This is a genomic window from Polaromonas sp. P2_G11, from assembly GCF_056403595.1.
In genome coordinates this window covers 1-57,671 of sequence record NZ_JBFUFE010000005.1, presented here as the reverse complement: position 1 = coordinate 57,671, position 57,671 = coordinate 1, and the positions used below count along the sequence as shown (strand labels likewise).

The window sequence follows — 57,671 nt, the reverse complement described above, 5'->3', positions numbered from 1 at the left end:
TATCGCCCACGCCGCGCAGCATGGCGGTGGCCAGCAGGTAGACGAAGAGGCCGGGCCCTGCAATCATCATGATGCGGGCATAGAGCGTGGCGTCCGGCAGGATGTCGGCCGGTGTGCCCAGTGCCCTGAGCAAGGGCCCGGTAAAGATACCGCCGAACAGCGCGACGAGCAAACCAAAAATCAGGCCGACGCTGAGGGTGGTGCCCGCAATTGCCTTGACCTTGCCGGTGTCGCGCGCTCCCCAGGCCTGGCCGATCAGCACGGAGGCGCCTGCGCCCAGGCCGATGGTGAAGGCAATGAAGAAAAACAGGATGGGGAAAAAGCTGGACACGGCCGCCAATGCGCCGACGCCAATCATCTGGCCGACGTACACGTTGTTCAGCGTGCCCGACAGCGACTGCAGGATGTTGCTGAGCAGCATGGGGCCGAGGAAGGCGGCAAAGGTCTTCCACATCGGCACCCCGTCGCTCAATGCGGGGCGGCCGTGCGAAGCGGGTTTCGCCGCCGCGGGCTGTGTTGCCAGCGGCGGGACCGGATCTGCTACGGAAATCGGTGGCGCCGCGATTTCGCCCGCCGTGCGCACGTCGCCCTCACGCACTTCGGTTTCAAGCCGGTGATCAAGGGCGGAAAGATCCGGCGGCTTCATGCGGCGCTCCAACTGGCTGCGGCCAGTGCCGCCAGGTAGGTTCGCACGTCCTCAGGCCAGGGCTCGACCAGGGTAGCAAAACGCAGTCGGTCGCCGGCAAACAGGGCGCGGGTGGCTTCTTCGAAGCCGGGCAGGTCGCCCGCGATTTCCGCCATGAAGCGGTAAGCGGCTTCGCGGGAGACCCGTACCGCGTCGCGTGCCTCGTTGGCCTTGCTCGCCTCTTCCACCAGCTTGCGCAGCGCAACCGAAGCACCGCCGGATTGGCGGCTCAGCCATTCCCAGTGCCGCGGCAGCAAGGTGACTTCACGTGCAACCACCCCCAGACGGGGGCGCCCGACAGAACGCGCCACGGGTGCTTCGGGTTCGGCGGCGGGAAGGTCGGGCGGCGTGTCGTCGGGCGCATCCACGGCGTCGGGCCGCAGGTCAAGGTCCAGGCGTTCCCCGTTGGCATCGTTGAATATGCGAAGCAGGATGTCGGCCGGCTGGGGCGTAGCGCGCAACTGCGCGAGCAGCTCGCGGCGAGGGCCCGAGGCAATGCGCTGGAAACCGGCGAAGGCCGTCAGGGTGCGGGGCGTGGCGATCATGGTAGAGGTCATAAAGTCATTTACGGTTAATTTTGTCCGGGTCAAATGAGGAGTTTATATCATCCGGGTATAAATGATCAAGTTTTGGCTGAAAAATGCGTAAATGCCTGTAAATCGGGTTCTATAGCTAATTAATGATCTAACTAGTCTATTTAATATTCTTTTGAGTTTGGGGAAAGCTCGGCTAAATTCGCGTCCTGTTCAAAAAAGAGCCTCACACGTTTTCACAAGAACCGTGAGGGGCGACAAGGTTTAGCGAATTTTCATGATCGAGCTCAAAGGTATTTTTCAAACCTACAAGGGCCCCAGCGGCCCGGTCGAAGCACTGCGGGGCGTCGACCTTCACATCAACCCGGGCGAGGTCTACGGCATCATCGGCCGCAGTGGTGCGGGCAAAAGCTCGCTGGTGCGCGTGGTCAACCTGCTGAACCGGCCGACGGCCGGCCAGGTTTTGGTGGGCGGCCGGGAACTGACTTCGCTGAACGGCGAAGCACTGCGTGTAGCCCGGCGCGACATCGGCATCATCTTTCAGCATTTCAATCTGCTGTCGTCACGCACGGTGTACGGCAACGTGGCCTTGCCGCTGGAGATTGCGGGTTTGTCGGCAGCCGACATCAAGGCGCGAGTTGAACCGCTGCTGGACCTGGTCGGCCTGAGCACGCTGGCGGACCGGTACCCGGCGCAGATCAGCGGCGGGCAAAAGCAGCGTGTGGGCATTGCGCGCGCGCTGGCCAACCGGCCCAAGGTGTTGCTGTCGGATGAAGCTACTTCGGCGCTGGACCCCGAAACCACGCGCTCCATCCTCGGCCTGCTGCGCCAGATCAACAAGGAATTCGGCCTCACCATCGTGCTGATCACGCACCAGATGCAGGTGATCAAACAGGTGGCCGACCGCGTGGCGGTGATTGACGCCGGCCGCATTGTCGAAAGCGGCCCGGTGATTGATGTTTTTACCCGGCCCCAGCACGACACCACACGCAGCCTGATCGCCGAGATCGTGCCGCAGGATTTGCCCGACAGCGTGCTGGCGCGCATACGCACCCTGATGAGCGCCGAGCACCCTGAAGAAGGGCAGCTTTTGCGGCTGGCATTTGCGGGCGATGAGTCGGATCGGCCTTTGCTGTCAGACGTGATTCGCCGTTTCGGCATTGATCTGTCCATCGTGCACGGGCAGGTGGATGAGATTCAGGGCAAGCCTTTCGGCTCGCTGGCAGTGTTTGCGCGCGGCGCACGCGAGCAGCTCAACGCGGCGGTGGCGCATTTGCGCGGCGCAGGCGTGCATGTAGACCAGGTCGGCGGTGAGCTGGCCGTGGGCGGGAGGATTTAAGCCGTGTTCAGCAACTTTTCACAAGCCCTGCTCGAGCTCTTTGTCAGCTCGCTGTGGGAAACCATCGTCATGGTGGGCATCTCGGGCGCGGTGGGCGCGCTCATCGGCATTCCACTCGGGGTGTTTTTGCGGCTGACAGACGAGGGCGGCGTGTTGCAGAACGCGGGCGTGAACCGCGTCGTCGGCGGCCTTGTCAATGCGGTGCGTTCCACGCCTTTCATCATTTTGCTGGTGGCCATCATTCCGCTGACGCGCTTCATCACCGGCTCGTCCATCGGCACGGCGGCGGCCGTGGTGCCGCTCACCATCGCGGCGGCGCCGTTCATTGCACGTCTGGTGGAAACCTCGCTGCGCGAAGTCGACCACGGGCTGATCGAAGCCGCGCTGGCCATGGGTGCGACCACACGGCAGATCGTCTTCAAGGTGCTGCTGCCCGAGGCGCTGCCCGGCATCGTCGCGGGCCTGACCATCACCTTCGTGAGCCTCACGGGTTACTCGGCCATGGCCGGCGCCATTGGCGGCGGCGGGTTGGGGGACCTGGGCATCCGCTACGGCTACCAGCGCTTTTTGCCGGAAGTGATGCTGGCCGTGGTGCTGGTGCTCATCCTGTTTGTGCAGGCGGTGCAAAGCCTGGGCGACTGGGCTGTGCGCAGGTTGAGCCACAGATGAGCGAGGCCTTCACCTCCTATCAACAGCGATGTTGACTCCCTGAGTTCCTCCCTCCCCCACTGGGGGAGGGCAGGAGTGGGGGCCAGCGGCGGTCGAAAGGCTGCCCGGCTTGCAGAGGCCGCCGGCCCTCACCCTAACCCTCTCCCAGGGGGAGAGGGAACAAAACGACACAACAACTTTCAATTTATCCAAAGGAAACACCATGAACAAACGCACCCTCATCCAGTCCGCCGTCGCACTCGCGCTGACCGCCTCCCTCTCCGGCGCCGTGCTGGCGCAAGACAAGCCGCTGAAGATCGGCGTCACCGCCGGCCCGCACGCGCAGATTTTTGAGCAGGTCAAAAAGATCGCCGAAAAAGACGGCCTGAAGATCCAGATCGTCGAGTTCAGCGACTACATCCAGCCCAACGCCGCGCTGGCCGCCGGCGACCTGGACGGCAACAGCTACCAGCACAAGCCTTTCCTCGACCAGCAGGTCAAGGACCGCGGCTACAAGATCGTCAACGTCGGCTACACCGTCAACTTCCCGATCGGCCTCTATTCCAAGAAGGTCAAGAGCCTGGCCGAGTTGAAGGAGGGCGCGCGCTTCGGCATTCCCAATGACCCGACCAACGGCGGCCGTGTGCTGCTGGTGCTACAGGACAAGGGTCTGATCAAGCTCAAGCCCGAAGCAGGCCTGAAGGCCACGCCGCTCGACGTGATCGAGAACCCGAAGAAGCTGAAGTTTGTGGAGCTCGACGCCGCCCAGCTGCCGCGTTCACTGGACGACCTGGACGCCTCGGCCGTCAACACCAACTACGCGCTCTCCGCCGGGCTGAACCCCAAGGACGCGATTGCTCAGGAAGCCGCCAAGTCACCGTATGTGAATCTGCTCGCCGTGCGTGAGCAAGACAAGGACAAGCCCTGGGTGGCCAAGCTGGTCAAGGCCTACCACTCGGAAGAAATCCGCAAGTACGTGCAGGCCGAGTTCAAGGGCGCTGTGCTTCCCGGGTTCTGATCGAAATCCGGACGGAGCCTGAAGCATGAGCCGGTTGCTGACCCTTCCCAATGCCGGCGCCTTGTCGATTCGCGCCAAGGCGCTGGTGTTCGAAGACCCCGGCTCGCTGGCCTTGCTGGAGCGCGTCGACCAGGTCGCGCCGACCGAAGCCACGGTCCTGATCATTGGCGAGACCGGTACCGGCAAGGAATTGCTGGCGCGCCGGATCCACCAGGGCAGCGGGCGCAGCGGGCCTTTTGTGGCGGTGAACTGCGGCGCTTTCAGCGAATCGCTGATCGATGCCGAACTGTTTGGCCATGAAACCGGCGCTTTCACCGGCGCTGCGCACGCCCGCGCCGGCTGGTTTGAGGCAGCCGACGGTGGCACGCTGTTCCTTGACGAAATTGGTGACCTGTCGCTGAGCCTGCAAGTCAAGTTGCTGCGCGTGCTGCAAGAGCGCCAGGTGGTGCGCATCGGTTCGCGCAAGCCGATTGCGCTGGACGTGCGCCTGATTGCGGCAACCAACGTCGACCTGCGCGACGCGGTGAACGCCAGCCACTTTCGCGCCGACCTTTACTACCGCCTGAGTGTTGCCACGCTGGAGCTGCGCCCGCTGTATGAGCGGCCCGGCGACATCCTGCCGCTGGCGCGACATTTCCTGGCGAGCTACGCCGCGCGCCTGGGCATCAAGGGTGCAAGCCTTTCGCCCGAGGCAGAGCAGGCCCTGCTGGCCCACGACTGGCCCGGCAATATCCGCGAGCTGGAAAACGTCATCCACTACGCGCTCATCGTGGCGCCGGCGGCAACGCTGCATGTCGCGGACCTGCAGGGCATTCACCGCTCTGCACGCATGGCGTCCCGCGCGGCCCCTGCCGCATTGCCGGCACCTGCTTCCGTAGCAGAGGTTTCAACAGAAGCGACGCAGGGTGCTGCACCCGACAGTTTGCGCGAGGTGCTGCTGCAACGCATGAACCAGGCCGAACCTGAACTGTTTGACACCGTCGAGGCCACCCTGGTGAAGACGGCGTTCGAGTTCTGCCATGGCAACCAGGTGCAGACAGCGCATCTGCTGGGCCTTTCGCGCAACGTGCTGCGCACCCTGCTCAAGCGCCATGGCTTGCTCGAACGGTCTGCACACGCCGGAGATGCTGAAGAGAGCAATTCCGCCTTCGTGTCGCTGTAGCCGAAAAGGCCATGCTGCATTCACAGCAGCTGTTGAACACTTTCCCGCACCGCGTCCTGCCCAGCTGCTTCGATCGCAGCAAGAGGGCGGAAAAACGCCTTCCAATGTCCGGTTTTCACTGGCACAAGTCATGCGTAGAAGCTTGTCAGCGTCATTTCTGTCGCCCGTTTTATCAACGACACAAGGAGCTTCTTCATGACAACATTGCCCGTGGATATTCACCCGGTCGCCGGCCGCATTGGCGCCGAGGTGCGCGGCCTGCGCCTGTCTGCCGACCTGCCAGGCGCCACCATCACTGCGCTGAACCAGGCGCTGCTCAAGCACAAGGTGCTGTTCTTTCGCGGCCAGCAGCATCTGGACGATGCATCGCAGGAGGCGTTTGCCAAACGCCTGGGCGAGCCGGTGCCGCACCCCACGGTGCCGGTGCGCCAGGGCACGGGTTTCATCCTTGAGCTGGACTCGGAACACGGCGGGCGTGCCAACTCCTGGCACACCGACGTGACCTTCGCCGTGGCCCCGCCCAAGATATCGGTGCTGCGCGGCGTGGTGATCCCACCCGCCGGCGGCGACACGGTGTGGGCCAACACGGCGCTGGCTTACCAGGGCCTGCCGCCCGCGCTGCGCGAGCTGGCCGAAAAGCTCTGGGTGATTCATGGCAACGATTACGACTACGCCGCCTCACGCAGCGAAGACGAAGTGTCGAGCGAAGGCCTGCGGCATTACCGCGAGGTTTTCACCCGCACATTGCATGAAGCCGAGCACCCGGTGGTGCGCGTACACCCCGAAACCCGCGAGCGCACACTGGTGCTCGGCCATTTCGCGAAAAAGCTGGTGGGTTATTCCAGCACCGATTCACAGCACCTGTTGTCGGTGCTGCAAAGCCATGTGACGCGTCTTGAGAACACCGTGCGCTGGCGCTGGATCCAGGGCGATGTGGTGATCTGGGACAACCGCGCCACGCAGCACTACGCCATCAACGACTACGGCGACCAGAAGCGCATCGTGCGCCGCGTCACGCTGGCCGGCGACGTGCCGATCAGCGTGGACGGCCGCCGCTCACGCGTGCATGGTGGCCAGGCGCAGCCACCGAAGGTCACCCAACCGGTGGTGCCTGCCGAGGCCGTGGCTGCCTGATGGATTGATCTTTCGTGTGGCATGGCCGTGCTGCCAGTGCGGCCGGCCATTTTTGCCGGCTTCGCGCCGGCTTTTTTGTGCTTTCGAGCAAAAAAATGGCCGTCTTGATGCATTTTGAGCAATAAAAATGGCCGCTAGGCCAATGAAAATGCGCGCCACCAGCTATCAAATAAATAGCATATGGTGGCGATGGGTTGAGGCTCAGGCTCTCTGCAGCAGGTGGTAGCTGTGGTCGTCCGAAGCGGTCGACTTGCGGCCACCGCCCCAGCCGACGGCTTTGCGGTAGCTGCCGAGCAGGGCGCCGTGGCGCAAGGCTTCTTCATTCACCTGCACGGACTCATCGGCGCTGGGAGCGACAAACAGCGCGTCTTCCGGGCAGTACAGCTCGCACATGAAACAGGTCTGGCAGTCACCCTGGCGCGCGATGACCGGTGGGCCGCCGGGCACGGCGTCGAACACGTTGGTGGGGCAGGCCGTCACGCAGATGTTGCAGCCGGTGCACTGCGAAGCGCTGATGAGCTCGATCATGCGACCACTTCCTGGCTGACCCGGATTTCGTCGAGCCCGTTGCTGATGAGGCGGTGCCGTTGCGTGGGGTCGGGCGCGGCGTGCTCCTGGCGCCGGTGCATGCCCCGCGTTTCGTTGCGGGCCAGGGCGCTGCGGTACATCCAGCGCGAATGGGCCAGCAGCGCGGCGGCTTCGCGTGTGCGAACCGCCTGTTGCCTGTCGGCCGGTGCGGCCTGGCGCAGGCGCAGCCACAACGCGTCGAGCCGCGACAGAGAATCTTCCAGCACGCCGCCGCTGCGGAACCAGTTGCGCTCATAAGGAAACACTTCGGCCTGCACGGCCCGGATCAGGACTTCGCTGTCGGTGTGTTCGCTGCCCGTGCCCTGCAGGCCCACGCCGCCGGCGCGCAGCACCGCGCGTGCGGCGCTATGCGGGTTTGAGCGCGCGAAACCCGCTGCACCCGCGCCGGCCCAGAACCCGGACGACAAGGCCCAGGCCGCGTTGTGGCTGCCGCCGCCGGTAAAGGCGCCGCAGATCAGCTCACGCGTGGCAGCATCACCGGCGGCATACAGGCCGGGCACAGAGGTTGCGCAGTCGCGGCCCGTAATGCGCAGGCCGCCGGTGCCGCGCACGGTGCCTTCCAGCCGCAAGGTCACGGGAAAGCGCTGGGTGAAAGGGTCTATGCCTGCGCGGTCGAAGGGCAAAAAGAAGTTGGGCTGGGCGGTGCGCATCCAGGCTTTCACCTGGTCGTCGGCTTTATCCAAACGGCCGAACACACGCTGGGTCTGCAATGTTTTGGCAATCAGGCTGCGGCCAAAAGCCGAGCCGGCGCCTTCAATCACGCTGCCGTCTTCGTAGTAGAAGGTGGCCCACTGGTAGAACAGCGACTTGGTGACCGAGGCAAATGCCGCACCCAGTCCGTAGGCGTTGGAAAACTCCATGCCCGAAAAATCGGCACCCACCTCGGCGGCCATCAGGTGGCCGTCGCCGGTCAGCACGTTGCAGCCCAGCGCGCGGCTTAAGAAAGCGCAGCCGCCGGTGGCGATCACGACAGCACCAGCGCGCACCACCCAGGGCTCCAGCGTCTGGCGCTGCTGGCCGGTGGCGCCGCAGACCGTGCCTTCCTCGTCTACCAGCAGCTCCAGTGCCGGGCTGTGGTCGAGGATGCGCACGCCTGCCTCCTTGGCGCGCTTGCGCATCAGGCGCATGTACTCGGGGCCTTGCAGCGAGGTGCGGCGCTGCTCGCCGTCTTCGCCGATCGGGAAAGGGTAGCCCCATTCGGCCAGCTGCTGCATGTTGGCGTAGGTCTGCTCAAGCACGCGGTCCATCCACGCGTGTTCGGCCAGTTGCCCGCCTTTGTCGTAACGGCTGGCTTTGGCGTCTTCGCGCTGCGTGCCTTGCGGCTCCACGTACCAGACGCCTGTGCCCGAAGGCGCCGTGGCGCCCGAGGTGCCGCAGTAGCCCTTGTCGGCCAGCACCACCTTGGCGCCCTGTGCTGCGGCGCTGATGGCGGCCCAGGTTCCGGCGGGGCCGCCGCCTATGACCAGCACGTCGGCATCGTGCTGCCGGGCGCCGGCCGCGTTCGCGAGGGCGGTGAAGTTGAGGTCGCGGCTTCCCATCACGCCACCTTTTGGGCCTTGACGGCGAACTGGTTGACGGGCCGGTCCAGGCCGAGGTTTTCGCGCAGCGTGCTGCCTTCGTATTCGGTGCGGAAAATACCGCGGCGCTGCAGCTCTGGGATCACCAGGTCCACAAAATCGTTGAGCGACTCGGGCAGCACCGGCGGCATCACGTTGAAGCCGTCGGCGGCGCCGTTTTCAAACCACTCCTGGATCTTGTCCGCGATGGTCTCTGGTGTGCCCACTACCACCCAGTGGCCGCGTGCACCCGCCAGGTATTCATACAGCTGGCGCACGGTGAGCTTGTCGCGCCGCGCCAGCTCCAGCACCACGTGAGCGCGGCTGTTCTGGCCCTTGGGCGGTTCGGGAATGTAGGGCGGCGGGGCGTCCAGGTCCCACTTCGTGAGGTCTTCGCCGGGCCAGAATTGAGCAATGGTGTTCAACCCCACTGAAGGGTGAATGAGCTTTTGCAGCTCGGCCCACTTGGCTTCAGCTTCGGCCTGCGTGCGGCCGATCACGGGCGAGATGCCAGGCAGGATCAGCAGCTGTTCAGGCCGGCGGCCGTATTTGGCCAGGCGGCCTTTCACGTCGCGGTAGAAGGCCTGCGCTTCGGCCAGGCTGGTCCAGGCGGTGAAGATCGCTTCGGCGGTGGCCGCCGCCAGTTCGCGCCCGGGCTCGGACGAGCCGGCCTGCACAATGACCGGGTAGCCTTGCGGCGGCCGCTCCAGGTTGAGTGGGCCCTGCACCTTGAAGTATTTGCCGCTGTGGTTGATCTCGTGCAGCTTGGCCGGGTCAAAGTAGCGGCCTGTTTCGGGGTTGCGGATGAAGGCGTCGTCTTCGAAGCTGTCCCACAGGCCCTTCACCACGTCGATGAACTCATGGGCCTGCTCATAGCGCACCTCGGGGTCGGGGTGCTTGTCGAGCCCGAAATTGCCATAAACATTGTCGGCGCCGGTGGTCACGACATTCCAGGCCGCGCGACCTTTGCTGATGTGGTCCAGCGAGGCGAACTTGCGTGCCAGCAGGAAGGGGTCTTCGTAAGTGGTGGAAGCTGTTGCCACAAAGCCGATGTGTTTCGTCACGGCCGACAGGGCCGCCCACAAAGTGACCGGTTCGAAATAGGACATGCGGCCCTGCCGGCTGAAGGCTTCGTCGGTGCCGTGGAATGCGACGCCCGGGCTGTCGGCCACAAACACCTGGTCGAACAGGCCGCGCTCGGCGGTTTTGGCGACCTCGATGTAGTGGTCGATGTTGACGCCTGAATCAACCTGGGAACCAGGATGCCGCCAGGCCGCGATATGGTGGCCTGTGGCCATGATGAATGCGCCCAGGCGAAGTTTGCGTTGAGTCATGAGGGATTTCTTTCTTTGGTAATGGGGTCAGCTGTGCGAGGAAACCGGTTTCCACGCTGTGAAGTGGCGCTCCAGCGCCTGCAGTGCGAAGTTGAGCGTGACCCCGATGGCAGTGATGGCGATGATCCCGAAGTACATGTCGGCGATCAAAAAGCTGAACTGGGCGTAAATGATCAGGTAGCCCAGCCCGGCCTTGGCACCCACCATCTCGGCGGCAATCAGCACCAGCATGGCGGAGGCCGCAGCCAGGCGTATGCCCACAAAGATGGTCGGCACGGAAGCCGGCAGGATGACTTTCAGGAACAACTGGCGCGGTGTCACGCCCATGGTGCGGGCCGACTTCACGAGCAGTGGATCCACCTGCCGCACGGCCGAGATGGTGTTGAGCAACAGGGGCCAGGCGCACGAATACACCACGATGGAAACCTTGGACACCTCGCCAATGCCCAGCAGCAGCAGGAACACCGGCAGCAATGCCAGCGGTGCCGTGTTGCGCAGCAGCTCAATCAGCGGGTTGAGTGTGTTGCCCAGGCGCCGGTACCAGCCGATGGCCAGCCCCAGCGGAATGGCGAACACGATGGCCAGCAGCAAGCCGCCAAGCGAACGGGCCAGGCTGATGGAGGTGTGTTCCCACAGCTGGCCGTTCAGTGCCAATGCCCAGCCGGCGGCAAGCACCTCGCTGAGCGGCGGCAGGAAGGTCGGGTCGGTGAGGCCCAGGCGCGGCGCCAGTTCCCACAGCAGGGCCAGCGCCACGATCAGGCCGGAGCGCCAGGTGGCATTGGCAACTTGCGCCTGCAGGCGCTTCCAGAGCGGCGGCGTGTGAAGGGCCAGGGGTGCGGCGCCCGCGTTCAGGGCAATGTCAGACATGGGCAATTTCCTTGAGGATGGGTTGTGAGGAAATACGGGCGCGGCGTTCGCGGCGGGCAGATGCCACCTCGTCATGCAGCTGCGACCAGATCTCGTGGCGCAGCTCGCCGAACAGCGGCAGCGAGCGCACGTCGTCGGTGCCGCTGCGCAAGGATTCGGGGATGTCCACTATCTGCTTGATGCGGCCCGGCCGGGTCGTCATGATGGCCACGCGCTGGCCCAGCACCACGGCTTCGTCGATGCCGTGCGTGATGAACACAATCGTCTTGCCGGTGCGTTGCCAGATTTCGACCAGCTCTTCCTGCAGCGTTTCGCGTGTCTGCGCATCGAGCGCGGCAAAGGGCTCGTCCATCAGCAGCACTTGCGGCTCGTAGGCCAGGCTGCGCGCAATGGCCACACGCTGTTTCATGCCGCCGGAGAGTTCATGCGGAAAGCGGTTGGAAAAATCGGTCAGGCCCACCAGCTCCAGGTAGTGCGCGGCCTTCTCGCGCCGGGCGCGTTTGCCCTCGCCTGCCACCTCCAGGCCAAAGGCCACGTTGTCCAGCGCGCTGAGCCAGGGGAAGAGGGCGTACTGCTGGAACACCACACCGCGGTCGCGCGCCGGGCCGGTCACGGGCTGGCCGTCAATCAGCACGCGGCCGCTGGTGGGCAGTGCCAGGCCGGCCAGCAGGTCGAGCAGGGTGGACTTGCCGCAGCCGCTGGGCCCGACCAGCACCAGGAACTCGCCGGGGCGCACGTCAAGCGTCACGTCATGCACGGCAACAAATCGTTTGGCGGCGCCGCCGTCGTCCGCGCGAACGGTGAACTCCTTGCTGACGTTTTCAAAGCGGATTTTTGCGGCGCTCATTTGGCGGCCGCCAGTTTTTCGCCGCTGTTGGCGTAGGGGTTGAAAGCGTTGGTGTACAGGTCAGTGGGCTTGACCTGGCCGGGCTTGAGCAAACCATCCTTGACCAGCCAGTCGATCCAGATCTGCAGCTCCTTGTCCTTGATCACGCCTCCGGTTCCCGCCACGCCGGTACTTTTCCAGTACTGGATGGTGTCTGTGCTTTCGGCGCGCTTGCGGCCGTCAATGATCTTGACGAAGCGCGCCCGCACCTCGGCTGGCGGTGTGTTGCGCGCCCATTCGATGGAACGCGCCAGCGCCGACACCAAATGGCGGCTGGTGTTGGGGTTCTGTTCGATGAACTTGTTGTGCAGAACGATCGAGCCCGCCGTGAAGTTGCCATACAGGTCGCGGTCTGTGAACAGCGGGCGTATGCCGCCGCGCTCCCGCGCCTTGTCGCGCAGCACACCGCCTAGGGTGGTGACTTCGACCTGGCCCTGGCGCAGTACCTGTTCACCGGTGACCGGCGGCGTTACGACCAGCGTCACCTGTTTGGCTTCCGCTTCGCTGAGCCTGGCGCGTTCCAGGTATTCGCGGACCATGAACTCGTGGTGTGCGCCCAGCGTGTTCACCGCGACTTTTTTGCCGATCAGGTCGCGTGCGGATTTGATCGGGCTGTCTTCCTTGACGTAGTAGCCGGTCCAGGTGTTTTCATCCACACCGTAGTAGCCCAGCACCGCCTTGATAGGCGCTTTCTTGGCCAGCAACTTCACGACTGCGCCGTTGAAGGCGCCACCCAGGTCGACATCGCCAGTGACCACGCTCTGGATGTCTTGCGGGCCGCTGATGGTGTTGCCCACCCATTTGGCCTTGAGCGGCGCAAGGTAACCCAGGTCTTCGGCCAGCTCGATCCAGGTGACCTGGCCGGCCCAGCCCTGGTAGCGGATTTCGGACTTTTCAAGCGGGGGAGCGGCATGGCCTTGAGTGGACAGGAGGCCAAACGACAAAGCTGTGAGACCGAGGAAGCGAGTGATATTCATGGCGTGAGGAGTGAGTGGTTGACGGGCTCAACATCGCAGCATCCATGCCAGTGATTTCGGACTGATTCAGGGGTGATTTCGGGGTTTTCAGGGCGTCCGGGTGGCTTTGTTGCTGCATCCCGGGCAGTCGGCTGTTGAGGTGCTGTCTGGTTTTGCGCAGAAGCGGCCTGGCGTGTTGACGGGAAGCGGGCAGCGCTGCGGAACCTTGGGGTATTTCTGTCCTGAAGTCCTACAGCGCGCGGCGGTGAATTGATTTAAAACCGGGAATGCCTTTTGCGCATTCGCGCATTCGCTGATCAAACCCTTTCATTCCCACCTTTCTGGAGAACCCCATGGCTCAATACAACATCGCTGTCATCGTCGGCAGCATCCGCAAGGATTCGTTCAACAAAAAACTCGCCGGCGCGCTTGAAAAGCTGTTTCCCGCAGACTTCAGCTTTACCCATGTGCGCATTGACGACCTGCCGCCTTACAACCAGGACGATGACGGGAATCCGTCCGCAGAGGTGAAGCGGCTCAAGGGCGAGATCAAGGCGGCGCAGGGCCTGCTGTTTGTCACGCCTGAATACAACCGCTCGATTCCAGGTGTGCTGAAAAATGCCATTGACCATGCCTCACGCCCTTATGGCCAGAGCGCCTGGGATGGCAAGCCTGCCGGGGTGATCGGGGCATCGGTTGGTGCGATTGGTACTGCGCTTGCCCAGCAGCATCTGCGCAATACCCTGGCTTACCTGAATGTGCCTACGCTGGGGCAGCCTGAGGCTTTTGTCCACAACAAGGACGGTTTGTACGACGCTGATGGCAGCATCAGTGAAGGCAGCCGCAAGTTTTTGCAGGGGTGGGTGGATGCTTATGTGGGGTGGGTTAAGAAGCACGCCTGAGCTTGCGTTTCCCGTTGCTGCTCTTGTTCGGCGGCTACGCTTTTTGCTGAGAGTGGTTGGCCGGGGGTTGCCCGGCATGCAACTCACTTTCTTTTGCTTCGCCAAAAGAAAGTAAGCAAAGGTCACGTAGTGGGGATTCGCTCACTTCGCGAAGCGAAGTTACGCGAATACCAAAAGGCGACCCTGCTGTCTGCGTCCCTTCGCTTCGCTACGGGCAGCCTGCGGTGCTCGGTCCAGCCGGGGTCAAAAACAACTCGCCTTCGGCTCAAACAAGTTTTTGCCCTGATCCGTCTGGCCCTGCGCTCCTCGGCGCATACAGAAGGGGTGGGGTCAAGGAGTATGTGACCGAACCCATGAGCCTGAACATCCGGGAAGAGCCATGACTTGGCGGGATGAAGTGGGACGAGCCCAACGAAATCGGGCCTCTCGGGACAATTTGGGCAACTCGGACTGTAGAGCCTGCGGACGCGGTAAAACCGGGCCATACGGGCTTTCTTGCTATCTGGGCAGGCACCTGCACCGAATGGCCTCGGAATACCCGTATGGCGCGCCGCCACAGGGAAATTGGGCTCCTCCACCTACCATCTGCCGCCGGCCGGCATGCATTGAAGTCGGACATTGGCGTTCGAGTTCAACGTCCGAGTTGCCTAAGTGCATGATTTATATGGCCTCACAACGATACGGACGCGACGGCTAAATTTTTAAACTCGGGCGAATTTTGCTGTCGTTTTAAGCAAAAGTCGAACAGTAACTCGAACGTTCGAAGGCGTTTAAAGCCCCCTTTTTAGGTCGCGGTTTTTACTTTTCCCGCCATCCTGCTAAACTGAAATTAAGGCGCCCGCCGGAGTTTCAAGCGGCTCAAAAAAGGCACAGTTCGCATTGCAATAACCTGTGGCCAATCGTGCAGCTTCGCACGCGCAGGGTCGGAAACGCTTGTGACCCCGCGCATTATTCGGAGTACACGTCATGGCACAGCTATCCGCCGTTGCTTTCGCTGTTCGTAACACGATTTCAGCTCAAGGCATCTCTCTCTCGACTGGTCACGCTCAGCAGCTTGTCGCTGCAGCGCTCGGTCACAATAATCTCGCGTCATACCAAGCATCCAGTGATGATATCGGGCTATCGAAAGCGGTCGATATCGTCTTGGATTCACACCGTTTGCAACAGCGAGCGACTGAACTGGGACACGACCCTCGGGTGTTTGCACGGGCGCTCACTACAGCCCTGCAGTCCAGCTTTCCAGATGCCGACATCTACGATAACCACGAAGCCTGGTTGATGGATGTGCAGGGCCATTTTGAGCTGGCCATCGTGAACGAAGAATCGGTTAGCTCCGAAGTGGCAATGACCAATGGCACCTTTCCGCGCATTGACATCGATTTACCTTGGTGGGACACGCTTGACGAGCATGATGGCGACACCTTGACCTTGGACTTCGACGGCCTTGTCACGGTCGACCAAGACGAAGAGCGCGTCTACTGGGGTGACGAGATCGATGTACGCGTTACTCTGACGGTTGAGAGCTTTGGTCGCCGACTGTTTGGCCATCGCCGCGTCGATGTGGAACATGCAAAATTACGTTGGCTGGGCGAACCGGACCACTTTTTCACTAGCTGAGCCGAACATCACAGAATACCCAAACCCGAATACCGGACGCAGGCCTCCGCTTAAAACGGGGCGTCGCCTTCGATGGTGGTGCGGTAGAGCTTGCGGCGCAGGTGGTCGGGGGTGCCTGCTGCCAGGTGGGTGACTGAGCGGTTGTCCCAGAACACCATGTCGTGCGGCTGCCATTGGTGGCGGTAGATGAGTTCGGGGCGTGAGGTGTGTTCGAACAGTTCGCTGAGCAGCGCTTTGCTTTCGTCCTCTGGTATGCCCAGGATGCGGGTGGTGAAATGCTCGCTGACAAAAAGCGCCTTGCGGCCGTTTTCAGGGTGGGTGCGTACCACCGGGTGGACCACCGGCTTGACCTCTTCCACCTGCTCTTGTGTGAGCTTGGGTCGCCACGGGTTGCGGCTGCGCAGCTCTTCGTATTTGGCGAGGTAGGTGTGTTCGGCGCGCAGGCCCTGCACAGCTGTCTTCAGCGCGTCGGGCAGGGTGTCCCAGGCGGTGTGCTGGTTGGCGAAGAGGGTGTCGCCGCCTTCGGAGGGCAGCTCCCGGGCATGCAGCAATGAGCCCAGGCTGGGCTTGTCTTTGTATGACAGGTCAGAGTGCCAGAAATGGCCGGCGTCGCCCAGGCCGATGGGTTCGCCGTTTTCCTTGATGTTGGAGACGATCAGGATTTCAGGGTGGTTTTGCAACTGGAAGTTTTTCAACACATGAATTTGCAGCGGCCCAAAGCGGCGGCTGAAATCAACATGTTGCTGCGGCGTGATGCGCTGGTCGCGAAAGACCAGCACGTGGTGGTCCAGGTGTGCGCGGTGGATGCGGCTGAAGTCAGCTGTGGTGAGCGGTGTGGACAAATCCATGCCCAGCACCTCGGCGCCCAGCGGGGCGTCAAAAGGCCGGATCTCGATGGAGGATTGGGTATGCGTTGCTGCCGATGCATCGGCACGGTCGTTCGGAGTCAAAGTCGCTGTCATCTTCATCTTTCTCATCTGCGTCCTGGGGCGCCGGTCAGCCTATAAATGTAGGAGTGCCGCCGTGCAAAGCGAACTACCTATTCGTCGTTTGTTAATTACTTTTAAGTCTGTTCGGCTTCGCCACACGAGGGCGCCAACCATCTTATCTATCGGATCCACTCACTCGCAACGCTTTCACCACCAGCGAGAAGGCCGGTGAAGGCTGGCGTCTGCTGGGATAGTACAGGTGGTAGCCGGAAAATTTTGGGCACCAGTCCTGCAGAACGCGCACCAGCCGCCCGGCTTCAATGTGCGCCGTCAGTTCGTCTTCCGGCAGCAATGCGATGCCCAACCCCGCCAGTGCCGCGTCGACCTGCGGCGTTGTCGTGTTAAAGATCAGCGGGCCATCCACACGGACATTGACCTGGCGGCCGCGGCGCTCAAAGTCCCAGACGTACAACCCGCCGGAAGTAGGCATGCGCTGGTTGATGCAGTGATGTGCGGTGAGGTCGTGCGGTGTTTTGGGGATGGAATGGACCGCAAAATAACCGGGTGAAGCCGCTACTGCCATACGCAGCGGCGGGCCGATGGGCAAGGCGATCATGTCTTTGTCGATCGTGTTTCCCAAGCGTACGCCGGCATCAAAACGGTCGGCCACGATGTCGCGAAAACCATAGTTCACGTCGAACTCCAGCTTGATGTCCGGGTACTCGCGCAGCAGCGGTGAGAGCTTGGGCAGCAGGGTGCTTTGCAGCACGTGGTCGCCACACGTGATGCGCACGGTGCCTGCAGGTTTGTCGCGCAGGTCGGTCAATGCGTCGAGTTCAGACTCAATTTCGTCAAAGCGGTGGCCGATCGCCTTCATCAGCCGCTCACCCGCGGACGTTGTGGCGACGCTGCGTGTCGTGCGTGTGAGCAGCCGGATCTTCAAGCCTTCTTCCAGCCCCCGGATGGCCTGGCTCAGCGCTGACGGGGTCACACCCAGCGTGGCGGCGGCCCGGGTGAAGCTGCCCTGGCGCGCCACGGTGACGAAGGCCAGAAGGTCGTTGAGATTGCGTCGAGGCATTTGCAGGTCTCCGTTTTGCAGGCTACTGATTAGCCATGCTAACAAATTCATTAAGGATTCATTACCTAGTCAATGTTAAAGGTACTTGGCAAACTTCAGGAACTGCGAACGGAACACGGACCACGTCGAACAAGGGCAACCGTCACGCGTAGTGCCTTCTGACCCAACCAAAGAGGAACATCGACCATGAAAACACCATCAGAGAACGACGGCCGCGCAGCGGTCGAACTGTCCAGCGACGCCTCCGGCCGCCGTGAGTTTTTGAGAATGACTGGAACAGGCGTGGCTGCGGCCGGCATGCTTTCGACCGTTGGAGGAGCTGCCTTTGCGGCGGATACGCCGGCCATACCAGGCAGGCCCGGTGGTGCCGATAACTTTTACAAGAGCGACAAGGTGACCGTGCAGAAGGTGACTTTCAGGAATCAGTACCGGATGAACGTCGCGGCGAATCTTTTCATTCCCAAAACGCTTGACCGGAAAAAACGCAACCCGGCCATCGTTGTGGGCCACCCCATGGGTGCGGTGAAGGAGCAAAGCGCGAACCTGTACGCCACCAAGATGGCGGAGCAGGGCTTTGTGGCCATGTCCCTGGATCTCGCTTTCTGGGGCGGCAGCGACGGCCAGCCGCGCAATGCCGTTGCGCCGGACCTGTACGCCGAGAACTTCAGCGCTGCAGTGGATTACCTCGGTAGCCAGGCGTTTGTCGACAGGCAGCAGATCGGCGCCATCGGGATTTGCGGCAGTGGCAGTTTTGTCATCAGTGCGGCGAAGATTGACCCGCGCATGAAAGCCATCGCCACAGTGAGCATGTACGACATGGGCGCGGCCAACCGCGACGCCCTCAATCATTCGCAGACGCTCGAGCAGCGCAAGCAGATCATTGCCGCCGCCGCCGAGCAGCGCGATGTGGAATTCAAAGGCGGTGCGATCCAGTACACCAGTGGCACCGTGCATCAACTGACGGCGGACACGCACCCCATCCAGCGCGAGTTTTACGACTTCTACCGCACACCGCGAGGCGAATACACGCCCACGGGCGGATCGCCGCGAACCACCACGCACCCGACCCTGGCCAGCAACGTCAAGTTCATGAACTTTTACCCGTTCAATGACATCGAGACGATCTCGCCTCGCCCCATGTTGTTCATCACGGGCGACCAGGCGCACTCGAAAGAATTCAGCGAAGACGCCTACAAGCGGGCCGCTGAACCGAAGGAGTTGTTTATTGTTCCGGGCGCCGGCCACGTGGATCTGTATGACCGGGTGACGATGATTCCGTGGGGCAAGCTGACTGCGTTCTTCGGCAAGCACCTGGTGCAGACCGGCGCCTGATGGCGGTTCGGGCGATCATCAATGTGGTGAGCGGCGTCTGCGTCGAACGCGAGACCGCCTTTCACTTCGCCACGCGCAGACGGAGGTTTTGCGCCTCGCTGATGCTTCCACTGCTTTGCGCGAGTAGTCTCGCTGCTGCGGGCGGCGACACTCGGGCAGTTTCCCAACAACCATCTGACCCGACACCCCGCAGGAAGGCACCCGTGATGAAAATTCAGATGAGCGTGGATGGCATCGTCATTGCGACGGCAACACTTGACAGCAATGACAGCGCCAGAGATTTTGCGGCACTGCTTCCGCTGAACCTTGTGTTGAAAGACTACGCGGCCACGGAAAAAGTCGCTGATTTGCCGCGTGCGCTGTCAACGAAGGGTGCGCCGGTGGGGCACAAGCCCTCCACCGGCGATATCGGTTATTACGCTCCGTGGGGCAATCTGGCGATTTATCACAAGGACTTCGCTTTTTCAGACGGCTTGGTTCGGCTCGGGCGGCTTGATTCAGGGCTGGACGCCATGCGGCGCCCCGGCCCCGTGGCGGTGAGGGTTGAACACGCTCCTCCATGACGCTGCACGGCGCAACGTGTCGGGCCGTGTGCATCAGGCCGATGATGTTGGCGAAAACGAAAAAGCCCGCAGTTGCGGGCTTTTTTCCGTACGGCGTTCCGGCATGGGTGCCGGACGCCTGTGGCTCAGGCAGCCAGTGCGGCTTTTTCCTGGTTGGCTGGCTTTTGCGTGTGGGTCACGATTTCAATCTGCGCGGCTTCCAGTGCTGCGGCCTTGGCGGCTTCGCCCATGGCCAGGCCTTCGGCGCGCACAAAACGCACGTCGGTGATGCCGAAGAAGCCGAACACCACTTTCAGGTAGCTCTCCTGGTGTTCCAGGGCTGTCATCGCGTCGCTGGTTGAATACACACCGCCGCGGGCGGACGCCACGATCACCGTCTTGCCGCCGGCCAGGCCCACAGGGCCTTTGTCGGTGTACTTGAAGGTGCGGCCGACTTGCGCAACGCGGTCGATCCAGGCCTTGAGCTGGGTGGGAATCGCGAAGTTGTAGAGCGGTGCACCCACAACGATCACGTCAGCGGCCAGGAATTGCGACACCAGCGCTTCAGACACGGCGTTTTCGCGCTTTTGCACGTCGCTCAGGGCCGTGCCGGCAGGCATGCGGAAACCCAGCGATTCGGCGGAGAGGTGGGAAGGTGTGTCGGCGGCCAGGTCGAGGTAGCTGACTTCGGTGGCGGGGTTGGCGGTGCGCCATGAGGCCACGATCTGGGCCGTGAGCTGGCGGGAAACCGAGTTGCCGCCAAGGATGCTGGAGTCGATGTGAAGAAGTTTGGTCATGGTGAATTCCTTGAATGAAGTGATTGATCGGGTGGGATAAACCGGTTTTCAGGCCGTGTTCACCTTGAACCGCAGCCATGGGATAGATTGTGCGGATGAGTCGAGTGTTTGATAAGTTGGCAAAAATGTGACTTATCGTTCTACTCGTGAGACAATAAACGCCGCAAAATCACAAAATTCCTTCAAACCGGCGCCATCGCGCGCGGTGCAAGGCGAGCAAAAGGCGGCGAAAGGACTTTTCCCATGCAAGACCTCAATGACATGCTGTATTTCGCCGAAGTGGTGGAGCGGGGCGGCTTTGCCGCCGCCGGGCGGGCGCTGGGGCTGCCCAAGTCGCGCCTGTCGCGCCGCGTGGCTGAGCTGGAGGCGCGGCTGGGCGCGCGGCTGCTGCAGCGCACCACCCGCAAGCTTTCATTGACTGAGGTCGGCGAGATTTACCTGCGCCACTGCATCGCCATGCGCGACGAGGCCATGGCGGCGTCTGAAGCCGTGGCGCAAATGCAGGTCGAGCCACGCGGCACGCTGCGCATCACCTGCCCGGTCACGCTGGCGCAAAGCACGGTGGGCTACCTGGTGCCGCGCTACATGGCGCTTCACCCTCATGTGAAAGTCGACATGCGCGTGACCAACCGGGTGATTGACCTGGTGGAAGAAGGCATCGACATTGCCCTGCGCGTGCGGCCCACGCTGGAAGACAGCGGCAGCCTGGTCGTGAAAAACCTGGGCGCCGGCTCCGGGCGCCTGCTGGCCAGCCCGGATTTGCTGAGGCGGCAGGGCACGCCTGAAAAACCGGAAGACCTGCACAAGCTGGACACCGTCGCCATGTCCTGGGTGGATGGCCGGGCGTCGTGGACGCTGATGGGCCCCGAGGGAAAGGAGTTTGTGCTGCAGCACCAGCCGCGTTATGTGGCCGACGACCTGCAAACCCTGAAGCTGGCCGTGCTGGCCGGCACCGGCATGAGCTTTTTGCCAGAATCCCTGAGCGCGGTGGAGCAGCAGGCGCAGTTGCTGGTGCCTGTGCTGCCCGGCTGGGCGCTTCGCCCCGGCGTGGCGCATGCGGTGTTCACTTCGCGGCGCGGACAGATTCCGGCGGTGCGCAGCTTTCTGGACTTCCTGGGGGAACGTATGCGGGGTGAAGAGCTGGTTTGACGGCCTCGCCTGGCGGATTCGCCGGCTGCGAGTGCAGGTAAGGTGCTATGAATTTAGTAGCTGCTTGCGCTCGTCCTTATTGGGCTGGAGGCGATTTCATACTCAAAAAGACTGCCTGAACAGCGAGAGCAGGCTGTTTAGGACCTGCTCCGGGGTGTTCAGGCCGGCGCCATCGCATTGGCGACGTTGATGAATACATTGCCGAATTCATAGACTCTTGGGAAACCCATTTCCCCACTCCATTACTTCAAAAGGACAACACCGATCACAGGACAAATTGCTATGTAGCCTGCGCCGACCATCGTGATAGGCTGAAGGTAGCGATAGGACGCCACAAGCCAGAAACGATCGGGGCGTTGCGCGGCCTCTAACAAACGTTCATCGTTTGTCAGCGAGCCAGGCGAGTCTCTTTTTGGCGAGCTTCCGGTTGCAAACCAAAATGCCAGATTTGCGATCGCAGCCATACCAATGGTGACGAGCATTGGAAAAAATATCAAAGGGAATGCGATCATTTCGTCATGAACTCCATTTAACGAAATGACATATCCCAATACGCATAGCCCAACAATCACCCCGGCTGGTACGCCCAATATTTTTGACTTTTTCTTTTTAATTTCAATTGTCATTGGGGAATTCTTCGCAATTTTTAGATGTGAATGGTCGAGATGATCTATTGCGATTTCTAATTAGTCTTCAATATTTAGAGATCATTGCAATCAGACCACCAATCGCTTCAACGGCAAAGAAAAAAACAAGACCCCACTTCATTACGAAGGCATCTTGGGGGAAGTGTTCCCTTAAACGAGAGAATGCTTTCCGATATTCAGTCTCCCCGGAGAAATAAGCTTTGTGCTTACTAAATAAGTAGACCAAGTACACGAAAAGAAAAAACCCAGCGGTTCCAAATAGAAGGGCAATTATTTTCATGTAGTTTTTTTAATTAGCTGAAAGTTGTTGAATTGCGCTGAGGTTTGACCCCCAACTGTCGCCTTCAGCCAAGAAAGGGCTGTGACGTCTGTCTCCACGAGAAGGATGTTCACGATCCTCGCGAATGTATGCGATTTCCAGGAGGATTGGCCGATAGTTGGATTCGCCTGCTGTCGCGCCGACCAGGATTTGCATGTTCTGAGAAACTTCCCAATGAGCGCTCCCGGCTTACCAGGCAGCCAGCCGTTGACAACCAATTCCTCATGAGAAATATGGTCACAAGCCAATAGGGACGAGCGCAAGCAGCTACAAAAATAATAGCGCCAGGACTCGCTGGATATCACGGCCGACGGCAACCGGGCGGAAGCCGTCGGGCGATTTCAGCGAGCAATATGCTTCAACGCCATTTACTGCCAGTTGGCAGCAATCACCGGCGCCAGACTGCTCTGGTAGCTGGCAGGCAGGGTGGTCTCACCCGCTGCTGGCGGGCTGAACGATGCCATGGCCTGCACCAGATTGTTGACCTGGGTGTTGAGCAGGGCATGCCCATCGCTCACCTGAAAGACTTCGATCTGGTTGAACATGCTGGCGTACCAGTCCAAGTTTTTGTCCGCACCCCCTCGGGTCAAGCTTCAGCGAAATTCAGGACTCGTGTTTCGCATCATGTGCGTCAAAACGACACCGCCTCCTCTATTTGAAGAGGTGCTAATTATTCCAAACGCACACATGCCGGTTAACTCCTTCGGTGCACATGCATAGTCATTCACACATCAGCATCGGTTTCAAATGAGAATGTTTGGGTTAATGATGCCGCTCGAAGTTGCTGAACCTCATCTGGATTGAATGAGCATCGCGATTTATTGAACAAGGTAGTTTTGCGAAACGCGATTGACAGGGTTCACACCACCGGCTGACACTTGCTCTCAAATAGCAAAAGAGGGAGTGGGCAGTGGTCAATCAATATTGTCGGCCGGCGCGCCGATGTGTGGGCGCGGCTAATACCAAACAGCCTTTATTGCATATCGCCGCTCATCTTGTGATGAGCGCCGCCCGGCTAGGCGAGCACATTTTCCACCAGGTATCAGCGTGGTTTCCTTGGCTCATTTTGCTCGTGCTGATTGGCATTTCATTTAATGCTTCTGCCGTTGTCCCCAAGACACTTCAGTTTTTTTATGCCTCGGCATGGGCCTGTCAAGGAACATTGAATACGCCCCAACCTACCGCATTGGCGGCCTGCGAAAACTTTGCCATCACGGCAAATGATTGCACGGGCATTCAACCTCCTTGGTATGGCTCGACTCTGGTTGGAGACCAGTGCTATGTGTACAGGTCCCGTCCGGCGACGCCCGATTGGAACTACACCTATGGCTCGGGTACCTTGCAGTGCCCCGAACGTACCGATTTGGTCAACGGCTCTTGCGTTTGCAAGAAGGGCTTCAAAGAGGATGGCAACAGCACGTCGTGTGTGGTGGCCCCGCCGCCGCCTGTGCTGACATGTCCTGCGCCGAAAAAACGCGTTGTCGATGGCATTGAGGTCGGAAGCCCGATCATTCCCGCGACCGGGGAAAAGGTGTTTGACGACTATGACTACCAGGACGTAGGCCCGCATGCGCTCAGCCTGCTGCGTAGTTTTCGCAGCAGCCGGTCGGCGGGTACTGTGGCGGCAGGGGGCAGTGCCGCTTTCGGCCAAACCTGGTCGCACAACCATGCAGCGTCTGTCCAGCTGGAAGGCATTGTCGGTACGGCAGACAGCACCGCCAAGGTCATGTTCGGCGACGGCAGCGTACGCGAGTTTGGCTGGCAGGTGGGAACCAGCAGCTGGCTGGCCACCAACAGTGCCGATACCCTGGCCTCCAACGGCACGGGCCTGCTCTACAAACAGCTGGACAACGACAGCCAGTGGCAGTTCGATGCGGTTGGCAAGCTGCTCACCGTGACCCAGAGAAACGGCTGGGTCGCTACCTATACCTACAGTACCACCAGTACGCCCGGTAGCATCGCCCCCGTTCCAGGCCTGCTGATCACGGTGACCAACAAATTTGGGCGCAGCCTGGGCTTTATTTACAACGCCTCTAGCCAACTGGTCAGCGTGACGGCGCCTGATGGCCAGGTCATCAGCTACGGCTATGACGGCACTGCAGCCACGGACCGCCTGACAACCGTGACCTACGCAGGCAGTGTGAGCGGTGCCGTCAGCAAGACTTACCACTACGAGAACGCAACTTTTCCGCAATTGGTGACCGGCATCACCGATGAGGTGTCGCATCGCTATGAAACCGTCAGCTACGACACTCAGGGCAGGGGCCTGAGCACCGAATTGGCCGGCGGCGTGTACCGGTACAGTGTGAGTTACGGGGCCGCAGGCGCAACAACCGTCACAGACCCGCTGGACACACAACGTACTTACAACTACAGCACAAACAAGGGCCAGCTCGCCGTGACCGGGGCAACCCTGCCGAGCGCAAGCGGCTCCGGCGACGCGGCCAGCCGGGTGCAAGACGCCAGTGGACTGGTCACGCAAGAGACCGACTTCCTGGGTGTCAACACCATGTACACCTGGGATATCAACCGGCGCCTGCCATTGACCACCACCAAGGCAACAGGCCTTCCTGAGGTGCAGACCACGACCACCCAGTGGCACCCAACCTTCAGGTTGCCGGTGTTGGTGACAGAAGCGGGAAGAACGACTGCTTATACCTACGACACACAGGGAAACCAACTGAGTCAGACCGTCACCGACACGGCCACTAATGTGGCTCGAACCAGCAGTTGGACCTACAACCCTGAAGGCTTAATCGCCACTCAGAGCTTCAATAACATCGTCCAGCAGACCTACGCCTATTACAGCAGCACCAGCTTCAGCGGCACGATACCCAACGTGGTAGGTCACACGGTTGGCGACCTCCAGTCAGTCACCAACGCAGCAGGCCACATCACGCAGTTCACCCTGTACGACAGGGCAGGGCGCGTGCGTCAGATGATTGACCCCAAAGGCATCGTCACAGACACGACCTACACCTCCAGAGGCTGGGTCAGCAGCGTAACGGTGACCCCACCAGGTGGGGTAGCCCGGATCACAACGTACAGCTACGACAACGCCGGCCAGCTGACGGGTGTGGTTATGCCCGACAGCAGCACCATGAGCTACAGCTACGACGCCGCGCACAGGCTGACGGGTGTGACCGATGCCAAAGGCAACACCATCACCTACACCCTGGACGCCATGGGCAACAAGGTCAGCGAGCAGGTCAAAGACCCGCAAGGCAACCTGCAAAGAAACATCACCCGCGTGTACGACGCCCTTAACCGGGTCCAGCAAGTCACGGGAGCGAGTAATTGAACCCCAATGCAAATCAAGCGTATCAGCGAGGTAATAACGTGAATGAAAAGTGCACGAATACTCTAAAGCCTAAGCTCATCGTGGGAAATACGGCAAATCTGAAGAAACAGCTTTTGGCGTGGATTGCTGTGCTGGCTGCGTTGATGTCAGGCACAGCTTTCGCCAATGTGGATCCGCTTACTCCGAGCTGGCTCGGTGTTTCTGCGGGCAATGGAGCGTGCATGTCTTCTGCAATTGCTTCCTGTCAGGCTCAGGAGCCGTTCCAGGGAGTAAGTTGGGTCGCTATGAGCGCGGAGCCGAATCCCAAGCTGCTTTTGGATCAGCAAATCTGGTTCCATTGCACTGTGCCAAATAAGGGCCTTAGCACGTACTCAGCCGTCGGTTGTACGGTTCCCCCCGTTTGTCCAGCGGGGTCGGATCCAAACGGCGCGACGTGCGTTTGCAAGCCAGGCTATCTGGAGAACCCTCTCAAGAACGGTTGCTACAACAGCAGCACTACCAACATTGCCAACCTCCTTTTGAGCTCGCAGCCACAATCTTGTAAGGATGCTGGTTTTGTTCAGAAGGGCAAACCTATCACGCCCTTGGTCGGCGCCGAGACGCACACGGTAGCAACGGGGTTTTCGGTTGGTGGCCAGGAGTGGCGTGTGACTTACGACAACCGCAAGGTTTTCACCGCTGCGTCTATGGGCGTTGCACCCAAAGTGCTCGGCAATATCCCCGCGCTCGGTGCGCTATGGGAGAGTTCGCTGCACAAGAACATCGTTATCGGTGCAGGGGGGTTCGACGCGCAGGTCATGCGTGGAAACGGCACCGTCGTCAGCTTCAGGTACAACCCGACGAACGCCTCCTATGCTCCGATGGGTTTGAACAAAGATTCGCTGGTCGTTGTCTCCGGTGGCTATCGCTATCTGGAGGCTTCCTCACAGACCCTGGAAACTTACAACGCCGCGGGGCGGATCACCTCTGAAGCCGATGGCCGCGGGAACAGGATAACGTACGCGTATAGCTCGGCGGCGAGTACCGCTGCCCCGGCCGCTGGGTACTTGGTGTCGGCAACCGACAACACGGGCCGTAGCATCAACTTCAGCTATACACTGCCCTCCGGCGGCAATGCCGCCACTGACGGGCTGCTGAGCTTCATCAGCAATGCCATGGGCCAAACCATCAGCGCCCTTTACGACGCCAACCGCAACCTGGTCGAACTCCGCTGGCCCGACAACTCGGCTCAAACCTTTGTTTACGAAAACTCCAGCCTGCCGTGGGCGCTCACGGGGTCGGTGGACGAACTGGGGAACCGCTATTCCACCTATGGTTACGATGCCGCCGGCCGTGCCATCTCCACCGAACTTGCCGGGGGCGTTAACCGCTACAGCGTGGCTTACGGCACTCCACCTTCCGTGGCTGTCACGCAAACCTACGATGCCGCAACGACCATTACCACCCGCGCCCACAGCATGGTGTCGCCCAGCAACGTGGTTCTAGCCCTGCCCAATGGGCAAAGCTCGGACATCGCGTCTACCACGGTGGGTGGCCTGAACAAGGCTACGGGCCTGAGCCAGCCGGCAGGCTCAGGCTGTGCCGCAGCCAATAACGCCTCCGCCTTTGATGCAGCTGGGAATTTGCTCTCACAAGATGATTTCAACGGCGTGCGCAGTTGCTATGCGTATGACGGTTCGAATCGGGAGATCACGCGAGTGGAAGGCCTGTCCAACACCGCGGCCTGCAATGCCGTGCTACCTGGCGGCGCCACTTTGCCGGCAGGGGCTAGGAAATTCACGACCACTTGGCACCCGGATTGGCGGCTTCCTGTTGCGAGTGCCACGCCTGGGACATTGACAACGCTGGTTTACCAGGGCCGGCCAGACCCTTTGAACGCCGATGCAGCGGCCAATTGCACCAGTGCGCCAACGTTGCCGAATGGAAAGCCCTTGCCCGTGGTGTGCAAGAGGATTGTTCAACTCGCGAACCCGGCAGCAGCTGGAGGTGGTCCAACCGATCCGAGTGCAGCATTTAATTCGCTTTTGCTTCACATGAATGGGACGAACGGCTCGACAGCTTTTGTGGACGATGGTGCTGCTCTGAAAACGCTCTCTGTCACAGGAAGTGCCTCAATTTCAACTGCGTCGAAAGTATTTGGCACCGGCTCCGGCGCTTTCGCCAACAGTGGATACATCTCGGTACCCGCTGGAACCGACTTTAACTTCGGGTCGTTGCCATTCACCATCGAGTTTTTTCTGAAGCCTGGTTCCATTGGCGGTATTCAGAGCCTTATCTCCACACGACTAGGCCCTGTTTACTCCCCATTTGAGATAGACCTGGAAAACAGCTCTGTACGTATTCTCAAAAGCAACGCGGCCGTGAATAACTGGGAGATTGTTGGTGTATTCCCGAGCACGGCGATTACGGCCAACGTCTGGCAGCATGTTGCCATTGTGGGGAACGGGGCCACGATGTCGGTCTACGTCAATGGCGTCCCATCCACCAGTACCGCCGCCTACACGCCTTTCGCAGCGCTCACGGGCCCTTTGTATATCGGCAAGGGTGGGGAGGCCGTCGCTTTCACCGGGAATATGGATGAAGTCCGTATCACCAAAGGTGTTGCACGATATTCAGCGGCTTTCACACCGCCAGCGGCGCAGTTCCCCGGTATCGCAGCCTATCTTCCTGCGTCAGGCCCCGATGCGAGATTTACCTATGATGTTTCCGGCCGCATCCTGACTTCCATAGATGCGAACAATCGCAGCACCAGCTATGTGTACTACACCGATACCAACATCGCCGTTGATGTAGGCCATACGGTCGGAGACCTGCAGAGTGTGACGAACGCAGCAGGGCACGTCACGCAGTTCACCCTGTACGACAGGGCCGGACGGGTGCGCCAGATGGTTGACCCCAAAGGCATCGTCACCGACACGACCTACACCCCCCGAGGCTGGGTCGGCAGCACCAGTGTCACCCCACCGGGCGGAGCAGCCCGCACCACCACTTACACCTACGACAACGCCGGCCAGCTGACAGGGGTGGTTCTGCCCGACAGCACAACGATGAGCTACAGCTACGACGCCGCGCACCGGTTAACTGGCGTGACCGATGCCAAAGGCAACACCATCACCTACACCCTGGACGCCATGGGCAACAAGACAGGCGAACAGGTCAAGGACCCCTCGGGCAATCTGCAAAGAAACATCACCCGGGTGTATGACGCCTTGAACCGGGTCCAACAAGTCACGGGAGCGAGCAATTGAACACCACAACAACCATCACCCAAACAGGAGGTCGCATGAGCAGCCCTAGCCAAGTCGGTCAAACCTTCAATGCCTGGCTCGGCCGCCTGGCACTGCTCATCTCTCTGGTCCCGGTCCTGGCGCTCGCCGCCACCCCCACGACCACAGCGCTTTCAAGCAGCGCCGGCACCGCCCCCGTAGGCCAGAACATCACGCTGACCGCCACCGTCACAGGTGCCAGTCCCACCGGCAACGTCACCTTCAAGGACGGCAGCACCACCCTGGGCACAGGCACTGTGGCAGGCGGCGTGGCAACGCTTGCTACCAACTCCCTGGCCTTGGGCAGTCACACCTTAAGCGCCGACTACGCAGGCGACACCAACAACGACCCGTCGACCTCTTCGGCGGTGAGTGTTGCCATCAACAGCGGCACCCTGACCTGGCAGTATGGCTACGACGCCATGGGCCGGCCCACCACCGTGGTCGACCCCAATGGTCTTGCCAGCTACACCTACTACGACAGCCTGGGCCGTCCCATCCAGACCCAGCAACCCGCCAACACCGGAAGTGCCACGCCCACCACCACCGGCTTTGCCTACAACGCCAATGACAACCTGACCCAGGTCACCGATCCCCGCAACCTCGCCACCACTTACAGCCCCAACGGCCTGGGTGATGTCACAGCGCAAACCAGCCCTGATACCGGCGCGAGCCAGTACACCTATGACCTCAACGGCAACGTCCTGACCAAGACCGACGCCCGAGGCAAGCTCACCCAGTACGCGTACGACAACCTCAACCGCCTGACCAGCATCAGCTACCCCACAGGCACGGCCAGCGTGCTTGAGTACGACGGCGGATCCACCCCCACCCCAGCCGCAGTAGGCGAGCTCACCAAGATCACTGACGCCTCCGGCCAGGCTGTCTACAGCTACGACAGCCTGGGCCGCAAGACCGGCAAAACCCAGACCATAGGCGGCAAGACCTTCACCGTCGGCTACAGCTGGGGTGATACCGGTGCCGCACTGGACAAGCTGACCGCCATCACCTATCCGAGCGGAGCAAGAGTCAACTACGGCTATGACAGCTATGGCGATGTTTCTGGAATCACCGTCAACCCACCGAACGCCAATGGCGCAGGCACCAACACCGGCACCACCTTGCCGCTGATAGCAGGTATCACCACCAATGCGGAAAGTAAAATCACCGGCTGGAGCTGGGCCAGCAGCAAGACCCAGGCGATTGCCTACGACGCCAACGGACAGATCAGTGCGTACAACCTGGGCGACCCGACCAGCACAGGGATCCGCCGCACGGTCCTTCGCGATACTGCAGGGCGCATCACCGGCTACAGCCACACCAGCAACGGGACTCCGGTGCCCAGCCTGGACCAAAGCTTTGGTTATGACAACCTGAACCGAATCATCAGCGCCACCCTGGGCAGCAGTGCCATCCAATACAGTTACGACGCCACCGGCAACCGCACGGCCAGAGTCATCGGCGGCACGAGCTATCCGAACACCATAGCCACCACCAGCAACCGGCTGAACCAGACCCAGGACACAACAGGCACGGCCACCGTCCAGCACGATGCGGCCGGCAACATCACGAGCGACGGGACCAACACTTATACCTACAGCGACCGGGGGAGACTGGCGACGATGACGAACGCCGGTGGCACGGTGAGCTACAGCTACAGCGCGCTGGAGTTGAGGATGAGCAAGACGGGGCCGACGGCGCTGGTGCCAACGGGTGCGGCTTACTATGTCTATGACGAAGAGGGAAAACTGCTGGGTGAGTACGATGCCAACGGAACACCGCTCTATGAAACCATCTATATGAGCAGCCCGGTGGGGGTGATCAAGCAGACGGGAACGGCTGCGGGAAGCGACATTGCCATCAGCCTGTACAACGTCTGGGCGGATCAGCTCGGTGCGTCCAGAATCATCACACGGCAATCAGATGAGACAGTCGTTTGGAGATGGGACACGGCAGAACCCTTTGGCGCGACGGCGCCTGATCAGAATCCGAGCAGCCTGGGGGCCTTCGCCTTTAACCAGCGCTTGCCTGGGCAAACCTTTGATGCCGAGAGTGGGCTGTTCCAGAACTGGAACAGGGAGTACAACCCGAGGATTGGGCGCTATATGCAGTCCGATCCCATTGGGCTGGAGGGGGGCATCAATACATTTGCTTATGTCGAGGGTGATCCGCTTTCGAAGAGTGATCCTAAGGGCTTGGTTGTCATACCAACAACGTCCGCGGACTCATCCAATGGGCGCAATATATCGCCCGTCCCTCCAACTGACTCAGGCGATGTATTGTGTGGATTGAATAAAAGATGCCAGAAAGTAAACGACATGTGTATCCGCAGATGCGAAGCAACGCTGCCGACTAGGGACTACGGTACATCTTTCTTTCGATGCAAAAATAGATGTATGCTTGAAAATGGTTGCCCAAGCGGAAGCGCAGGAGAATGGTGAAATGGAAAAAGAAGTTGCTCTGAAATTGTCTGATGAAATGCGCGGCGTACTTGCCACTCTAGATGATTCAATTAAGTTAGTGCAGGAAACCTGCGGCCCAAAAGAGTTTGAAGGCTACAGAGCGGATGTTGCAAAAATCATGGGGGGCGTTTGCGATGTCATGAATCGCCTGTACGCTAAGTTTCCTGACATCATGCCCGATGAGTTGAAGTAAGCGCATTAATTAGATATCGCATCCTGGATGATTATCCCGTCATCACCTGTGGATTTAAAGATGGCCTTGCGATGTCGACGCCATCCTTTCCGTGCACTGTCACCCCGCCACCATCCGATGTCAGTTGGACCGACTACGACGCTATGGGCCGTCCCACCACCGTGGTCGACCCCAATGGTCTTGCCAGCTACACCTACTACGACAGCCTGGGTCGCCCCATCCAGACCCAGCAGCCCGCCAACACCGGTAGCAGCACCCCCACCACCACCGGCTTTGCCTACAACGCCAATGACAACCTGACCCAGGTCACCGACCCCCGCAACCTCGCCACCACCTACAGCCCCAACGGCCTGGGCGATGTCACCGCGCAAACCAGCCCTGACACCGGCACCAGCCAGTACACCTACGACCTCAACGGCAACGTCCTGACCAAGACCGACGCCAGAGGCAAGCTCACCCAGTACACCTATGACAACTTGGACCGCCTCAAAACCATCAGCTATGCCACCGGCACGCCCAGCGTGCTCGAGTACGACGGCGGATCCACTCCCACCCCGGCAGCCGTAGGCGAACTCACCAAAATCACCGACGCCTCCGGCCAGGCCGTCTACAGCTACGACAGCCTGGGCCGCAAGACAGGCAAAACCCAGACCATAGGCAGCAAGACCTTTACGGTGGGCTACAGCTGGGGTGACACGGGAAGCGCACTGGACAAGCTCACGGCGATTACCTATCCGAGCGGAACAAAGGTCAACTACAGCTACGACCCCCAGGGGCAGGTCAATGCCGTCACGGTCAATCCGCCGAATGCCAACGGCGTGGGCACCAGCGGAACAACCCTGCCGCTGATAACGGGCATCACCACCAATGCCGAGAACAAGCTCACCGGCTGGACGTGGGCCAGCAGCAAGACCCAGGCGATCAGTTATGACGCCAACGGCCAGATCAGTGCGTACAACCTGGGCGACCCGACCAGCACAGGCGTTCGCCGCACTATTACCCGAGACAGTGCAGGGCGCATCACCGGCTACACCCACACAAGCAACGGAGCGCCTGTTCCCAGCCTGGACCAGAGCTTTGGCTATGACAACCTGAACCGCTTGACCAGCGCGACCCTGGGCAGCAGTGCGATCCAGTACAGCTACGACGCTACCGGCAACCGTATGGCCAAGGTCATCAGTGGCACGAGCTACCCGAACACCATCGCCACGACCAGCAACCGGCTGAACCAGACGCAAGACACAACAGGTACGGCCACCGTGGTGCACGATGCGGCCGGCAACATCACGAGTGACGGGACCAACAGCTACACCTACAGCGACCGGGGAAGACTGGCGACGATGACGAATGCCGGCGGCACCGTGAGCTACAGCTACAGTGCCCTGGAGTCGAGGATGAGCAAGACGGGGCCGACGGCGCTGGTGCCTACCGGTGCGGCTTACTACGTTTATGACGAAGGGGGCAAGCTGCTAGGTGAGTACGATGCCAATGGCGCTCCTCAATATGAAACCATTTACATGGGCATGCCGGTCGGGGTGATCAAGCAGACGGGGATTGCTGCAACCAGCGACATTGCCATCAGCCTGTACAACGTCTCGACCGACCAGTTGGGTGCACCCAGAGTGATTACGCGGCAGAGTGATGAAGCGATTGCTTGGCGCTGGGATACGGCGGAGCCCTTTGGGGCGACGGCGCCTGATCAGAACCCGTCAAGCCTGGGCGTCTTCGCGTTCAACCAGCGCTTACCCGGGCAGGTGTTTGATGCAGAGAGTGGGCTGTTCCAGAACTGGCACCGGGAGTACAACCCGCGCATTGGGCGCTATATGCAGTCCGATCCTATTGGACTGGCTGGCGGGATCAATACCTTTGCATATGTCTCGGCAAATCCTTTGAGTAAAATCGATCCGCAGGGGTTGTGGTCAACTGCCGCGCACAACGCGATTTTGGATGCTATAGGTGCTCAACTGAGATTAACGAGCGCACAAATAGCTGCCATGAAACAGGGTTCGCGTGATGCTGACAGCATGAAGTATCAAGATGCGGCGAACGCATTTATGCATGCAATGAGTTCATCTGCGTTAACCAAGGCGCAATCATGTAAGTTGCTGAATACATTCGTTGAGAATGAGTTAGCAAAAGCCGACACTATTTCGAATTTTGACAAAACAGCGTCGTTCATAAAGCTTGGATTTGCACTACATCCGATAATGGACTCGACATCCCCTGCACATAGGGGCTTTCAGAAATGGAATCTATTCTCGCAAGGTCACAGACATGGGTCTGGCCAGCATTCAGAGGAAGATATTCAGAGCCTAACACCAGAGCTTTTGAAAGAAACTTTGGATCAAATTAATGCTGCCATTTCAGGGCAAAAAATCGATTGTTCTTGCTATGAATAACTTGCTTAGAAGATGGGTTGCACTATGTTTTTGGTGGCCTATGCTTATCGCCTTACCGGCAAACTCGGCTTCTAGAACATTTGACCAATACCAGATAGAAACGGCATGGTTTGACTCCTCGAACATATACATCGCTTTTCACAAAACACGAGTAAATGTATCGTCCTCCAGATCAGACCTTGAAGGCACACCGAAGTATTTAGCAAATGAGAGGCGTATTGCTAAGTTCGATAGAAAACTTTTTGTAAATGGAGCAAGAGTTAATTTGTCGGCTGATAGTAGGGTGTCCACAAGTATCTACAAAGATGACGACTTTCAAGTGGATGCAGATGGCGATCATGTATCGATAGTTTGGGGTAACAGGACAGGACGTTGGCCCCAAGCCCCTTCTACTATCGTTGCACCGGTTCGATACAGAGATCTCCTGTTTTTCCAAAATACTCTACTCAATGTTACTGAGCAGTCAGAAGTTTCAATTTCTCAAGATTTCTTTGCACAAATTAACGCAGACTGTTCAGCTTATAGAAGCACCAGTTTTTTAGCAATTCCTGCGGCTCCGGTCTACGCGATAGATAATGAGAGGCTTTACGCGACATGTTCCACTGCTTGGCAAGAAATTAAGAGCCTGAATTTGGTTAGTTGGTCTTTGGGGCCTATCGGAACCTTAAGTAAAAAAGTCATTTCATTGCCCCCTTCAAGGTCAGGGTACACGGTTTTAAATTCATCTCAAGTCTATAGCCCAGCGAGAATCACTTTGCGCGCTCGTTCCGGCAACGAGTTATTGAGTTGCTCAGAAACCGAGTGCACGAGATTCTTCATTTCCAATGCTTATACATACGCAATTCTTGATGACGCGGGCATAGCAATATTGCTCACTCAGCAGGACCTTACTTCACCGATGCTTGCGATTCGAGTAGCCAAAGCCCATTAGAGGATTTTCGACAAACCTTTGATGCCGAGAGTGGGCTGTTCCAGAATTGGCATCGGGAGTACAACCCGAGGATTGGGCGGTATATGCAGTCCGATCCCATTGGACTGGCGGGTGGCATCAATACCTTTAGCTATGTGGAGGGCGATCCGTTGAGACTAGTGGACCCGTCGGGTCTGGATACAACCGTGGTGTGCCGGCCTGTGAACGATCCGAAGGCTCGCCGGCTTGGCGCTAAACACTGCTTCGTCGTCGTGTGGCATTGGAAAGACGTGTGTGGCGTTCGGGTAAAGATTGTGGATGGTCAATACAGCCTGGCAGGCGGGCGAACTATGTTCAATCAAGGAAGCAATGCGCCCACGTACGTTGACGATCGGAATGCATGGAACGGTGGAGCCCCGGCTGAAGCATACGAAGTGCCTCCGCCAGCGGGGGTGTCTGGACCGGATTTTGATAGAGAGGTTATGCGACAAGCCGAAGGATATGACTCGATCCGACCGTACGATGCGAAATTTGGACCCAACTCGAACACCGCTACTCAGCAATCTGTTGAAAGAGCTGGTGGTACGGTTCCAAATATTTCGGGCGCCTATGGGCAGAACTGGACACCTGCGAAGCCGAGTCCGTTCGGCGCCGGACTGTGGCGGTGAAAATCATGGAACAACTTGCAGATAGTGATATGGACGGCAAACGACGAGGCCGAGTCATGCGCTGGTCGATACTGGGAGTGCTGACTGGAATCATTCTGCTCACTTTAGCGCAGCAGATATTTTTTCCTGTAATTTCCTTCAAGCGAACGGAGTTACTTGGCGCCAAACTCGGGGCGTCGAAGCAGCAAGTAATGAGAATACTTGGCGACAGCGGTGTAGATGATGTTCTACCCGAACTGGTGGGATATCCAGTTATTACCAGGAAGAACATTGCTCAGCTTCAGGACCTCGATGCCGCCCCGGGAATATGCGTAAGTGACTATAAAAACAGTAAAAGCGCGAAATTCAATTTCGATTCAAACAATGGTCCCGTGGGTTTGGTGCACGCATCAGTGAAGGAATTTGCAGCGCTATCCCCGATCAAGACTCGATCCGAGTTGCTGGAGAAGTTACGCGAGCTATTAAGCGATGAGGCAGGGGTTGAAGTATTTGCCTGCATTGCAAGCTCAAGATGGGTTCGACTGAAGAGCGGAATCACCGACAAAGACACAGCCTTGCTACTGAATTACGATGCCTGGACGATAAATGTTCCTGGAGGCTATTCGACCGCGCAACTCCAATTCGCTGATGGCCGGCTATCAGAAATAAATTACCGGTGGCGCCTCTTTGAGTCTTTATAGCTGCGACTATTTGAAACAGGGTTGTGGATCCGTGTGTTGATCCGCTTTTTTCATCGAGCACTGAGCCAATGGTGACTCCTTTGGCGTAGGACTGGCGATCCGCATTTCCGGATTTTGATGGGGTCAAGCGACTGCAAAAAAAGGCAGGTCACATCGACGCGAAACTTAACACCCTCACGTTAAATTCGCGTGAACTCTGTATACCGTCTAGCTATTTCCTCGTTCTCTTTCGTCAATATGTGCTTAATTGTTTCGTCATCAACGACGTTGGAATTGAACAGAGCATATGAAAACGCCCCTCGCAGGCCACCTGCGTCGGTTGCTCTGCATGACAACTCAATCTCGTTGAGACGCCCAGGCATTAGCAGTTTGAACAGCGCATCAAAATCCTCTTGCCGCGCCGCCTCCATGCCTAATGGAACCATGCTGCAACCCGCCTCGTGATCTTGCTCTGTGATGTAGCCGCGTGTGGAAAGTACTTCGACGAAGCGTTCAAAATTGAGGTCCCCTCTACGCACGAAAGCGATCAACGATAGACTTGGTGCGAAGCTCATGCGGTAGTCCCCCTTAATTCACCGAAGCCACAAACACCCACTCCGCATAAGTCTCCTTGTCCTGAAAATCCCGGTACTGAATCGGGAACTCTCTTTTCTTGAAGACGCTCTGCGTGGAGCGACTGTGCACCCCCAAGATGCCGTCCGCACCTTGAACAATCACCCAGTCGACTTCGCCCGTCATGGGGTCTGGATACAGGCGACGCAGGTGACGCACAGGCGCAGTAAAACGTTTGTCCTCCAGCAGATCGTCGAGTGAGCGCGGCAAAGACTGGCTTTTCCCCGCTGGCACACTGCTGTAGTAAGACTTGATTGCGCGGCGGTACTGGTCTCCCACGAACAGCAGCTCGGTCTCTTTGGCGCGCTGGGTGTGGGTGCGCTGCAGTTCCACCATGGCCGATGCACCCAAGGTAGTCAGCAGCAGAAAAATCAGCACCGCGAGCAACACCAGACCTGACTGCGAGGCCAAAGCCTTGCGCGGGCGGGTGGCTTTTGTCATGGCTGAACGAGTCCCGTCACCAAGCGCTGTAAGCCGACCCGTCCAGCGCGCGCTGGGACGACTTCGAGGAGACATCGAACACGTCCGCACCCGGTTGCGGTGCTTCAGCGCTGCTGCTGTAGGCGCGGGTGTTCCATGTCTGCACATCGCTAAGGGCCGGATCTTCGGCGAAAGGGTCACGCGGAATCCTGCGCAGCACCACAAAAGGCTGCGCGGAGAAACCAAAAGCCGCAGAGCGCGGAACGCCGTTGACCAGCACCTCCAGCGACGGAGGGTAGCCGGAGGCGCCTACCCCCTTGTCGATGACCCCGGCGTCGGATGCGGCCTTATAGCTATCCAGCGCCCGGCGTAGGGTGCGCAAGCCCTGCTTGAGTTCGGCCTCCTTGGCGCGTGTTTGCACCACCTGGGTCAGCGGCACGGCCACCATGGCCAGCAGGCCCACGATGGCCAGTGAGACCAGCAGCTCGATCAGCGTGAAGCCGCCTTGCCCCGACGGTTTCACGGCGCGATCTCCGTAGTGGGTGGCTCGACACCTTCCTTTGGCGGGATTGGGTTTGGCACAAGGGGCGCGCGTACGTCGTAGATGCCTGGCTCAGCGCCGGTTGGAAATGGCAAAACCTCCCAGGCTCGGGAGCCGGACACCGGATCCAGCGGGATCTCGCGCAGGTAGCGCTTGTCCACCACCTCCTGCAATTGCATCGGGTACTTGCCTTGGTCGGCGCGGAACTTGTCGATTGCATCGCGCAGTGTGGCGAGGTTTTGTGCCTTGATTTTTTCCTTGCCACCATCCACCGCTTTGAAGTAGCGCGGCGTGGCCAGCGTCAAAAGTAGGGCGAGGATGGAGAACACCACCAGCAGTTCGATCAGCGTGAAACCTGCCGCATGGGGGCGGCGAGGGCGCGGACGGTAGCGTGCCTTGCGCTTCCGGCCTGCGACCGTTCGCAAATCCATCTTGCGGAAACTGCTGGAGAAGGGAGTCACATCGCCTCTCGTTAACGCTTGATCATGGGTGGGGGTGGCGCCAGGCCACCACCACTCAGCGGCATGGCGGGAATGGGCTGCGGAAGAGGTTGTGAAATGGCTGGCGTAGGCGATGGCGTCCCCAGTGCTCCCGGCATCTGTGGTGCAGGCGTGATGCCGCCGGCTGGCGCGAGACGGCCTCCCAGTCCGTTGGGCAGACTCAAACCGCCCACTGGGTCACCCAGAATCTGCCGGTCGCGCAGTGTCAGCGCCGTTCCCGAGAACACGCTGGCCCGGTCCAGGCCGAGATTGGCGTAGTTGCGCACGATGCGTGGCGTGATGGCGAGCACGATTTCAGAGCGCGACTTGGTGGTGCTCGAGTTGCCGAACAAGCGTCCCACCATGGGCAAGTGCCCCAGGCCCGGAATCTTGTCGGCGGTGTTGCGCTCCTCGTCGGTGATCAGGCCGCCCAGGACCTGCGTCTCCCCATCGGCCAGACGCAGAAAGGTGCTGGCGTTGCGCGTACCGATCTGGTACGAGCGGCTGCCCTGCGGGTCGGTGAATTCACGCGCGATGTTGCTGACCTCGAGGTTGATCTTGATGCCCACGTCGTTGCTGGCGTAGACCTGCGGTTCGAACTCGAGCTTGAGGCCGACGTCCTGGTAGGTGATGGTGCCGGTGACAACGGAGGAGCCGCCGTTGACCGGCGTGACGTTGTTGATGATGGTGGGCACGCGGTCGCCGATCATAATCTTGGCTTTTTCGCGGTTGCGCGCCCGGATGCGCGGGCTGGCCAGGATGCGGGTTTCGGTGTCCTGTAGCTTGAAGTTGAGCGTGCCCGAAATCGGGGAGACCGTGAGGCCGCCCACGCCCAGTTGCCTGAGCTGGCCGATGGTGAGGCTGCTGACGGTCCCGCCCGGCGTGGTCGCGCCGCCGCTGGGTGTGCCGATGGTGATGGCGCTGGGTGGGGAGACGCCCAGGTTGCTGTTGCGGCCCTCCGAGATCTCCAGCACTTCCACTTCGAGCATGACCTCCGGGTCGGGCTCGTCGTGCAGGGCAATCAATTTTTCGGCGATGCGCAGGGTTTCAGGCGTGTCGCGTATGACCAGCAGGCCGCTGCGCTCGTCGGCTGAAACGTCTTTCAGCTTGAGCATGGTCTTGAGCATGCCGGCCAGGTATTTGAGGTCACTGTTGGTGACGCGGAAGGAGCGAACCGTCAGTTCCTGGTACTCCGACTGCTTGCCCGCCGTCGCCGGATACACCATCATGGTGTTGCTGTTGACGATGCGTTTTTCGAGCTGGTTCTGCATCAGGATCAGGTCAATGGCGTCTTCGACCGCGACGTCCTTCACAAAGATCGTGACCCTGCCGTCAGACTTGACTTCGCGGTCCAGCAGGATGTTCAGGCCCGTGGACCGGGACAGGGCTTCAAACACGGTACGCATTGTGGCATCGCGGAACTGCAGCGTTACCGGGGAGCTCATTACCGACTTCGCTTCCCTGAAACGGTCACGCTCGAGATCGGCTGCGGCCTTGGCGTCGAGGGCGGCTTTTCGCAGCTGCGCCGCTTGCTTATGGCCGGGCTGGTCCGCCAGCACCCGCGTCGCTCGCTCGCTCGCCGCCTCCAGTTTGCCGTCCTTCAGGTAACGCTCGCCTTCGGCCAGCAGCTGGTCGTTGCGGACGTCCTGGTCCAGCGCCTTCAAGGCCGTCGCCGCACGGACATTGCTGGGGTTCAAGGCCAGCGCCCGGCCATAGAGGTCGCGTGCGCCGGCAATATCTCCACTGGCACGCACCTGGTCTGCCTGCTTGACGAAGCTGTCGGCGTGTTTGTCGCGCTGCACCAGATAGTCGATCTTGTAATACTGGTTGGTGGTATCGAGCTCCGTTGCCTTCTTCAGTGAGGCGATGCCGGTGTCGATGTTTCCCTCCCCGATCTGGCTCATGCCGTCGTTGTGATAGCGCGCGCCGGCGCAGGCCGTGAGCAGCAGGCAGGTCAGTACGGCCGACGCGATAGGCGTCATATGGCTGCGTCCTTTGCCCGCGCGCTCTGCTTGGTTGCCACTTCCGGCAATCGCGGCAATCCGTTCAATTGGTTTCATCTTGGGTTATCCAGAAGTAGAAGCGATTGTTTTTGGCCCAGAGGCAGATAGGTAAACACCACGCGGTCGCTGGTGATCTCGTCGACGCGGTAGCTGCCGGCGACGGTGTCGCCTTTTTGGATCACGGTGAGGTTGTCGCCCTGCTGGATGAAGGCCTGCTGCTGGCCATTGCCAATCCTCTTGCCCTGGATGGCGCCCACCGCGATAAACGGCAGTGGCGGCGCTGTGGGTGGAGGTGGCTCGACAGCGACGGGCGGTGGCGGCGGTTTGCGGGCCTTGGCAAAGGTGGGTGGTGGCGCAGGCGGGGCAACGACTTCTGATGGTGGTATGAATTCAGGCGCCAGCGGGCCGAAGGGATCGCGTACCACCATCTTGTTCATGCGCTGGCTGGCGCTGTTCATCGCGACAACATCCAGGCTTGGGGATGCAACGTCGGCAAGGGGCGGCAGCGCCGTGCCGGACTGCGGAGAGACGGACGGTGAGGCTGTGCGCGGGCGCGGCGGTGCTGCCAGGTCAAGGGCTGCGTCGACCTGGCCAGACTGCCACTTGCCTTGCATGCCGGCCGCCAGCACAAAGCTGCCCAGGCCGGCCGCAACCAGGATGAGGGCCTTCTTCCAGCCCGCAGATGCGGCGGCAGTGCGATCTGGCGGTGACTGGTTCACGGCATGGCCTTTGCAGTGATGGGCCCAGAGACATTCGCTGGACTCTTCCCGACAGCGGGTGGCCCCTGGATGTCGCCCGCCCGCGGTGAATACACGAACGCGAGCTTGAGGAATATCTGATGCTTGACGGCTGTGCCGTCCTTGCGCTCTATGCGCAATTCCTGCACTGCCGCGTGTGGCATGGCATTGAGCACGCTGGCCAGGAATTCCTTGAGCTTGCCGTAGTTTTCGGTGATGCGCAGATCCACCAGGCGGGTGTCCAGGCCCAGGGCCGTCGGGTCCGCATCGCGGTAGTCGCCACTGGCCAACACGATGCCCAGGCTTTTTGCGATGTCAAAAATCTGTGCCAGATCGGCCGTGTAGTCGGCCGAAGGCGGGAAGATGACAGGCACGCCCCGCACAGGATTCACGGCGAGCTTGGGGCCAGGTTTCTGGGTCTGCTTCAGCTCCAGCTGCAGCGTGGTTTTCTGCAGTCGCAGCTGATGGGAAAGGCCCAGCAGCAGGGCACCCACCAGCATCAGCCCGACGCCGCACAGCACGGGCCAGCCGAGGGCGCGCAATGGCTCCAGGCCCGCGCCGCCTCGGAGCCGGTCAAGCGTCCTGGTTATGAAAGCGGGGCCGCGCATCATGGCGAGGGCGCCTTGCTGATGCCCGGCTTCAATACGGAGGGCGAGATGTCCGCCGGTATGAGCGGACTGAGCGTGTTGCTCGACGGTTCCTTTGCCAGGAAAACACCTTCATTGAGACGATTCCAGCTCGCCGTCAGCCGGAAGCGGAAGGTAGCTGGGCTGCTGCGCTCATCGAACTGGTGGCTCATGATGCGCACGTCCGAGAAACCGCTCACCGTGCTCATGGCCTCGGTGTAGGCCAGCATGGACGGGTAGTTCGAGGCCATCAGGGTCAGCTCGATCTTGCGGTTGGCCGGGTTGGTGGTGTTAGGCACCATGGAGAGCAGGGTGACCCGGCCTTCGACGGTGTCGGCTGCGGCTTCCAGGGCTTCAAACATCAGCGACCACGGTGTTTGCAGCAAGGCTTCGAGCTGCCGCCTGGCCTTGATCTTTTCGAGCAAGGCGGGATTGTTCTCGGCCTGCCGCATCTGTTCACTCAGCGCGCTTTGCTGTTTGGAAATCCTGGCCTGCTGCGACCGGACACCCTCAAGCTGTGCCCCGGCCCTTGAGGTCATGTACAGGCCCGAGAATGCGGCGCAGGTGCCCACGGCCAGGATGAGCCAGCTCAAGGGGCGGTAGCGCGGCGCGCCCGGCGCGAACTCGAACGGGCTCTCGACCAGATGCCGGCTCATGCTGCCAGCTCCATGGCAACTGTGGGTGATGCTTCTGCCGCATGGGCCGGCCAGACGCAGGGAACGGCCTGTTCATCGATGCCCGCGCCCGAGGCGATCAGGAAACGGTCCAGCGCGGGCTGAAGCCAGGGATCGTCTGCGGTCGTTGGAAGAGGCGTGACAGTGCGCCATGCAGTGACGGCGCTGCCGTTCATCAAGCGGATGAAGGTCACCATCGCATGACGGCACCCCGAGGCTTCCAGCTCTGTCCAGACCAGTGTGCGCGCATCGCGCTGGCGCCGGCATTTTTGGAGTTCGCTGTCGAGCAGCGCCACGATGGCCGGCTGGCAGCTTGCAAGCGTCATGCGCTGGGCCTGGGCCAGCGCTTGCAGGCCGGCGACCAAGGCCGACTCGAGCGTGATCACGCACAGATGCGTCTGGTTGGCCTCGATGCGCCAGCGTACTTCATGCCCGGCTGCTTCGATGCCAAGTGCCTCTTGGGACAGTGCTCTTGCAACGGCCCGCAGTTGCGGCTCGGAGCGCGCTGAAGGTGAAGAAAAATCCATGGGCGCGATGCCGACATAGGAAGTGCCCATCCCCGTACGCACCACGAGGCGGCTGCCATCGAGAGATTCCGTCTGGCGTGCGCGCAACGCATGCACCGCTTGCGCGGCGGCTTCGATCAGGGCTGTGATGCTGTCGGCGTGCGTGGCACCTGACACCCAGCTTGCCGTTTCGACAATGGCGGTGGCCGCGGCTTCTTTAGCGGGCAAGCTTTTTCCCGGTAGCGTCCGGCGCAGATTGCGCACCAGGCGCAGGCCCCAGCCGGGCGCGGCCGGCTTGAGCGTCGCCCTTAGCTGAGAGGTGCCAATGTCCAGGTGAATCACGGCCTTCATGATTGGCGATCAGGCATGAGCAGCCTCTACGTTCTGCGTGTTCTGCAGGTTCTCCCGGGGTGTGACGCGGTTGATCTCTTCCACAGTGGTCTGGCCTCCCATGGCCAGGGCCACAGCCGAGTCGCGCAGGCTCATGAAGCCCTTGCCGCGCGCTACCTGCTTGATCTGCGAGATCGAAACCTGCCGCACGAGGAGATCGCGTATGTCATCGTCCATCTCCAGCGTCTCGGCAATCGCAAGGCGCCCCTTGTAGCCGGTGCCGCGGCAATGCGCGCAGCCCACGGCATGCATGAATTTCGCCTGGTCCAGGTCCAGGCGTTCCACGGGGATGCCCTGTTGTGTCAATTGCTCGGGTGTCATGTCGGCGGGCACAGCGCAATGCACGCACACGGCGCGCAGCAGGCGCTGAGCGACGATACCGGTCAGGGCCGACACCAGGCTGTAGCTGTCGACGTTCATGTTCTTGAAGCGGCCTATGACGTCGAACACATTGTTGGCGTGCACCGTGGTGAATACCTGGTGGCCAGTGAGCGCGGCCTGTACCGCGATCTGAGCCGTCTCGGCGTCGCGTATCTCGCCCACCATGATCTTGTCCGGGTCGTGACGCAGCACGGAGCGCAGCCCGCGCGCGAAGGTCAGGCCTTTTTTTTCATTGACGGGAATCTGCAGGACGCCTTTGAGCTGGTACTCGATCGGGTCTTCAATCGTGATGATTTTGTCCAGGCCGGTGTTGATCTCGGAGATCGCCGCATACAGCGTGGTTGTCTTGCCGCTGCCCGTCGGGCCGGTCACCAGCAGCAGCCCATAGGGCAGGCTGGAAGCCTGGCGGATAAAGTCCTTGGCGCTTTGCGCGAAACTTAGCGTGTCCAGGCTCAGCGTCTGGAACTGGCCGGTCAGGTGCTTGCGGTCCAGCACGCGCAGGACGGCGTCTTCGCCGAACAGATTGGGCATGATGGAAACCCGGAAATCGATCTCGCGCCGCTCGACGCGGACTTTGAAGCGGCCGTCCTGCGGCGTGCGCCGCTCCGAGATGTCGAGTTCGGACAGCACCTTGATGCGCGAGATCGCCTGGTGTCCCATCTCGGCACTGTCGATGCGCTTGACATTTTCCAGCACACCATCGATCCGGTACTTGACGTGCAGGCCGGCCGGCTGGGTTTCAAAGTGAATGTCGGACGCACCCATCTTGAGCGCGTCGTACAAGATCGAATCAACCAGCCGCACCAGTGGGTTCGCCGTGGTCTCTATGCCTGCGATGGACAGGGTCACGGCAGAGGCATCGACGGATTCCGCCTGTGCAAGGCCACCGGCATCTTCCTCTTGGTCGCTGCCCATGGCCATCAGGTTGCGCTCGGCATGCGCAAGCCAGGCTTGCATGTCCTCGATCAGTGCCAGGCCGCGAATCACTTCACCCGCGTTTGCATCGCCCAGTTGCAGGTCTATCCACTCCTGGCCCTTGAGGTCCAGCGGGTCGCTGACCACGACCGTGCGCAGCTTGTTGCCAGCAGCGTCGATGGACCAGCCGCCCAGGCAGCCTCGCGCCTGGCAGTCGGCAAACGAGATCAGTTCGAAGTCGGGTGTGATGTCTTGCAGGTCTTGCGTGGCCATGGCGTGCAGGCCCAGCGCGGCCGCGACGTCCACAAGTACGCGCGTGCCCTCTAGTCCGCTTTGTCGCACCATCCACTGAAGACGCGATCCCACCGGTGCCGCCTGCACGGCTTGTTGCATCAGCGCGCGCCCGGCCTGGCCGCCGGCCGATGAAGCCGGAACGGTGTCCGAGTCGGCTGGCGGGGAAAAGGGGAGGAGGGCGCTCATGGGCGAAAGCAATGCGAAGCTCAGTTCAGGCTGGAAGCCAGGTCGAAGATGGGCAAGTACATGAGGACCACGATGGCGCCGATAACGGTACCGATCACGATCATCAGCGCGGGTTCGATGACACGCGTGGCCACGTCGATGGAGCGCTGCAGCCGGCGTTCATAGAACTGTGCGATGCGCTCCAGCATCTCCGACATGGAGCCGGTCCGCTCCGCGACCTTGAGCATGCTGGTGGCCACGGGGTCGGACAGGCCCGCGCCGGACAGGGCCGCGCTCATGCTCAGGCCCTCGCGCATCAGCACAACGGCGCGCACCAGACGTTCGCGGTCCGCATCGCCCAGCAGCTTGGCGCCGTGCTCCATGGCGCGGTGGATCACAATGCCGCGCGAAACCAGAATGGACATGGTGCGGTAAAGCTGCAGGTGCTGGAACTCGCGGATCACGCCGGCTATATAGGGAAGGCGTTGCAGCCAGCGCGAGCGCATGCCATGTGCGCGGAAATGCGCGACCACCCAGGTCCCCAGCGCCAGGACTCCACCGAAGAACAGCACCAGTACCCAGGGCTTGGCGGCCACCAACCGGCCCCAGGCCATCAGGCCCGCCGAGAGCATGGGCAACTGGGTGCGGGTGCTGTCCAGCAGACCGGCGAAACGCGGAATCACCACGCCCATGAGGAACATCACAACCAGCCCGCCGACCACGAGCAGCACCAAGGGGTAGACCGAAGCGCCAATGAGTTTGTCCTTGAGTGCCTGCATCTCCCTCTGATGGGCCGCATAGCGGGCCATGCCCTTGCCGAGGTCGCCGGTGCGTTCGCTCGCTTCCACCGTGGCGATCAGCAGCTCGGGGAAGGCGCCCGTGAGCCGCATGGCCGCCGACAGGTTGCGGCCTTCCGACACCGCGCGCGCCACCTGTTCGATGAGGTCGCGCCGCGCGCCAGCCGTTTCCTTGATGCTCAGGGTCTGCAACGCTTCGGTCACGCTAAGACCCGCGTCGATCAGTGCCGCAAAATCCTGTGAGAAGGAGGCGGTGTCCAGGCCTGAGCGGGAAGGTTGCGTGGATTTCCCTCGCATCAATCCGCCAAGGCCGGCGCTGGATTCCTTGGCCGCCTCGCAGCTTAGAACCGTGAAGCCACCGCGCGCTGTCTGTGCGAGCGCTTCGGCGGCCGTGGTCGCGCGCACCTGGCGCGACGCGATGCGTCCCGCACCGTCGCGGGTGACGACGTCAAACAAGGCGTGAGCCGCGAGCATGCGTGAAACTGTTCTGGCGCCAGCGCTGACGTCAATTGACCGAATGCAGCGAGACGTCCTGCGCCTCGCCGGTGCCGCCGGGCTTGCCGTCGGCACCGTAGGAAATGATGTCGATGGCGCCCGCGCCCGGCTTCAGCACATAGGCGTAGTCGTTGCCCCAGGGGTCGGTGGGCAGAGCTTTCTTCAAGTAAGGCCCTTGCCATTTTGTGATCCCCGGTGGCTGTGTGTTCAACGCGTTGAGTCCCTGCTCCGCCGTGGGATAGACGCCCACATCCAGTCGGTACTGGTCCAGTGCCTTGTCGAGCGACTCGATCTGCGCCTTGGCGATCTTGGATTTGGATTTGCTGACCGAGTCAAAGTAGCTCGGCGCGACCAGCCCGGCCAGCAAGCCGACGATGACCACCACGACCAGCAGCTCCAGCAGCGTGAAGCCGCGCGCAGTCTTCCAGCGCTGGGCCCTGGGGGCAATCTCCAGCTCAAACGTACCGTGACTCACTGAATTCCCCTCCCAGAGAAACGCTTATGGATGCGGTTCTAAATTGATCGTTCTGAACCTGCCGGCCTAGCTGTTTTGCGTGCGAAAAGATTCTGCCGGAGGCGCCTGAAATCGAACAACGCGTGTGTTGGTGAAACAACCCATCATCCGTTCCAAAAATAACCCTGCTGCACAGGTCATGACGTTGTTCTCAGGCTGACCAATCTTTTTTCGACCTCCTGTGCGCTGATGGCGCCCGGCGCACGCGATCCGTCGGCAAAGATGACTGTCGGCGTTCCGGTAATGTTGTACTTCTGGCCGAATTCCCGGTTGCGCTTGAGCGAATTCACATCGCAGTCGGCTTGAGGCGGGGTCGTGCTGCGCGTCATCCAGTCTGACCATGTCTTGGCTTTGTCGGCGGCGCACCAGATGTTGCGGGACTTGATGGTCGAATCCTGGCCCAGCACGGGGTAGAGAAAAACGTAGACCGTGACATTGCTAACGTTGGCCATCTCTAGTTCAAAGCGTTTGCAGTAGCCGCAGTTGGGATCTTCGAATATGGCCAGCTTGCGCGCGCCGTCCCCGCGAACGATCTTGAAGGCATCTTCCACAGGTAGCTTGTCAAAATCAACGACGCTCAGTTTCTCGACCCGCTCCTCCGTCAGGTTCCTGCGGGTCTGCGTGTCCAGCAGGCTGCCGCGCAGGAGGTAGCGGCCTTGCTCGTCGGTATAAAAAATATCAAAACCGACCCGCACTTCATAGAGACCACGGATGGGTGTCCTGCTGACCTCATCGATTTTTGTCGAGGCCGGCATTTTTTCAACAAGGTTTTTGCGAATGACCGCTTCCTGCGCAAATGCCGAAGCAAGGAAGAGCGCCCCAAAACCGAGTAGAGCAACTCTTTTCAAAATATGCATGTGGAACCTGATTCGTTGCTTGCGTTTTGTTGCAATGAGTTTAGCGTGCAAGACCTTATCTGGATGGCGTTTCTCCTCCTGCAAATAGGGGTTGTGTCGTTTTCCGAGCACGTGTCTTGTCTTTGACTTAGCTGTGATCACTTAAGTTGTCATTTTTCAGGCGAGCATTTAAAGAGATGAACACCATTTGCTAGTGCGCATTTTTTTATCTGTTGTCTTTAAGTGAACGACTCATTTATTTCATTTATTGAGCATGCAGATCAAGCGGAGTTGGCATTACATTCGCTCTGAATGTAAGCGGTCTCGGGCCGACAAAAAAATGGGAGTGAGGGATGGGATTGCCATACAGCTGGTTTGCGTTAGCACGTTTGCGCGACGCTCGTATAGCGCGTCCGCTGTTGTTGGCGGCAGGTACGACAAGGCCTCACTGGACGTTGTCGCGGGCTCCGAGGCTCGGAATTTACCAGCTCATCGCTTTGGCATGCGGGCAGCTTTTTCATGCGCTCTTGCGAGTGATGGAAAAACGTGCTTTTACCCATGCACCGCTTGCCGTCTTAATGCGGGTGATCACAAAGCGCAATTTTCGTGATCATTGCGGTTCCGAAGGCCGCATGGCCCATCTTTATCGCTTAGGCGCTGCCGTTCTGCTAGCTCTGATGCTAGCGGTAGTCTGGATCCCTGTACGTGCGTTCGCACCTACCTCCCAGCCTGTGCCTCCGGCCGACCTCGCGGAATGGACCGCTTATCAGATGCACAACTGCATCCCTCTGCCTCCCGATCCGGACCATACCTCCTGCAGCGGGCCGAAGGTGGGCTCTGGCGTGTATTCGGGTGGATATGTGATCATGCGGACCAGAGATTTGGGAACTGATGTTTATGCGTACTATCCGTTTGCAACGGTACTCAGCTGCCCTCTAAGCGCTAAATTGGAGGGTGGGGAGTGCGTCTGTAAACCTCCTTCGACCGAGAATGCTGCGCACACTTGCGATCTGCCGTCTCCGGCGGCGATCTCGGTTCCTGTGCAGGTTGCACCCATACCCGAGAAATGCGATTGCGATGGAACGAAGACCCCCAAGCCGATCATTCCGGCGACAGGCGAGAAAATCCTGGCGCAACCCGACTACACAGGGCAAGGCGCGGACGCGCTCAGCCTGGTGCGGCATTACCGAAGCAGTTGGGCTGGCAACACAGACAGAGACCTGGCAGTCAATCCCGGACTGACCCGCGCTTGGTCGCACAACCATGCCATCTCGATCAAGCAAGAAGGCACGGCCGGCACCGCAGGCAGTGTCGCCCGGATCATCTTCGGCGACGGCAACGTAAGCACCTTCAGTTGGAATGTCACCACCAGCAGTTGGGATGCCGGCAACAGCGCCGACAGCCTGACCGCCAACACCACAGGCCTTGTCTATAAACGCCTGGACGACGACAGCCTGTGGCAGTTTGATGCAGCAGGCAAGCTGCTCACCGTAACCCAGCGCAACGGCTGGATCAATACCTACACCTACAGTACCAGCAGCAGTGCGAGTGTCCCGGCAGCCAATCTGCTGGTCTCGGTCAGCAACCAGTTCGGCCGCAGCTTGAGCTTTGCCTATAACGGCGCCAGCCAATTGGTGCGCGTGACCGCCAGCGACGGCCAGGTCGTCACCTATACCTACGACGGCACCACAGTCATCTCGCATCTGACCACTGTCAGCTATCCAGGTTTGAACGGCAGCACCGTCACCCGCAGCTACCACTACGAGAACGCCACTTACATCCAGATGGTCACCGGCATCACCGACGAGCGGGGAATCCGGCTGGCCACCATTACCTACGACAGCCAGGGCCGCGCCATCAGCAGCGGTTATGCCGGTGGTGCCGATCTGTACACGGTGAGCTATGCAACCGGCGCAGCCACGGTGACCGACCCCTTGGGCACACAGCGCACCTACAACTACAGCACCAACAAGGGCCAACTGGCCGTCACCGGAGCAGACAAGCCAAGCGGAACAGGTGCCCCATCCGCGGCCAGCCGGGTGCAAGACGCCAATGGCTTCATCACCCAGGAAACCGACTTCCTGGGCGTGAACACTCTGTACACCTGGGACATCAACCGGCACTTGCCATTGACGACGACCAGATCAGCGGGCCTGCCCGAAGTGCAGACCACCACCACACAGTGGCATCCCACATTCAGGCTGCCGGTGCTTGTGACCGAAGCGGGAAGAACTACCGCCTATACCTACGACACACAGGGCAACAAACTCAGCCAGACCGTCACCGACACCGCGACAAATGTAGCCCGGACCATGAGCCAGACGTATGTCGCCAGCGGAAGTGCAAAAGGTCTGGTGGCCACCCAAAGCACCAACAGCATCGTCCAGCAGACCTATGCCTACTATGGCGCTACCAGTTTCAGCGGCACTGAAAGCAACATCGATCCAGAGCTGAGTCACGTCAGCCTGCTGTTGAATGGCGCCGGTATTCCTGGCTCGATCATCGTAGACAGCAGTCCGTCGCCTAAGCCATTGACGAGACTGGGTAACGCGCAAATCAGTGCAGCCCAGAGCAAGTTTGGCTACAGCTCCATTTACTTTGATGGAAACAGAGCGTCCGTGAGTACACCACCATCAGCGGACTTCCAGTTTGGCTCCGGGGACTTCACGGTTGAATCCTGGGTGTATCAGACAAACCGCAACACGGGGTCATATTGGGCCTACCAACAGGTTGTAGGGCAGTACCAAGCGGCCGCGAACTCAGACGTTAGCTTCGTACTGCTCGCTGCTGACGGGTATCCTCGAGCCGCGTTCTGGTCGGGTAACGCAGTGACAGCGGACATCAACGCAGCAAATCCGTTGCCCTTGAACACCTGGGTGCATCTGGCCGCGGTGCGCAGTGGCAATCTGGTGACCCTCTACGTCAATGGCGTGAGCGCCGGTTCTGCAGCCTTGACTACCAGTCTCGACGTTTCTAACCGGAACGTCACGGTAGGTGCGGACATTGATCGGCGAATAGGCTGGAGCGGCTACCTCTCCGACCTGCGGATCACCAAAGGCGTGGCGCGGTACACCGCGAACTTCACGCCACCGGTACAGGCATTTTCTGATACGGCGCCGGTGATTGACCCGAACGCCACAGGCCACACGGCAGGAGACCTGCAGTCAGTCACCAACGCAGCAGGCCACGTCACGCAGTTCACTTTGTACGACAGGGCAGGGCGAGTGCGGCAGATGGTCGATCCCAAAGGCATCGTCACCGACATGAGCTACACCCCCCGAGGCTGGGTCAGCAGCACCAGTGTCACCCCGCCGGGCGGCGTAGCCCGTACCACAACGTACACCTACGACAACGCCGGCCAGCTAACGGGGGTCGCCATGCCCGACAGCACCACTCTGAGCTACAGCTACGACGCAGCACAACGCCTGACGGGTGTGACGGACGCCAAAGGCAACACCGTCACGTACACCCTGGACGCCATTGGCAACAAGACAGGCGAGCAGGTCAAGGACCCCTCGGGCAATCTGCAAAGAAACATCACCCGCGTGTACGACGCACTGAACCGGGTCCAGCAAGTCACGGGAGCGGGCGATTGAGGGAAATTCAAAGCGACGGCATCGACAAAAGCATCGACAAAAAAATGGCTGCAGGCCACCGAGACGCCAGCACGGAACGCGATTTGTTCGATCAAAGTGCCCTTGGGTATGTCAAACGCCGCACAAAACGTTTCAGTGCTGCGGGTGGCTGCAGGAGATGGCTGCTCTTTGTCCTGGTGCTGCTGTCGTCATGCTTTCCGGTTTCGTCGTTTGCTTCGTTTCCTGCGACTGAGGTCAATACTCACTGTGCCGGCGTATATCCGTGCGTGGACTACGGAAGCGTTGACTTCACAACAGGGGGGGCGCTTTATAGCTACCCCTCCTATGAGGCGGCCTGTCTTGCGGTTCCTGCCAATGGTTCGGCCTGGTCTGTGAACTACAACATGGTCTTCGTCAGTTCCGTTGATTCTCAATGTACGGTAGCTTTGTACCTGAAAAGTAACGGAACTTTCGTTGCCAACTCGGTCTACAGCATGGGGTGGCGCACATTGACCGCGCCCACGTACAGCTGCGCTGATGACGGCGTGCCCTCTGGTTCAAGTTGTACCTGCCCACCCGGCTCCCTTCAGAAAGCGACTAATAACGGCTGTTACCAAAGTGAGACGGTTCAGGTCTTTCGCGATAGGAAGAAGGACGCCCCGAAACCTTGTCCCTGCAACCAGCTCTATCCCTTGACGGGCAGCAAACAGGAGGTCGTCGAAACCGGCGTGAGCATAGGCGGGCAGGCGCTGAACCTTATTTATGACAGCGCCAGGCAAACCGCGGCCACGGCTGCTGCCGTGGCGGTCAAGGATTTCGGCGATGCCCCTTCATTCGGCGCGCAGTGGCTGAGCAGCCTGCACCGCAAGCTGGTCGTCTCCCCGGCCGGTTTTGGTATCCAGCTCTTTCGTGGTGACGGCACAGTTGCCAGCTTCCGCTACCAGTCAGGCGCCTATATCGCCGATGCCGACAACAATGACCGGCTCGTTCCCATCAGCGGCGGCTACCGTTACACCGATGCGGCCGCCAAAAGCATTGAAACCTATAGCAGCGCAGGGCAACTCACAAGTCTGGCTGACGCCTCCGGAAATACATTGAGCTTCACGTACAGCACAGGCGCAAGCAGCATGGCTCCCGCGGCTGGCTACCTGGTGGCGGTCGCAGATAACAACGGGCGCAGCATCCGGTTTGAATACGCCTTGCCTGGCGGCGGTGCTGTCACCGATGGACGCGTGTCGAAGGTAGTCGACGCCTCGGGACAGGCCATCACCGCGGCCTATGACGCCAACGGTAACCTCGCAACCCTGACCTGGCAGGATGGAAAAACCCGCCAGTTTCTTTATGAGAACTCCTCGCTGGCCTGGGCATTGACCGGCGTGGTTGACGAGAGCGGCAGCCGGCTGTCTACCTTCGCCTATGACAGCGCTGGGCGTGCGGTGTCCACGGAATACGCAGGTGGCATCAACCGTTACAGCGTGAGCTACGGAACACCTCCTGCAGTCGCTGTGAGCCAGGTCTACGATGCGGTCACCTTGACCACCTACCGCTACCACGATTGGCAGGCTCCGGCTGGTGTCACGGTGACCAACCCCAACGGGCAAGCCACCGGCCTGGGTGCGACGGCAATCCTGGGCTCCCTCATGTTGACCGGCGTGAGTCAGCCCGCTGGGTCGGGCAATGCGGCCGCCGCCAGTGCATCAACCTACGACACCAGCGGTAATGTCGTGAGCAAGGATGACTTCACCGGCCAGCGCAGCTGTTATGCCTATGACAGCGGCAACCGTGAGATTACGCGGGTCGAGGGCCTGGCCAACACGGTATCGTGTGCCGCCGTCCTGCCCAGTGGGGCGTCGCTGCCTCCAGGGGCCCGAAAAATTGAAACCATCTGGCATCCGGATTGGCGATTACCCACCAAGGTGACTCAACCTTTGCTGAGCACAAGCTTGGTCTACCACGGGGAGCCCGATCCCTTCAACAGCAACATTGCAGCGAGCTGCACGACGGCCTCGGCACTTCCAAATGGCACCGTATTGCCTGTCGTTTGCAAGCGGGTCGAACAGGCCACCTTGGGCAATGGCAGCCCAGACCCGACAGCACCCATCAGAACCACCCGCTTCACGTATGACGCTGGCGGCCGGGTCCTCACCCGTGTGGACCCGAACAACATGACCACGACCTATGCTTACTATGCGACGGCCGCCTCCAGCGGCACGGTGCCCAATGAAGTCGGCCACACGGCAGGCGATCTGCAGAGCGTGACGAACGCAGCAGGCCACCTGACCCAGTTCACTTTGTACGACAGGGCAGGGCGGGTGCGCCAGATGGTCGACCCCAAGGGAATCGTCACTGACATGAGCTACACCCCCCGAGGCTGGGTCAGCAGCACCAGTGTCACACCACCTGGCGACACGGCCCGCATCACCACCTACACCTACGACAACGCCGGCCAGCTGACAGGTGTGGTCATGCCCGACAGCAGCACCATGAGTTACAGCTACGACGCAGCCCACCGGTTAACGGGGGTGACCGATGCCAAGGGCAACACCATCACCTACACCCTGGACGCCATGGGCAACAAGGTCAGCGAACAGGTCAAGGACCCGCAAGGCAACCTGCAAAGAAACATCACCAGGGTGTATGACGCCCTGAACCGGATCCAACAAGTTACGGGAGCAGTCAATTGAATCGCATTGAAGAAAACCATGACTACAAATCGATCATAGGGCGAGCGAGGGCAATAGAGAATGCATGCAGGCAGTTTTTTCATGCGCTCTTGCGAGTGATCGATGAACGTCCTTTTACTCACTCGCCGCTCGCAGTCTTATTGCGGGTGACCGCAAGCCGGAAATTTCGTAGTCATGGTGATTTTGGAGGTGGCATTGCCCATCTTTATCGTCTAGGCGCTACTGCTGTGCTAGCGCTCATGCTGGCAATGATCTGGACACCTGCACACGCCTCGTTTTCCGCAACTCCTGGGGGGACTGAGTACATCTTCAATGATGCTAGGGGGTGGTTTCCGTCCCTCGAGGCCGCTGCTGGTGCTGAGGCTGCGGCCGGCGCGGCAATATTTGGTGGGTCATGGACCTACTCCAACTGTACCGCTGCTAATTCCTGCGACTTTTATAAGGATGGTGGATTGTGGGGGACATTTTCGGCAGGCACTCGCTCCACGCCTATTTCCTGTCCTTCAGGTGCCGCGCCCTCGGGCAACAGCTGCACATGCGTTCCCCCTAATGTAGAAAACGCCGCCCAAACTGGTTGCGATGTGCCATCCCCACCAGCGGTCTCAGACCCGCCAGTGACAAGTGCATCAGTAGCATCCGATCCAAGATCAGACCCAGACAAACCCAAGAAATGCCCTCTTTGCGATGGAGAGCAAACCGCCAAGCCGATCATTCCAGCGACAGGCGAGAAAATCCTGGCGCAAACCGACTACACAGGGCAAGGCGCAGATGCCCTGAGCTTGGTGCGGCACTTCCGAAGCAGCTGGGCCGGTGCGGCAGATAGAGGCCTGGCAGTCAATCCCGGGCTGACCCGCGCCTGGTCGCACAACCACGCCATCTCGATCAAGCAAGAAGGCACGGCTGGCGCTGCAGGCAACATCGCCCGCGTCATCTTTGGCGACGGCAGCGTACGCACCTTCAGTTGGAATGTCACTACCAGCAGCTGGGACGCCGGCAACAGCGCCGACAGCCTGATCCCCAACGCCACAGGCCTTCTGTATAAACGGCTGGACGACGATAGCCTGTGGCAGTTCGATACGGCAGGCAAGCTGCTCACCGTGACCCAGAGAAACGGTTGGATCCAAAGCTATACCTACAGCACGCCCAGCACCATATCCACGACCGCTCCGGTCGCAGGATTGCTCCTCAGTGTGAGCAACCAGTTCGGCCGCACCTTGAGCTTTGCGTACAACCCCAGCAGCCAGCTGACGAGCGTCATCGGCAGCGATGGCCGGATCATCAGCTACAGCTACGACGGCACCACCGCCACCTCACACCTGACCAGCGTCAGTTACCCTGGTACTTCGGGAGGCACCGTCACCCGCATCTACCACTACGAGAACGCTACTTACGCCCAACTGGTCACCGGCATCACCGATGAGCGGGGAATCCGGCTGTCCAACATCGCCTATGACAGCCTGGGCCGCGCCATCAGCAGCGGCTATGCGGGCGGTGCCGACCTGTACACGGTGAGTTACGCCACCCCTGGCTCAGCCACAGTGACCGACCCCTTGGGCACCCAGCGCACCTACAACTACAGCACCAACAAGGGGCAACTGGGTGTCACCGGCGCCGACAAGCCCAGCGGAACAGGCGCTCCATCCGCCGCCAGCCGAGTACAGGACGCCAACGGCTTCATCACCCAGGAGACCGACTTCCTGGGCGTGAACACCATGTACACCTGGGACATCAACCGGCGCCTTCCCTTGAGTACGACCAGGGCAGCAGGATTGCCCGAAGTGCAGACAACGACCACGCAATGGCACCCGACCTTCAGGCTGCCGGTGCTGGTAACGGAGGCGGGAAGGACGACCACGTATACCTACGACACCCAGGGCAACCAGCTGAGCCAGACCGTCACAGATACCGCTACCAATGTGGCACGGACCGCCAGCTGGACCTACGTCCCCAGTGGAAGTGCACAAGGCTTGGTGGCGACCCAGAGCGTCAACGGCGCCGTCCGCCAGACCTACGCCTACTATGGCAGTAACAGCTTCAGCGGAGCTGTGTCCAATGGAGACCCCGAGTGGAACCGCGTCAGCTTGCTGCTCAACGGCACTGGTGCGGCCGGCTCGCCCATCGTGGACAGCAGTCTGTCACCCAGACCCTTGACAGTGTCGGGTAATGCGCAGATCAGCACGGCCCAAAGCAAATTTGGCAGTAGTTCAATTTACTTTGACGGCGCAAGCTCCTATATCTCGACACCCGCCGCAGGATCCTTCCAGTTTGACGCGGGAAACTTCACCGTTGAAAGCTGGGTCTATCAAGCAAACAACACCACGGGCTATGCGTCGGGAATTCAAAGCATCGTGGGCCAGTACCAACTGGGTGTGAATGGAAACGCCAGCTTTGGATTGCTCACTATTGGAGGTTACCCCCAGGCAGCGTTCTTCGCTGGTAGCTCACTGGTTGCAGTTATCAATGCGCCCAATGCGCTACCCCTGAACACCTGGAACCATCTGGCCGCAGTGCGCAATGGCAACCTGGTGACCCTCTACGTCAACGGCGTGAGTGTTGGCTCTGCGGCTCTTTCCGTCAGCCTGAATACTTCTTCACGCAATGTTGCCATCGGTGCCGACTCGATCGGCGCTGGTGGCTGGAATGGGTACCTCTCTGATTTGCGGATCACCAAGGGATTTGCGCGGTACACCACCAACTTCACACCACCGGCACAGGCCTTCCCCAATAGCGGACCCATCACCATTGACCCAAATGCGGTAGGCCACACAGCAGGCGATCTCCAGTCGATCACCAATGCAGCAGGCCACGTGACCCAGTTCACGCTGTACGACAGGGCAGGGCGTGTGCGACAGATGGTCGACCCCAAAGGCATCGTCACAGACATGAGCTACACGCCTCGAGGCTGGGTCAGCAGCGTGACAGTCACCCCGCCGGGCGGAGCAGCCCGCACCACCAGCTACACCTACGACAACGCCGGCCAGCTGACAGGCGTCACGCTGCCCGACAACAGCACCATGAGCTACAGCTACGACGCCGCACAGCGCCTGACGGGTGTGACGGACGCCAAAGGCAACACCGTCAGCTACACCCTGGACGCTATGGGCAACAAGACCGGCGAGCAGGTCAAAGACCCACAGGGCAACCTGCAAAGAAACATTACCCGGGTGTATGACGCCTTGAACCGGGTCCAGCAACTCACGGGAGCGAGCAATTGAACACCACAACAACCATCACCCCAGCAGGAGGTCGCATGCGCAGCCCTAGTTCCACCAGAGCCGTCACCACCTGGCTCAGCCGCCTGGCACTGCTCATCGCCCTGGCTCCGGTCCTGGCGCTGGCCGCCACCCCCACGACCACAGCGCTTTCAAGCAGCGCAGGGACTGCGCCGGTCGGCCAGAACATCACCTTGACCGCCATCGTCACAGGCGCCAGTCCCACCGGCAACGTCACCTTCAAGGATGGTGGAACCACTCTGGGCAGCGGCGCCGTGACAGGCGGCGTGGCAACGCTTGCCACCAACGCCCTAGCCCTGGGCAGCCATGCCTTAAGCGCCGACTACGCAGGCGATACCAACAACGACCCTTCCACATCTGGCTCCATCACCGTCGCCATCAACAGCGGCACCCTGACCTGGCAATACGGCTACGACGCCATGGGCAGGCCCACCACCGTGGTCGATCCCAATGGTCTTGCCAGCTACACCTACTACGACAGCCTGGGCCGCCCCATCCAGACCCAGCAGCCCGCCAACACCGGAAGTGCGACGCCGACCACCACCGGCTTCGCCTACAACGCCAATGACAACCTGACCCAGGTCACCGACCCCCGCAACCTCGCCACCACTTACAGCCCCAACGGCCTGGGCGATGTCACAGCGCAGACCAGCCCGGACACCGGCACCAGCCAGTACACCTACGACCTCAACGGCAACGTCCTGACCAAGACCGACGCCAGAGGCAAGCTCACCCAGTACACCTATGACAACTTGGACCGCCTCAAAACCATCAGCTATGCCACCGGCACGGCCAGCGTGCTCGAGTACGACGGCGGATCCACTCCCACCCCGGCAGCCGTAGGCGAACTCACCAAAATCACCGACGCCTCCGGCCAGACCGTCTACAGCTACGACA

The 57,671-nt window shown here is 60.2% G+C and carries 49 protein-coding genes (1 of these 49 running past the window's edge); 22 read left to right on the top strand and 27 right to left on the bottom strand.

Going from position 1 to position 57,671, the window contains the following annotated elements:
- Nucleotides 1-454: the 5' portion of an MATE family efflux transporter gene (locus tag AC1DWQ_RS17630; protein ID WP_477671212.1), read on the bottom strand. Its footprint begins 878 nt before the window's first position; the window shows 454 of its 1,332 coding nt (coding positions 1-454); it begins with the start codon at nt 452-454; the stop codon falls past the left edge of the window.
- A gap of 188 nt (nt 455-642) precedes the next feature.
- On the bottom strand, nt 643-1,242 hold the full coding sequence (locus tag AC1DWQ_RS17625; protein WP_477670799.1) for a DUF2239 family protein: 600 nt from the start codon (nt 1,240-1,242) through the stop codon (nt 643-645).
- Nucleotides 1,243-1,495: 253 nt separating this feature from the next.
- Between AC1DWQ_RS17625 and AC1DWQ_RS17620 the strand changes: the two genes are divergently transcribed.
- The 5 genes from AC1DWQ_RS17620 (at nt 1,496) to AC1DWQ_RS17600 (ending at nt 6,519) form a co-directional block, all read left to right on the top strand.
- A complete protein-coding gene (locus AC1DWQ_RS17620; RefSeq protein ID WP_477670798.1) occupies nt 1,496-2,557 on the top strand; it encodes a methionine ABC transporter ATP-binding protein in 1,062 nt (353 codons plus the stop codon).
- 3 nt (nt 2,558-2,560) lie between these two features.
- Entirely contained in the window at nt 2,561-3,226 is a 666-nt protein-coding gene (locus AC1DWQ_RS17615; protein WP_457278549.1) for a methionine ABC transporter permease, read from the top strand.
- Nucleotides 3,227-3,428: 202 nt separating this feature from the next.
- On the top strand, nt 3,429-4,223 hold the full coding sequence (locus tag AC1DWQ_RS17610; protein ID WP_477670797.1) for a MetQ/NlpA family ABC transporter substrate-binding protein: 795 nt from the start codon (nt 3,429-3,431) through the stop codon (nt 4,221-4,223).
- A gap of 25 nt (nt 4,224-4,248) precedes the next feature.
- Nucleotides 4,249-5,385 carry a sigma-54 interaction domain-containing protein gene (locus AC1DWQ_RS17605; protein ID WP_477670796.1) on the top strand — a complete coding sequence of 379 codons (1,137 nt, stop codon included), beginning with the start codon at nt 4,249-4,251 and terminating at the stop codon, nt 5,383-5,385.
- 195 nt (nt 5,386-5,580) lie between these two features.
- Nucleotides 5,581-6,519 (top strand): TauD/TfdA dioxygenase family protein, encoded by a 939-nt coding sequence (locus AC1DWQ_RS17600; protein WP_477670795.1) that lies wholly within the window; start codon nt 5,581-5,583, stop codon nt 6,517-6,519.
- Between the two features lie 201 nt (nt 6,520-6,720).
- Here the strand turns inward: AC1DWQ_RS17600 and AC1DWQ_RS17595 are convergent, their stop codons facing one another.
- From AC1DWQ_RS17595 to AC1DWQ_RS17570, 6 genes are read right to left on the bottom strand one after another with little or no spacing between them, the layout of a single operon-like run.
- On the bottom strand, nt 6,721-7,047 hold the full coding sequence (locus tag AC1DWQ_RS17595) for a 4Fe-4S binding protein (protein WP_477670794.1): 327 nt from the start codon (nt 7,045-7,047) through the stop codon (nt 6,721-6,723).
- Nucleotides 7,044-8,645: an FAD-binding protein gene (locus tag AC1DWQ_RS17590; RefSeq protein ID WP_477670793.1), complete on the bottom strand. Its 1,602-nt coding sequence runs from the start codon at nt 8,643-8,645 to the stop codon at nt 7,044-7,046. The genes AC1DWQ_RS17595 and AC1DWQ_RS17590 overlap by 4 nt, the downstream gene beginning before the upstream one ends.
- Nucleotides 8,645-9,997 carry an LLM class flavin-dependent oxidoreductase gene (locus AC1DWQ_RS17585; RefSeq protein ID WP_477670792.1) on the bottom strand — a complete coding sequence of 451 codons (1,353 nt, stop codon included), beginning with the start codon at nt 9,995-9,997 and terminating at the stop codon, nt 8,645-8,647. Before AC1DWQ_RS17585 ends, AC1DWQ_RS17590 begins: the two co-directional genes overlap by 1 nt.
- A gap of 27 nt (nt 9,998-10,024) precedes the next feature.
- Entirely contained in the window at nt 10,025-10,864 is an 840-nt protein-coding gene (locus AC1DWQ_RS17580) for an ABC transporter permease (RefSeq protein WP_477670791.1), read from the bottom strand.
- Nucleotides 10,857-11,711, bottom strand: a complete 855-nt coding sequence (locus AC1DWQ_RS17575; protein WP_477670790.1) for an ABC transporter ATP-binding protein — start codon at nt 11,709-11,711, stop codon at nt 10,857-10,859. Before AC1DWQ_RS17575 ends, AC1DWQ_RS17580 begins: the two co-directional genes overlap by 8 nt.
- Nucleotides 11,708-12,727, bottom strand: a complete 1,020-nt coding sequence (locus AC1DWQ_RS17570; protein WP_477670789.1) for an ABC transporter substrate-binding protein — start codon at nt 12,725-12,727, stop codon at nt 11,708-11,710. Before AC1DWQ_RS17570 ends, AC1DWQ_RS17575 begins: the two co-directional genes overlap by 4 nt.
- A 332-nt stretch (nt 12,728-13,059) precedes the next feature.
- Between AC1DWQ_RS17570 and AC1DWQ_RS17565 the strand changes: the two genes are divergently transcribed.
- Both AC1DWQ_RS17565 and AC1DWQ_RS17560 read left to right on the top strand, forming a co-directional pair.
- Complete coding sequence (locus AC1DWQ_RS17565; protein ID WP_477670788.1) at nt 13,060-13,608, top strand: NADPH-dependent FMN reductase; 549 nt, start codon at nt 13,060-13,062, stop codon at nt 13,606-13,608.
- Nucleotides 13,609-14,574: 966 nt separating this feature from the next.
- Nucleotides 14,575-15,225, top strand: coding sequence for a hypothetical protein (locus AC1DWQ_RS17560; RefSeq protein WP_477670787.1), 651 nt, complete (start codon nt 14,575-14,577; stop codon nt 15,223-15,225).
- A gap of 50 nt (nt 15,226-15,275) precedes the next feature.
- On the opposite strand, the gene AC1DWQ_RS17555 is transcribed toward AC1DWQ_RS17560, so the two are convergent.
- Nucleotides 15,276-16,187, bottom strand: coding sequence for a TauD/TfdA dioxygenase family protein (locus AC1DWQ_RS17555; RefSeq protein ID WP_477670786.1), 912 nt, complete (start codon nt 16,185-16,187; stop codon nt 15,276-15,278).
- A gap of 142 nt (nt 16,188-16,329) precedes the next feature.
- Complete coding sequence (locus AC1DWQ_RS17550; protein WP_477670785.1) at nt 16,330-17,232, bottom strand: LysR family transcriptional regulator; 903 nt, start codon at nt 17,230-17,232, stop codon at nt 16,330-16,332.
- 186 nt (nt 17,233-17,418) lie between these two features.
- Here AC1DWQ_RS17550 and AC1DWQ_RS17545 point away from each other — a divergent pair, with 186 nt between their 5' ends.
- Both AC1DWQ_RS17545 and AC1DWQ_RS17540 read left to right on the top strand, forming a co-directional pair.
- Nucleotides 17,419-18,564, top strand: coding sequence for an alpha/beta hydrolase (locus AC1DWQ_RS17545; RefSeq protein WP_477670784.1), 1,146 nt, complete (start codon nt 17,419-17,421; stop codon nt 18,562-18,564).
- 206 nt (nt 18,565-18,770) lie between these two features.
- Nucleotides 18,771-19,127 carry a cyclophilin-like fold protein gene (locus AC1DWQ_RS17540; protein ID WP_457278535.1) on the top strand — a complete coding sequence of 119 codons (357 nt, stop codon included), beginning with the start codon at nt 18,771-18,773 and terminating at the stop codon, nt 19,125-19,127.
- A gap of 125 nt (nt 19,128-19,252) precedes the next feature.
- Here the strand turns inward: AC1DWQ_RS17540 and AC1DWQ_RS17535 are convergent, their stop codons facing one another.
- Nucleotides 19,253-19,903: an FMN-dependent NADH-azoreductase gene (locus AC1DWQ_RS17535; protein WP_477670783.1), complete on the bottom strand. Its 651-nt coding sequence runs from the start codon at nt 19,901-19,903 to the stop codon at nt 19,253-19,255.
- 243 nt (nt 19,904-20,146) lie between these two features.
- Here AC1DWQ_RS17535 and AC1DWQ_RS17530 point away from each other — a divergent pair, with 243 nt between their 5' ends.
- A complete protein-coding gene (locus AC1DWQ_RS17530) occupies nt 20,147-21,052 on the top strand; it encodes a LysR substrate-binding domain-containing protein (protein ID WP_477670782.1) in 906 nt (301 codons plus the stop codon).
- Between the two features lie 242 nt (nt 21,053-21,294).
- On the opposite strand, the gene AC1DWQ_RS17525 is transcribed toward AC1DWQ_RS17530, so the two are convergent.
- The 3 genes from AC1DWQ_RS17525 to AC1DWQ_RS17515 all read right to left on the bottom strand — a co-directional run bounded on the left by AC1DWQ_RS17525 (nt 21,295) and on the right by AC1DWQ_RS17515 (nt 22,581).
- Nucleotides 21,295-21,678 (bottom strand): hypothetical protein, encoded by a 384-nt coding sequence (locus AC1DWQ_RS17525; RefSeq protein WP_477670781.1) that lies wholly within the window; start codon nt 21,676-21,678, stop codon nt 21,295-21,297.
- A 67-nt stretch (nt 21,679-21,745) separates the two neighbouring features.
- Nucleotides 21,746-21,979, bottom strand: a complete 234-nt coding sequence (locus AC1DWQ_RS17520; RefSeq protein WP_477670780.1) for a hypothetical protein — start codon at nt 21,977-21,979, stop codon at nt 21,746-21,748.
- Between the two features lie 407 nt (nt 21,980-22,386).
- Nucleotides 22,387-22,581, bottom strand: a complete 195-nt coding sequence (locus AC1DWQ_RS17515) for a hypothetical protein (RefSeq protein WP_477670779.1) — start codon at nt 22,579-22,581, stop codon at nt 22,387-22,389.
- Between the two features lie 719 nt (nt 22,582-23,300).
- Between AC1DWQ_RS17515 and AC1DWQ_RS17510 the strand changes: the two genes are divergently transcribed.
- The 8 genes from AC1DWQ_RS17510 (at nt 23,301) to AC1DWQ_RS17475 (ending at nt 35,897) form a co-directional block, all read left to right on the top strand.
- Complete coding sequence (locus tag AC1DWQ_RS17510; RefSeq protein ID WP_477670778.1) at nt 23,301-25,319, top strand: DUF6531 domain-containing protein; 2,019 nt, start codon at nt 23,301-23,303, stop codon at nt 25,317-25,319.
- Nucleotides 25,320-25,966: 647 nt separating this feature from the next.
- Nucleotides 25,967-28,567, top strand: a complete 2,601-nt coding sequence (locus AC1DWQ_RS17505) for a LamG-like jellyroll fold domain-containing protein (protein ID WP_477670777.1) — start codon at nt 25,967-25,969, stop codon at nt 28,565-28,567.
- Between the two features lie 35 nt (nt 28,568-28,602).
- The gene (locus AC1DWQ_RS17500) at nt 28,603-31,026 is read left to right on the top strand and encodes an Ig-like domain repeat protein (protein WP_477670776.1); all 2,424 of its coding nucleotides are present in this window, start codon (nt 28,603-28,605) and stop codon (nt 31,024-31,026) included.
- 1 nt (nt 31,027) lies between these two features.
- Nucleotides 31,028-31,240, top strand: coding sequence for a hypothetical protein (locus AC1DWQ_RS17495; RefSeq protein WP_477670775.1), 213 nt, complete (start codon nt 31,028-31,030; stop codon nt 31,238-31,240).
- A gap of 143 nt (nt 31,241-31,383) precedes the next feature.
- On the top strand, nt 31,384-33,639 hold the full coding sequence (locus AC1DWQ_RS17490) for an RHS repeat-associated core domain-containing protein (RefSeq protein ID WP_477670774.1): 2,256 nt from the start codon (nt 31,384-31,386) through the stop codon (nt 33,637-33,639).
- Nucleotides 33,593-34,570 carry a hypothetical protein gene (locus AC1DWQ_RS17485; RefSeq protein ID WP_477670773.1) on the top strand — a complete coding sequence of 326 codons (978 nt, stop codon included), beginning with the start codon at nt 33,593-33,595 and terminating at the stop codon, nt 34,568-34,570. Before AC1DWQ_RS17490 ends, AC1DWQ_RS17485 begins: the two co-directional genes overlap by 47 nt.
- Nucleotides 34,507-35,217 carry an RHS repeat-associated core domain-containing protein gene (locus AC1DWQ_RS17480; RefSeq protein WP_477671211.1) on the top strand — a complete coding sequence of 237 codons (711 nt, stop codon included), beginning with the start codon at nt 34,507-34,509 and terminating at the stop codon, nt 35,215-35,217. Before AC1DWQ_RS17485 ends, AC1DWQ_RS17480 begins: the two co-directional genes overlap by 64 nt.
- A gap of 5 nt (nt 35,218-35,222) precedes the next feature.
- Nucleotides 35,223-35,897: a hypothetical protein gene (locus AC1DWQ_RS17475; RefSeq protein ID WP_477670772.1), complete on the top strand. Its 675-nt coding sequence runs from the start codon at nt 35,223-35,225 to the stop codon at nt 35,895-35,897.
- Nucleotides 35,898-36,076: 179 nt separating this feature from the next.
- Here the strand turns inward: AC1DWQ_RS17475 and AC1DWQ_RS17470 are convergent, their stop codons facing one another.
- The 13 genes from AC1DWQ_RS17470 to AC1DWQ_RS17410 form a co-directional block, all read right to left on the bottom strand.
- Nucleotides 36,077-36,451 (bottom strand): hypothetical protein, encoded by a 375-nt coding sequence (locus AC1DWQ_RS17470; RefSeq protein WP_477670771.1) that lies wholly within the window; start codon nt 36,449-36,451, stop codon nt 36,077-36,079.
- 13 nt (nt 36,452-36,464) lie between these two features.
- Nucleotides 36,465-36,950: a type II secretion system protein gene (locus AC1DWQ_RS17465; protein ID WP_477670770.1), complete on the bottom strand. Its 486-nt coding sequence runs from the start codon at nt 36,948-36,950 to the stop codon at nt 36,465-36,467.
- A 16-nt stretch (nt 36,951-36,966) separates the two neighbouring features.
- Nucleotides 36,967-37,452 carry a type II secretion system protein gene (locus tag AC1DWQ_RS17460; RefSeq protein WP_477670769.1) on the bottom strand — a complete coding sequence of 162 codons (486 nt, stop codon included), beginning with the start codon at nt 37,450-37,452 and terminating at the stop codon, nt 36,967-36,969.
- Entirely contained in the window at nt 37,449-37,931 is a 483-nt protein-coding gene (locus AC1DWQ_RS17455) for a type II secretion system protein (protein ID WP_477670768.1), read from the bottom strand. Before AC1DWQ_RS17455 ends, AC1DWQ_RS17460 begins: the two co-directional genes overlap by 4 nt.
- Nucleotides 37,932-37,942: 11 nt before the next feature.
- Nucleotides 37,943-40,009 (bottom strand): secretin N-terminal domain-containing protein, encoded by a 2,067-nt coding sequence (locus AC1DWQ_RS17450; protein ID WP_477670767.1) that lies wholly within the window; start codon nt 40,007-40,009, stop codon nt 37,943-37,945.
- Nucleotides 40,006-40,671 carry a hypothetical protein gene (locus tag AC1DWQ_RS17445; protein ID WP_477670766.1) on the bottom strand — a complete coding sequence of 222 codons (666 nt, stop codon included), beginning with the start codon at nt 40,669-40,671 and terminating at the stop codon, nt 40,006-40,008. The genes AC1DWQ_RS17450 and AC1DWQ_RS17445 overlap by 4 nt, the downstream gene beginning before the upstream one ends.
- Complete coding sequence (locus tag AC1DWQ_RS17440) at nt 40,668-41,300, bottom strand: hypothetical protein (RefSeq protein ID WP_477670765.1); 633 nt, start codon at nt 41,298-41,300, stop codon at nt 40,668-40,670. Before AC1DWQ_RS17440 ends, AC1DWQ_RS17445 begins: the two co-directional genes overlap by 4 nt.
- The gene (locus tag AC1DWQ_RS17435) at nt 41,297-41,971 is read right to left on the bottom strand and encodes a hypothetical protein (RefSeq protein ID WP_477670764.1); all 675 of its coding nucleotides are present in this window, start codon (nt 41,969-41,971) and stop codon (nt 41,297-41,299) included. Before AC1DWQ_RS17435 ends, AC1DWQ_RS17440 begins: the two co-directional genes overlap by 4 nt.
- A complete protein-coding gene (locus AC1DWQ_RS17430) occupies nt 41,968-42,846 on the bottom strand; it encodes a hypothetical protein (RefSeq protein WP_477670763.1) in 879 nt (292 codons plus the stop codon). Before AC1DWQ_RS17430 ends, AC1DWQ_RS17435 begins: the two co-directional genes overlap by 4 nt.
- Nucleotides 42,847-42,855: 9 nt before the next feature.
- Entirely contained in the window at nt 42,856-44,661 is a 1,806-nt protein-coding gene (locus AC1DWQ_RS17425; protein WP_477670762.1) for a GspE/PulE family protein, read from the bottom strand.
- 20 nt (nt 44,662-44,681) lie between these two features.
- Entirely contained in the window at nt 44,682-45,911 is a 1,230-nt protein-coding gene (locus AC1DWQ_RS17420) for a type II secretion system F family protein (protein ID WP_477670761.1), read from the bottom strand.
- Between the two features lie 31 nt (nt 45,912-45,942).
- On the bottom strand, nt 45,943-46,407 hold the full coding sequence (gspG, locus tag AC1DWQ_RS17415) for a type II secretion system major pseudopilin GspG (protein ID WP_477670760.1): 465 nt from the start codon (nt 46,405-46,407) through the stop codon (nt 45,943-45,945).
- A gap of 176 nt (nt 46,408-46,583) precedes the next feature.
- Nucleotides 46,584-47,303 carry a DsbC family protein gene (locus AC1DWQ_RS17410; protein ID WP_477671210.1) on the bottom strand — a complete coding sequence of 240 codons (720 nt, stop codon included), beginning with the start codon at nt 47,301-47,303 and terminating at the stop codon, nt 46,584-46,586.
- 1,019 nt (nt 47,304-48,322) lie between these two features.
- On the opposite strand from AC1DWQ_RS17410, the gene AC1DWQ_RS17405 reads away from it, so the two are divergent.
- The 4 genes from AC1DWQ_RS17405 to AC1DWQ_RS17390 all read left to right on the top strand — a co-directional run.
- On the top strand, nt 48,323-50,878 hold the full coding sequence (locus AC1DWQ_RS17405) for a LamG-like jellyroll fold domain-containing protein (protein ID WP_477670759.1): 2,556 nt from the start codon (nt 48,323-48,325) through the stop codon (nt 50,876-50,878).
- 671 nt (nt 50,879-51,549) lie between these two features.
- Nucleotides 51,550-53,541: a hypothetical protein gene (locus AC1DWQ_RS17400; protein ID WP_477670758.1), complete on the top strand. Its 1,992-nt coding sequence runs from the start codon at nt 51,550-51,552 to the stop codon at nt 53,539-53,541.
- Between the two features lie 614 nt (nt 53,542-54,155).
- Nucleotides 54,156-56,756, top strand: coding sequence for a LamG-like jellyroll fold domain-containing protein (locus tag AC1DWQ_RS17395; protein WP_477670757.1), 2,601 nt, complete (start codon nt 54,156-54,158; stop codon nt 56,754-56,756).
- Between the two features lie 35 nt (nt 56,757-56,791).
- On the top strand, nt 56,792-57,671 hold an 880-nt coding region (locus tag AC1DWQ_RS17390), incomplete at its 3' end, for an Ig-like domain-containing protein (RefSeq protein WP_477670756.1).

What these genes read in the sequence shown, in the direction of transcription:
- AC1DWQ_RS17625 (WP_477670799.1), bottom strand. Translation starts at nt 1,242, where the DNA reads ATGACCTCTACCATGATCGCCACGCCCCGCACCCTGACGGCCTTCGCC.
- AC1DWQ_RS17620 (WP_477670798.1), top strand. Translation starts at nt 1,496, where the DNA reads ATGATCGAGCTCAAAGGTATTTTTCAAACCTACAAGGGCCCCAGCGGC.
- AC1DWQ_RS17610 (WP_477670797.1), top strand. Translation starts at nt 3,429, where the DNA reads ATGAACAAACGCACCCTCATCCAGTCCGCCGTCGCACTCGCGCTGACC.
- AC1DWQ_RS17605 (WP_477670796.1), top strand. Translation starts at nt 4,249, where the DNA reads ATGAGCCGGTTGCTGACCCTTCCCAATGCCGGCGCCTTGTCGATTCGC.
- AC1DWQ_RS17600 (WP_477670795.1), top strand. Translation starts at nt 5,581, where the DNA reads ATGACAACATTGCCCGTGGATATTCACCCGGTCGCCGGCCGCATTGGC.
- AC1DWQ_RS17595 (WP_477670794.1), bottom strand. Translation starts at nt 7,047, where the DNA reads ATGATCGAGCTCATCAGCGCTTCGCAGTGCACCGGCTGCAACATCTGC.
- AC1DWQ_RS17590 (WP_477670793.1), bottom strand. Translation starts at nt 8,645, where the DNA reads ATGGGAAGCCGCGACCTCAACTTCACCGCCCTCGCGAACGCGGCCGGC.
- AC1DWQ_RS17585 (WP_477670792.1), bottom strand. Translation starts at nt 9,997, where the DNA reads ATGACTCAACGCAAACTTCGCCTGGGCGCATTCATCATGGCCACAGGC.
- AC1DWQ_RS17580 (WP_477670791.1), bottom strand. Translation starts at nt 10,864, where the DNA reads ATGTCTGACATTGCCCTGAACGCGGGCGCCGCACCCCTGGCCCTTCAC.
- AC1DWQ_RS17575 (WP_477670790.1), bottom strand. Translation starts at nt 11,711, where the DNA reads ATGAGCGCCGCAAAAATCCGCTTTGAAAACGTCAGCAAGGAGTTCACC.
- AC1DWQ_RS17570 (WP_477670789.1), bottom strand. Translation starts at nt 12,727, where the DNA reads ATGAATATCACTCGCTTCCTCGGTCTCACAGCTTTGTCGTTTGGCCTC.
- AC1DWQ_RS17565 (WP_477670788.1), top strand. Translation starts at nt 13,060, where the DNA reads ATGGCTCAATACAACATCGCTGTCATCGTCGGCAGCATCCGCAAGGAT.
- AC1DWQ_RS17560 (WP_477670787.1), top strand. Translation starts at nt 14,575, where the DNA reads ATGGCACAGCTATCCGCCGTTGCTTTCGCTGTTCGTAACACGATTTCA.
- AC1DWQ_RS17555 (WP_477670786.1), bottom strand. Translation starts at nt 16,187, where the DNA reads ATGACAGCGACTTTGACTCCGAACGACCGTGCCGATGCATCGGCAGCA.
- AC1DWQ_RS17550 (WP_477670785.1), bottom strand. Translation starts at nt 17,232, where the DNA reads ATGCCTCGACGCAATCTCAACGACCTTCTGGCCTTCGTCACCGTGGCG.
- AC1DWQ_RS17545 (WP_477670784.1), top strand. Translation starts at nt 17,419, where the DNA reads ATGAAAACACCATCAGAGAACGACGGCCGCGCAGCGGTCGAACTGTCC.
- AC1DWQ_RS17540 (WP_457278535.1), top strand. Translation starts at nt 18,771, where the DNA reads ATGAAAATTCAGATGAGCGTGGATGGCATCGTCATTGCGACGGCAACA.
- AC1DWQ_RS17535 (WP_477670783.1), bottom strand. Translation starts at nt 19,903, where the DNA reads ATGACCAAACTTCTTCACATCGACTCCAGCATCCTTGGCGGCAACTCG.
- AC1DWQ_RS17530 (WP_477670782.1), top strand. Translation starts at nt 20,147, where the DNA reads ATGCAAGACCTCAATGACATGCTGTATTTCGCCGAAGTGGTGGAGCGG.
- AC1DWQ_RS17525 (WP_477670781.1), bottom strand. Translation starts at nt 21,678, where the DNA reads ATGACAATTGAAATTAAAAAGAAAAAGTCAAAAATATTGGGCGTACCA.
- AC1DWQ_RS17520 (WP_477670780.1), bottom strand. Translation starts at nt 21,979, where the DNA reads ATGAAAATAATTGCCCTTCTATTTGGAACCGCTGGGTTTTTTCTTTTC.
- AC1DWQ_RS17500 (WP_477670776.1), top strand. Translation starts at nt 28,603, where the DNA reads ATGAGCAGCCCTAGCCAAGTCGGTCAAACCTTCAATGCCTGGCTCGGC.
- AC1DWQ_RS17495 (WP_477670775.1), top strand. Translation starts at nt 31,028, where the DNA reads ATGGAAAAAGAAGTTGCTCTGAAATTGTCTGATGAAATGCGCGGCGTA.
- AC1DWQ_RS17490 (WP_477670774.1), top strand. Translation starts at nt 31,384, where the DNA reads ATGGGCCGTCCCACCACCGTGGTCGACCCCAATGGTCTTGCCAGCTAC.
- AC1DWQ_RS17485 (WP_477670773.1), top strand. Translation starts at nt 33,593, where the DNA reads ATGCTGCCATTTCAGGGCAAAAAATCGATTGTTCTTGCTATGAATAAC.
- AC1DWQ_RS17475 (WP_477670772.1), top strand. Translation starts at nt 35,223, where the DNA reads ATGGAACAACTTGCAGATAGTGATATGGACGGCAAACGACGAGGCCGA.
- AC1DWQ_RS17470 (WP_477670771.1), bottom strand. Translation starts at nt 36,451, where the DNA reads ATGAGCTTCGCACCAAGTCTATCGTTGATCGCTTTCGTGCGTAGAGGG.
- AC1DWQ_RS17465 (WP_477670770.1), bottom strand. Translation starts at nt 36,950, where the DNA reads ATGACAAAAGCCACCCGCCCGCGCAAGGCTTTGGCCTCGCAGTCAGGT.
- AC1DWQ_RS17450 (WP_477670767.1), bottom strand. Translation starts at nt 40,009, where the DNA reads ATGAAACCAATTGAACGGATTGCCGCGATTGCCGGAAGTGGCAACCAA.
- AC1DWQ_RS17440 (WP_477670765.1), bottom strand. Translation starts at nt 41,300, where the DNA reads ATGATGCGCGGCCCCGCTTTCATAACCAGGACGCTTGACCGGCTCCGA.
- AC1DWQ_RS17435 (WP_477670764.1), bottom strand. Translation starts at nt 41,971, where the DNA reads ATGAGCCGGCATCTGGTCGAGAGCCCGTTCGAGTTCGCGCCGGGCGCG.
- AC1DWQ_RS17430 (WP_477670763.1), bottom strand. Translation starts at nt 42,846, where the DNA reads ATGAAGGCCGTGATTCACCTGGACATTGGCACCTCTCAGCTAAGGGCG.
- AC1DWQ_RS17425 (WP_477670762.1), bottom strand. Translation starts at nt 44,661, where the DNA reads ATGAGCGCCCTCCTCCCCTTTTCCCCGCCAGCCGACTCGGACACCGTT.
- AC1DWQ_RS17420 (WP_477670761.1), bottom strand. Translation starts at nt 45,911, where the DNA reads ATGCTCGCGGCTCACGCCTTGTTTGACGTCGTCACCCGCGACGGTGCG.
- AC1DWQ_RS17410 (WP_477671210.1), bottom strand. Translation starts at nt 47,303, where the DNA reads ATGCATATTTTGAAAAGAGTTGCTCTACTCGGTTTTGGGGCGCTCTTC.